The organism is Streptomyces bambusae (assembly GCF_020532645.1).
Lineage (GTDB): Bacteria > Actinomycetota > Actinomycetes > Streptomycetales > Streptomycetaceae > Streptomyces > Streptomyces bambusae.
This window is the reverse complement of the sequence record NZ_JAJAUZ010000014.1, coordinates 57,345-114,406: the sequence shown is the minus strand read 5'-3', so window position 1 is coordinate 114,406 and position 57,062 is coordinate 57,345. Positions and strand designations below refer to the sequence as shown.

The 57,062-nt window shown below is 73.6% G+C and carries 52 protein-coding genes (2 of these 52 cut by a window edge); 23 read left to right on the top strand and 29 right to left on the bottom strand.

The genetic code is table 11. The features are described from left to right. Positions 1-235 carry the start of a ScbA/BarX family gamma-butyrolactone biosynthesis protein gene (locus LG634_RS12795; protein ID WP_226733880.1) on the bottom strand. Its footprint begins 779 nt before the window's first position, so the window shows 235 of its 1,014 coding nt (coding positions 1-235); its start codon is at positions 233-235; the stop codon falls past the left edge of the window. Positions 236-806: 571 nt separating this feature from the next. Between LG634_RS12795 and LG634_RS12790 the strand changes: the two genes are divergently transcribed. The 3 genes from LG634_RS12790 to LG634_RS12780 all read left to right on the top strand — a co-directional run bounded on the left by LG634_RS12790 (position 807) and on the right by LG634_RS12780 (position 3,653). Continuing rightward, entirely contained in the window at positions 807-1,496 is a 690-nt protein-coding gene (locus LG634_RS12790; RefSeq protein ID WP_226733879.1) for a ScbR family autoregulator-binding transcription factor, read from the top strand. 32 nt (positions 1,497-1,528) lie between these two features. Further along, positions 1,529-2,758, top strand: a complete 1,230-nt coding sequence (locus tag LG634_RS12785; RefSeq protein WP_226733878.1) for a cytochrome P450 family protein — start codon at positions 1,529-1,531, stop codon at positions 2,756-2,758. Between the two features lie 139 nt (positions 2,759-2,897). Then, positions 2,898-3,653 (top strand): SDR family oxidoreductase, encoded by a 756-nt coding sequence (locus LG634_RS12780; RefSeq protein ID WP_226733911.1) that lies wholly within the window; start codon positions 2,898-2,900, stop codon positions 3,651-3,653. Between the two features lie 23 nt (positions 3,654-3,676). Here LG634_RS12780 and LG634_RS12775 read toward each other — a convergent pair whose 3' ends face one another. Further along, entirely contained in the window at positions 3,677-4,207 is a 531-nt protein-coding gene (locus tag LG634_RS12775; RefSeq protein ID WP_226733877.1) for a GtrA family protein, read from the bottom strand. Positions 4,208-4,460: 253 nt separating this feature from the next. Between LG634_RS12775 and LG634_RS12770 the strand changes: the two genes are divergently transcribed. Beyond that, positions 4,461-5,462 (top strand): hypothetical protein, encoded by a 1,002-nt coding sequence (locus LG634_RS12770; RefSeq protein ID WP_226733876.1) that lies wholly within the window; start codon positions 4,461-4,463, stop codon positions 5,460-5,462. 15 nt (positions 5,463-5,477) lie between these two features. Next, positions 5,478-6,020, top strand: a complete 543-nt coding sequence (locus LG634_RS12765; protein WP_226733875.1) for a carboxymuconolactone decarboxylase family protein — start codon at positions 5,478-5,480, stop codon at positions 6,018-6,020. A gap of 91 nt (positions 6,021-6,111) precedes the next feature. On the opposite strand, the gene LG634_RS12760 is transcribed toward LG634_RS12765, so the two are convergent. The 9 genes from LG634_RS12760 to LG634_RS12720 form a co-directional block, all read right to left on the bottom strand. Continuing rightward, positions 6,112-7,362, bottom strand: coding sequence for an MFS transporter (locus LG634_RS12760; protein WP_308072463.1), 1,251 nt, complete (start codon positions 7,360-7,362; stop codon positions 6,112-6,114). 296 nt (positions 7,363-7,658) lie between these two features. After that, entirely contained in the window at positions 7,659-9,215 is a 1,557-nt protein-coding gene (locus tag LG634_RS12755) for an FAD-dependent oxidoreductase (RefSeq protein ID WP_226733873.1), read from the bottom strand. Further along, positions 9,208-10,635, bottom strand: a complete 1,428-nt coding sequence (locus LG634_RS12750) for a dihydroorotase (protein ID WP_226733872.1) — start codon at positions 10,633-10,635, stop codon at positions 9,208-9,210. The genes LG634_RS12755 and LG634_RS12750 overlap by 8 nt, the downstream gene beginning before the upstream one ends. Then, complete coding sequence (locus LG634_RS12745; protein ID WP_226733871.1) at positions 10,626-11,774, bottom strand: acyl-CoA dehydrogenase family protein; 1,149 nt, start codon at positions 11,772-11,774, stop codon at positions 10,626-10,628. Before LG634_RS12745 ends, LG634_RS12750 begins: the two co-directional genes overlap by 10 nt. Further along, positions 11,747-12,799: a PrpF domain-containing protein gene (locus LG634_RS12740; RefSeq protein WP_226733870.1), complete on the bottom strand. Its 1,053-nt coding sequence runs from the start codon at positions 12,797-12,799 to the stop codon at positions 11,747-11,749. Before LG634_RS12740 ends, LG634_RS12745 begins: the two co-directional genes overlap by 28 nt. Continuing rightward, positions 12,796-14,610: an asparagine synthase (glutamine-hydrolyzing) gene (asnB, locus tag LG634_RS12735; protein ID WP_226733869.1), complete on the bottom strand. Its 1,815-nt coding sequence runs from the start codon at positions 14,608-14,610 to the stop codon at positions 12,796-12,798. Before asnB ends, LG634_RS12740 begins: the two co-directional genes overlap by 4 nt. Before the next feature lie 109 nt (positions 14,611-14,719). After that, positions 14,720-15,691 (bottom strand): PLP-dependent cysteine synthase family protein, encoded by a 972-nt coding sequence (locus LG634_RS12730; RefSeq protein ID WP_226733868.1) that lies wholly within the window; start codon positions 15,689-15,691, stop codon positions 14,720-14,722. Between the two features lie 33 nt (positions 15,692-15,724). Next, positions 15,725-16,510, bottom strand: a complete 786-nt coding sequence (locus tag LG634_RS12725) for an HpcH/HpaI aldolase family protein (RefSeq protein ID WP_226733867.1) — start codon at positions 16,508-16,510, stop codon at positions 15,725-15,727. Continuing rightward, a complete protein-coding gene (locus LG634_RS12720; protein WP_226733866.1) occupies positions 16,507-17,367 on the bottom strand; it encodes a TauD/TfdA dioxygenase family protein in 861 nt (286 codons plus the stop codon). The genes LG634_RS12725 and LG634_RS12720 overlap by 4 nt, the downstream gene beginning before the upstream one ends. Before the next feature lie 217 nt (positions 17,368-17,584). On the opposite strand from LG634_RS12720, the gene LG634_RS12715 reads away from it, so the two are divergent. The 6 genes from LG634_RS12715 to LG634_RS12690 all read left to right on the top strand — a co-directional run bounded on the left by LG634_RS12715 (position 17,585) and on the right by LG634_RS12690 (position 24,575). Then, a complete protein-coding gene (locus tag LG634_RS12715; RefSeq protein WP_226733865.1) occupies positions 17,585-18,859 on the top strand; it encodes an MFS transporter in 1,275 nt (424 codons plus the stop codon). Between the two features lie 92 nt (positions 18,860-18,951). Then, complete coding sequence (locus tag LG634_RS12710; protein ID WP_226733864.1) at positions 18,952-20,196, top strand: ATP-grasp domain-containing protein; 1,245 nt, start codon at positions 18,952-18,954, stop codon at positions 20,194-20,196. Next, positions 20,193-21,446, top strand: a complete 1,254-nt coding sequence (locus LG634_RS12705; protein WP_226733863.1) for an ATP-grasp domain-containing protein — start codon at positions 20,193-20,195, stop codon at positions 21,444-21,446. The genes LG634_RS12710 and LG634_RS12705 overlap by 4 nt, the downstream gene beginning before the upstream one ends. Positions 21,447-21,451: 5 nt before the next feature. Next, positions 21,452-22,081, top strand: coding sequence for a serine O-acetyltransferase EpsC (epsC, locus tag LG634_RS12700; protein ID WP_226733862.1), 630 nt, complete (start codon positions 21,452-21,454; stop codon positions 22,079-22,081). A gap of 290 nt (positions 22,082-22,371) precedes the next feature. Beyond that, on the top strand, positions 22,372-23,343 hold the full coding sequence (locus LG634_RS12695; protein WP_226733861.1) for a PLP-dependent cysteine synthase family protein: 972 nt from the start codon (positions 22,372-22,374) through the stop codon (positions 23,341-23,343). Then, complete coding sequence (locus LG634_RS12690) at positions 23,340-24,575, top strand: ATP-grasp domain-containing protein (RefSeq protein WP_226733860.1); 1,236 nt, start codon at positions 23,340-23,342, stop codon at positions 24,573-24,575. The genes LG634_RS12695 and LG634_RS12690 overlap by 4 nt, the downstream gene beginning before the upstream one ends. 77 nt (positions 24,576-24,652) lie before the next feature. Here the strand turns inward: LG634_RS12690 and LG634_RS12685 are convergent, their stop codons facing one another. The 5 genes from LG634_RS12685 to LG634_RS12665 form a co-directional block, all read right to left on the bottom strand. Then, positions 24,653-25,570, bottom strand: coding sequence for an oxidoreductase (locus LG634_RS12685; protein WP_226733859.1), 918 nt, complete (start codon positions 25,568-25,570; stop codon positions 24,653-24,655). Positions 25,571-25,572: 2 nt separating this feature from the next. Beyond that, positions 25,573-26,124, bottom strand: coding sequence for a carboxymuconolactone decarboxylase family protein (locus tag LG634_RS12680; RefSeq protein ID WP_226733858.1), 552 nt, complete (start codon positions 26,122-26,124; stop codon positions 25,573-25,575). A 15-nt stretch (positions 26,125-26,139) separates the two neighbouring features. Next, positions 26,140-26,892, bottom strand: coding sequence for a thioesterase II family protein (locus tag LG634_RS12675; protein WP_226733857.1), 753 nt, complete (start codon positions 26,890-26,892; stop codon positions 26,140-26,142). A gap of 7 nt (positions 26,893-26,899) precedes the next feature. Further along, positions 26,900-27,055, bottom strand: a complete 156-nt coding sequence (locus LG634_RS12670; protein WP_226733856.1) for a hypothetical protein — start codon at positions 27,053-27,055, stop codon at positions 26,900-26,902. Between the two features lie 373 nt (positions 27,056-27,428). Continuing rightward, complete coding sequence (locus LG634_RS12665; RefSeq protein ID WP_226733855.1) at positions 27,429-28,031, bottom strand: acyl carrier protein; 603 nt, start codon at positions 28,029-28,031, stop codon at positions 27,429-27,431. A 358-nt stretch (positions 28,032-28,389) separates the two neighbouring features. Between LG634_RS12665 and LG634_RS12660 the strand changes: the two genes are divergently transcribed. From LG634_RS12660 to LG634_RS12650, 3 genes are all read left to right on the top strand, one after another. Continuing rightward, positions 28,390-29,622: a helix-turn-helix domain-containing protein gene (locus tag LG634_RS12660; protein ID WP_226733854.1), complete on the top strand. Its 1,233-nt coding sequence runs from the start codon at positions 28,390-28,392 to the stop codon at positions 29,620-29,622. Between the two features lie 326 nt (positions 29,623-29,948). After that, a complete protein-coding gene (locus LG634_RS12655) occupies positions 29,949-30,764 on the top strand; it encodes a hypothetical protein (RefSeq protein WP_226733853.1) in 816 nt (271 codons plus the stop codon). After that, on the top strand, positions 30,761-31,711 hold the full coding sequence (locus LG634_RS12650) for a proline dehydrogenase family protein (RefSeq protein WP_226733852.1): 951 nt from the start codon (positions 30,761-30,763) through the stop codon (positions 31,709-31,711). The genes LG634_RS12655 and LG634_RS12650 overlap by 4 nt, the downstream gene beginning before the upstream one ends. Positions 31,712-31,780: 69 nt before the next feature. Here LG634_RS12650 and LG634_RS12645 read toward each other — a convergent pair whose 3' ends face one another. Both LG634_RS12645 and LG634_RS12640 read right to left on the bottom strand, forming a co-directional pair. Further along, positions 31,781-32,620, bottom strand: coding sequence for a glycosyltransferase family 2 protein (locus LG634_RS12645; RefSeq protein ID WP_226733910.1), 840 nt, complete (start codon positions 32,618-32,620; stop codon positions 31,781-31,783). Between the two features lie 47 nt (positions 32,621-32,667). Continuing rightward, the gene (locus LG634_RS12640; RefSeq protein ID WP_226733851.1) at positions 32,668-34,029 is read right to left on the bottom strand and encodes a tetratricopeptide repeat protein; all 1,362 of its coding nucleotides are present in this window, start codon (positions 34,027-34,029) and stop codon (positions 32,668-32,670) included. A 175-nt stretch (positions 34,030-34,204) separates the two neighbouring features. Here LG634_RS12640 and LG634_RS12635 point away from each other — a divergent pair, with 175 nt between their 5' ends. Next, entirely contained in the window at positions 34,205-35,257 is a 1,053-nt protein-coding gene (locus tag LG634_RS12635; RefSeq protein WP_226733850.1) for an NAD-dependent epimerase/dehydratase family protein, read from the top strand. A gap of 35 nt (positions 35,258-35,292) precedes the next feature. Then, positions 35,293-35,985 (top strand): LbetaH domain-containing protein, encoded by a 693-nt coding sequence (locus LG634_RS12630; protein WP_226733849.1) that lies wholly within the window; start codon positions 35,293-35,295, stop codon positions 35,983-35,985. A gap of 203 nt (positions 35,986-36,188) precedes the next feature. Here LG634_RS12630 and LG634_RS12625 read toward each other — a convergent pair whose 3' ends face one another. Beyond that, on the bottom strand, positions 36,189-36,938 hold the full coding sequence (locus tag LG634_RS12625) for a 4'-phosphopantetheinyl transferase family protein (RefSeq protein ID WP_226733848.1): 750 nt from the start codon (positions 36,936-36,938) through the stop codon (positions 36,189-36,191). Beyond that, a complete protein-coding gene (locus LG634_RS12620) occupies positions 36,925-37,320 on the bottom strand; it encodes a hypothetical protein (protein ID WP_226733847.1) in 396 nt (131 codons plus the stop codon). Before LG634_RS12620 ends, LG634_RS12625 begins: the two co-directional genes overlap by 14 nt. A gap of 320 nt (positions 37,321-37,640) precedes the next feature. Between LG634_RS12620 and LG634_RS12615 the strand changes: the two genes are divergently transcribed. Both LG634_RS12615 and LG634_RS12610 read left to right on the top strand, forming a co-directional pair. After that, a complete protein-coding gene (locus tag LG634_RS12615; RefSeq protein WP_226733846.1) occupies positions 37,641-38,015 on the top strand; it encodes a hypothetical protein in 375 nt (124 codons plus the stop codon). Between the two features lie 70 nt (positions 38,016-38,085). Beyond that, positions 38,086-39,366, top strand: coding sequence for a cytochrome P450 family protein (locus tag LG634_RS12610; protein ID WP_226733845.1), 1,281 nt, complete (start codon positions 38,086-38,088; stop codon positions 39,364-39,366). Between the two features lie 430 nt (positions 39,367-39,796). Here LG634_RS12610 and LG634_RS12605 read toward each other — a convergent pair whose 3' ends face one another. The 8 genes from LG634_RS12605 to LG634_RS12570 all read right to left on the bottom strand — a co-directional run bounded on the left by LG634_RS12605 (position 39,797) and on the right by LG634_RS12570 (position 48,953). Further along, positions 39,797-41,107 carry an MFS transporter gene (locus LG634_RS12605; RefSeq protein WP_226733844.1) on the bottom strand — a complete coding sequence of 437 codons (1,311 nt, stop codon included), beginning with the start codon at positions 41,105-41,107 and terminating at the stop codon, positions 39,797-39,799. A 72-nt stretch (positions 41,108-41,179) separates the two neighbouring features. Continuing rightward, entirely contained in the window at positions 41,180-41,389 is a 210-nt protein-coding gene (locus LG634_RS12600) for a DUF6052 family protein (protein WP_226733843.1), read from the bottom strand. After that, positions 41,358-42,665, bottom strand: a complete 1,308-nt coding sequence (locus LG634_RS12595; protein WP_226733842.1) for a phenylacetate--CoA ligase family protein — start codon at positions 42,663-42,665, stop codon at positions 41,358-41,360. Before LG634_RS12595 ends, LG634_RS12600 begins: the two co-directional genes overlap by 32 nt. A 104-nt stretch (positions 42,666-42,769) precedes the next feature. Further along, complete coding sequence (locus tag LG634_RS12590; protein ID WP_226733841.1) at positions 42,770-43,426, bottom strand: anthranilate synthase component II; 657 nt, start codon at positions 43,424-43,426, stop codon at positions 42,770-42,772. Further along, on the bottom strand, positions 43,423-44,922 hold the full coding sequence (locus tag LG634_RS12585; protein WP_226733840.1) for an anthranilate synthase component I family protein: 1,500 nt from the start codon (positions 44,920-44,922) through the stop codon (positions 43,423-43,425). The genes LG634_RS12590 and LG634_RS12585 overlap by 4 nt, the downstream gene beginning before the upstream one ends. 15 nt (positions 44,923-44,937) lie before the next feature. Further along, the gene (locus LG634_RS12580) at positions 44,938-46,356 is read right to left on the bottom strand and encodes a phenylacetate--CoA ligase family protein (RefSeq protein WP_226733839.1); all 1,419 of its coding nucleotides are present in this window, start codon (positions 46,354-46,356) and stop codon (positions 44,938-44,940) included. After that, complete coding sequence (locus LG634_RS12575) at positions 46,353-47,021, bottom strand: flavodoxin family protein (protein ID WP_226733838.1); 669 nt, start codon at positions 47,019-47,021, stop codon at positions 46,353-46,355. Before LG634_RS12575 ends, LG634_RS12580 begins: the two co-directional genes overlap by 4 nt. 381 nt (positions 47,022-47,402) lie before the next feature. Further along, on the bottom strand, positions 47,403-48,953 hold the full coding sequence (locus LG634_RS12570) for an FAD-binding oxidoreductase (RefSeq protein WP_226733837.1): 1,551 nt from the start codon (positions 48,951-48,953) through the stop codon (positions 47,403-47,405). Between the two features lie 280 nt (positions 48,954-49,233). On the opposite strand from LG634_RS12570, the gene LG634_RS12565 reads away from it, so the two are divergent. From LG634_RS12565 to LG634_RS12545, 5 genes are all read left to right on the top strand, one after another. Then, positions 49,234-50,115, top strand: coding sequence for an LLM class F420-dependent oxidoreductase (locus LG634_RS12565; RefSeq protein ID WP_226733836.1), 882 nt, complete (start codon positions 49,234-49,236; stop codon positions 50,113-50,115). 192 nt (positions 50,116-50,307) lie between these two features. Next, entirely contained in the window at positions 50,308-51,096 is a 789-nt protein-coding gene (locus LG634_RS12560) for a thioesterase II family protein (protein WP_226733835.1), read from the top strand. 159 nt (positions 51,097-51,255) lie between these two features. Next, positions 51,256-53,364 carry an MMPL family transporter gene (locus LG634_RS12555; RefSeq protein ID WP_226733834.1) on the top strand — a complete coding sequence of 703 codons (2,109 nt, stop codon included), beginning with the start codon at positions 51,256-51,258 and terminating at the stop codon, positions 53,362-53,364. Positions 53,365-53,632: 268 nt separating this feature from the next. Continuing rightward, positions 53,633-54,640, top strand: coding sequence for a methyltransferase (locus tag LG634_RS12550; protein ID WP_308072459.1), 1,008 nt, complete (start codon positions 53,633-53,635; stop codon positions 54,638-54,640). A 33-nt stretch (positions 54,641-54,673) separates the two neighbouring features. Continuing rightward, positions 54,674-55,924: a cytochrome P450 gene (locus LG634_RS12545; protein WP_226733833.1), complete on the top strand. Its 1,251-nt coding sequence runs from the start codon at positions 54,674-54,676 to the stop codon at positions 55,922-55,924. A 75-nt stretch (positions 55,925-55,999) separates the two neighbouring features. Here LG634_RS12545 and LG634_RS12540 read toward each other — a convergent pair whose 3' ends face one another. After that, positions 56,000-57,062, bottom strand: partial view of an MFS transporter gene (locus LG634_RS12540; protein ID WP_226733832.1) — the 3' portion only. It continues 623 nt past the right edge of the window; 1,063 of the gene's 1,686 nt are visible here — the last part of the coding sequence; the start codon falls outside the window, past its right edge; its stop codon occupies positions 56,000-56,002.

Below are 57,062 nucleotides of genomic sequence, written 5' to 3'. Positions count from 1 at the left end.
GCCCGTCCGCGCTGGTGAAGAAGGTGTGCGCCCGGGGCCACTGACCGGTGAGCGCGAAGTTGCGGTCGTCGATCTTGCGGGCTCCCGTCAGGAAGACCTCCGCGTGGCAGGCGCGGTGGACGTACTCCCGCGGGACGGTGGTCGTCAGGAGCGCCCCCGCCAGGCCCGCACCACATTCAGTGGCCGTCGACCGGACGGAAGACGTGGCTGCCTGCTGAAGCGTCATCAGGGTCATGGGGACCTCTCCGCGCGACGTTGGATGGTCGAGGGCCCCCCGTTTGGACCCCACGACTCATAAGATACGTACTAACCGGTTTTCTTTTCAAGCCGTTACGGCAGCATCACTTCAGAGCGTTTCCAGCCGCTCACTCCACACAGACGATCTTGATCGCGCACTGACGAGTCGTCGACAAGATGTCAAGAAGAGCCGGAACTTCCGCTTCAGACAAGAGATTTCACTACCAAGAACGTAATGATCCGGACAATTTGGCAGGCTCTGGATCCAGACACAGGCACACCGGAGCCCCCGGTACGGCGATCGGCCGATACCCTCGGCCATCGAGGTTCACCGATTGCAAAACCGCCGACGTGGTTTTATTCTCCTCAAGTGCGCGCAATCGACCCCTGACCGCTGGCCGCGACGGGGTGGGATCCCCCGCTCTGGCAGGGTCGCGCGCAATCACCTCCTCCAGCCTCACTCCGGCATGTCGGCACTGACGACACATGCGCTTGCCTGGTAAGATACGAACCTGACGGTTTTCTTTCAGCAGCCTGTTACAGCGGGTGGAGTCGTACGGAGGTGAGGAATGGCACGACAGGAACGAGCCATTCGGACCCGGCAGGCAATCCTCACCGCGGCCGCGGAGGTCTTCGACGAGGTCGGCTACGAGGCTGCCACGATCTCCGAGATCCTCCAGCGCTCCGGGCTCACCAAGGGCGCCCTCTACTTCCATTTCGCGTCGAAGGAAGAGCTCGCCCAGGCCGTCCTGGCCGGCCAGGTGGACGTACTGCCCGAGGTCCCGATGCAGGACCTCAAGCTCCAGTTCCTCATCGACAACGGGTACCTCCTCGCCCACATGCTCACAGTGGAGCCGGTACTGCGCGGCAGTGTTCGGCTCGCCGTCGAGCAGGGGCGCGACTCCATCGACCGCAAGATCCCCTACATGGCGTGGGCCGAAGGCGTGCAGGCGGTCCTCGACGAGGCCAAGGCGTCGGGCGAACTGGTCCCGAGCATCGACACCGCCAGGATCGGCCAGCTCGTCTCGGGCGCCTTCGGTGGTGTCCAGCTGATGTCCCAGGCCGTCACGGGCCGCGCCGACATCCTCGAACGGATGTCGGACCTGTACACCTGCCTGATGTCGGCGATCGCCGTGCCGTCCGTACTGGTCCAGCTGGACTTCAGGCCGGATCGCGGCATCGAAGTGTACGAAGCCGCAATCCGGCTTCGCGAGGAGAAGGAACAGGCCGGAGCCGCCGAATCGGAGCCTTCCGAGTAGGCGGCATCCGACCGGGGGGACGGATGCAACACATGGAAAACAGCTGCCCGTACGCGCTCGACGCATCGGCACGCGACCTGGCCGGTGAGACGGCCATGCTGAGGAAGCAGGGTCCGGCCGTTCCGGTCGGGCTGCTGGGCGACGTCACCGCATGGTCGGTCACGGGGCACCGCCAGATCAAGCAGCTCGTGACGGACCCCCGGGTCTCCCGGGACGCACACAGGCACTGGCCCGCGTTCATCGACGGGCAGGTCAGCAGCGAGTGGAAATTCTACGGCTGGGCAGCCATGCGCAACATGCTGTCCGCCTACGGCGAGGAGCACGCGCGACTGCGGCGGCTCATCGCGGGCGCCTTCACCCACCGCCGCATCGCCGCCCTGCGCCCCCGGATCGAGGGGATCACGGCCGAACTCGTGGAGGACCTGGCGGCGGCTCCGGCGGGCGTCCCGGTCGACCTGGTCACCTCCTTCGCCCGGCCGCTTCCCATCCGGGTCATCTGCGAGCTGTTCGGCGTGGACGAGGACGTCCGCGCGGAGCTGATCGGCGCCATCGACCCGAGCCTGCGGACGGACGTCGACCCGGAGCAGGCCGCCACGGCCCGCGCCACGGCCCACGAGCTGCTGACCTCCCTGGCAGCCGCCCGCCGGGCCGCGCCGCGCAACGACCTGACCTCGGCCTTGATCGCAGCCAGGGACCAGGCAGGCGAGCAGCTCACCGAGCAGGAGCTCATCTTCACCCTCAAGATGATGATCGCCGCGGGGTACGACACCACCGCGAGCCTGGTCGGCAACGCAGTAGCAGCACTCCTCACGCACCCCGAGGAGCGGGACCACGTGAGGGCAGGGCGCGTCGGCTGGGACACCGTCATCGCCGAGACCCTGCGGGCGCGTGGACCAGTTGCATACGCGCCCCTGCGCTTCGCGGTGGAGGACATCGACCTGGAGGGGGTCCGGATCCGTCAGGGCGATCCCATCGCCGTCTCCTTCGCCGCCGCCGGCCTCGACCCCGAGCTGCACGGCGAAGACGCCGCCGAGTTCCGCCTGCAGCGTCCCGGCGGCCACGAGAACCTGGCCTTCGGGCACGGCGTGCACTTCTGCTTGGGCGCCCCGCTCGCCCGACTGGAGGCCGCCATCGCGCTTCCCGCGCTGTTCGAGCGCTTCCCCCGGATGGAGCAGGCGCAGCCGTTCGAACCGCTGGAATCGTTCCTCATCAACGGCCACCGGTCGCTGCCGGTCCTGCTCGGCGAGCCGAGCAGCCGATGACGCTCCGGTCGCGTGCGGTGGTCCCGATCCTGTCGGCAAGAGATCCAGAACGGCGTTCACCTTGACGTATTCTCCTGCGCCCCGGAGCGGTGGCGGCGAACCCGCAGACCTCGGACGGACGCGGACCGCCGAGGGGCGGCTGGCCGGAAGGACCGCGCTGGTCACCGGTGCCAGCCGCGGAATCGGCCGCGGAATCGCCGAACGCCTGGCGTCCGACGGCTCGCTCGTCGCCGTCCACTACGGGCAGAACACCGCCGCGGCCGACGAGGTCGTGGCTTCCATACGCGCCGCGGGGGGCGACGCCTTCCCCCTGCAGACCCGACTCGGTGTCCCGGGCGACGCCCAGGCCCTCTTCGCCGCCTTCGACGCCGAGCTGGAACGGCGCGGCATGGAACCCCGGCTGGACGTCCTCGTCAACAATGCCGCCGTCAGCGGCTCGGCGAGGATCCACGAGGTGACCCCCGAGCTGATCGACAGGATCTTCTCGGTCAACGTCACCGCGCTCCTCCTCGTGATCCGCGAGGGACTCGGCCGCATGTCGGCGGGCGGGCGCATCGTCAACATTTCCTCCATGGTGACCCGCGCCGCCTACCCGCAGTCCGTCGTCTACTCCATGAGCAAGGGGGCCGTGGACACCCTCACGATCGCCCTCGCCAAGGAGCTCGGCTCCCGCGGCATCACGGTCAACACCGTCTCTCCGGGCTTTGTCGCAACCGACATGAACGCCAAGCTCCGCACCACGCCCGAGGGCGCCGCACAGTTGGCAGCCATATCGGTCTTCGACCGCATCGGCGAGCCCTCGGACATCGCGGGCATCGTTTCCTTCCTCGCATCCTCCGACTCGCAATGGGTCACCGGGCAGCGCCTCGACGCATCGGGCGGCTCGCAGCTCTGACCCTCGGGCCGAGGGGAGGCGCGCTACGCCGCCGCCGCGTACCCCGCCGTGCGGAGTTCCACCGGAGCAGCCGGGACCGGTGCGGCCGCCGCCGTCCGCTCCCCTCCCCCCGTCCGGAACACCACCAGGCGCAGGACCAGGAAGCGGCAGAGGCCTGCGAGGGCGGAGGCCGTGAGGTAGACGGCCTGTTCGGTGAGGAGGTCCGGGGTGGTGCGGAGCAGGTGGAGGACGGACACCGCGAGGGTGGTGGCCGCGTAGGCGCCGGCGGCCGAACCGGCCGACTGGAGGTGCTGGCGCAGGCCCGGGCGGCTGCCCGCGCCGAAGGTGAAGCGGGCGTGGAGCACAGTGCCCAGGACCGTGGAGGCCGCCGTCACCAGGGCGTTGGCCAGGGCCCAGGGCAGCAGGCCGCCGAGGGCGGCGACCGCGGCGCCGGAGGCGAGCCCGAGGCCGCCGCCGCAGAGCACGAAGCGGGCGAAGGCGGCGACGGGGCCGGGGGCCGCCGGGCGCGCGGCCTGCTCAGCCGCGCCGGCCGTACCCGTCGTGTGGTCCGTCATCCCGCCTCCCCTCCCTTTCCCACCGTGCACTGTTCGTCGTAACGAACACTGTACGGGTTCCGTACAGTGTTCGCAATGCCGTACGGCGTGCGCCGACGGGGCGATCTGCACGAGTAGCGGCGGGTGCCGGGGCAGCCGGTGCGGAGCAATACGGGAGTGGCCCGGCCGTGCGCGGCCCGGCAAGGATCGTGCCGCCCGGGCCGGTGCACCGGCCCGCGCCGACCGCCCCGCCCGTGCGTCCACCGGAGGATCCATGCCCGTCCAGCGACGGATGCTCGCTGCCCTGACGACCGCCGCCACCGCCGTGGCCCTGGCCCTCGTCCCGCACCCGGCCGCCTCGGCACCGACCGACTGCTCGTTCACGTCCAGCGGGCTGGTCCCGCTGAACGACCTGGGCACCGGCACGTACCAGGGGATCCAGGGCGGCCTCTACCCGAACGGCAGCAACAGCCGCCCGGCCGCGCACGAGAGCGCGGGGCAGAACCTCGCGCAGAACGCGGTCCTCCCCCGCAACGCAGCCGGCCAGGTCGACCTGGTCAACGGCAAGATCGTGCTGATCTCCATCGGGATGTCGAACACCACCCAGGAGTTCCAGAAGTTCATCTCCACGGTCGGCACCTGGGGCGGCAAGAACCCGAAGCTGGTGCTCGTGGACGGCGCGCAGGGCGGCAAGGACGCCTCCACCTGGGCCAACCCGAACGACGCCACCTGGTCCGTGCTCGCCACCCGGCTCTCCAACGCCGGCGTGACTCCCGCCCAGGTGCAGGCGGTGTGGCTGAAGGAGCAGTTCGTCGGCGACAACCTGGGCGCCTTCCCGGCCGGCGCGCACACCCTGCGCAACGCGCTTGCCGACATCGTCCGCAACGGCCGCGCCAAGTACCCGAACCTGGCCGTCGGCTACGTGGCCAGCCGCATCTACACGTACAACCCGGTCCGCAGCGCGGGCGCCTACCAGCAGGGCTTCGCCGTCAAGAAGCTGATCCAGGACCAGATCAACGGCGACTCCACGCTCTCGTACGGCGCCGGCGGCGTCGCCCCCTGGCTGTCCTGGGGCCCGTACCTGTGGGCCGACGGCCTGGGCTCCGACAACGTCGTCGGCGGCACCCCCGGCCGCAGCGACGGCCTGGAGTGGAAGTGCACCGACCTGCAGAGCGACCGGGTGCACCCCAGCACCGCCGGTCAGCAGAAGGTCGCCGACCTGATGCTCGCCCAGTTCAGCACCGACCCCACCGCCACCCCCTGGTTCAACAACTGAGGAGGAGGGACGACCGTGCCGCACATCGAGATCCCCGAGCAGATCCCCGGCATCCGGGGCCTGATGGCCGCCCGGCCCGAGGCCGGCCGCAAGCTGAACGAGCTGGCGCAGCTGCTGCTGCGCGGTGAGTCCCGGCTGACCGCCGGCGAGCGCGAGCTGATCGCCGCGTACGTGTCGCACCTCAACGGGACGCGGTACTGCACGGGTTCGCACAGCGCGGCCGCCGCGCACATCAACGGCGGCGGCTACGCGCTGGTGGAGGCGGTCAAGAACGACCCGGAGACGGCCCCGGTGGACGAGCGGCTGCGGGCGCTGCTGCGCATCGCGGCGAAGGTCCGCGGGGACGCCCGCACGGTGTCGGCCGAGGACGTCGAGGCGGCCCGGAAGGCCGGCGCGGACGACGAGGCGATCCACGACACGGTGCTGATCGCGGCCGCGTTCTGCCTGTACAACCGGTACGTCGACGGGCTCGCGGCGATCACGCCCGAGGACCCGGCGGTGTACGACGCGATCGGCGCGCACCTGGCGGCCAACGGCTACCTGCCGCCGGGCGCCTGACCCGCCGGTCCGGCACGGGGCCGGACCGGCGGACTGCGGCCGGGTCCGGCCGGCACCACGGGGTGCCGGCCGGGCCCGGAGCGGTAACCGGCTATTTGGCGACCGCAAGGGCGGGCTCCGGAACGACCGGTGCCGGCGGCCGGGCGACATGGCCTCGGGAGGCCACGGCGGCCGGGACGGCCAGCACGACGAGGGCGACCATGACGGCCACGAAGGCACCGTCGGCGCCCTTCTCCCCGAGGAACGTCGCCACGGCCGGCGTCGCGCCGCCGAGCACGGCGGTGGTCACGGCGTGCGGCAGGCCCATGCCGATGACCCGCACGTGCGGCGGGAAGACCTCGGAGAGCAGCTTGGGCAGCACGCTGGTGACGGACACCAGGTAGACGACGCCGCTGCCGTAGGCGAGCAGCAGGCTGGCGAAGGTGCCGCGGATGTTCAGGTAGCCGTAGGAGCCGGCGACGGCGAACACGACGGTGACGCCGGCGAGGAAGCGGGTGGCGCCGATCCGGTCGGCGAGCATGCCCAGCGGCACGTTGAGCACCAGCATGGCGCCGACGGCGACCATCACGACCTGGTACATGGTGCCGTCCGGGGCGAGTTCCTGGCCCTTGGCGGGCACCACGGCCGACCAGATGCCGCTGACGGTGGCGATGCCGCCGACGATCACGACGGACAGCAGCACGGGCCGGCGGTGGCTGCGCAGCACCTGGCGCAGCGAGCCGGTGCGGGCGCGGCCGCTGACCTCGCGGCGGAAGACGGCGGTCTCGGCGAGCCGGTTGCGCAGCACCATCAGGACCAGGCCGAAGACCCCGCCGATGAGGAAGGGCACCCGCCAGCCCCAGGCGGCCATGGCCTCGCGGCCGATGGCGGCGGTCAGTCCGGCGCCGATCGCGGAGGCGGTGAGCACGCCCAGACCGGTGGAGGCGGAGAACAGGCTGCCGTAGAGGCACTTGCGCTTCTCGGGGGCCTCCTCCATGAGGTAGGCGGCCGCGGTGGGCCATTCGCCGCCGGCGGATATGCCCTGGCCGATGCGGGCGACGACGAGCAGCAGCGGGGCGAGGATGCCGATGTGCTCGTAGGTGGGGGCCACCCCGATGAGGACGGAGCCGCTGGTCATCAGGACGATGGCGAGCAGCAGGGCGGGGCGGCGGCCGCGGCGGTCGGCGTAGCGGCCGAAGAGGATGCCGCCGACCGGGCGGGCCAGCACGCCGATGCCGAAGGCGGTGAACGCACCGAGCATCGAGGTGACGGGGTTCGACGAGGGGAAGAACTGCGCGGCGAACAAGGGGGCGAACAGGCCGAACGCGAGCATGTCGTAGGACTCGACGGCGTTGCCGATCACGGTCGCGGTGACGGATCGGCGGCTTAATCCCGCGGCTGGGGAGCCGGGTGTGGCGGCGGCTGTCATGAGGTCTCCTGGCTGGTGCGCCGTACGGACGAGGGATCATCGTGCTCGGCGCCGGGGGCCCGCCCAACTCCGAAGGTGCGCACATCGCGCACGGACGGAGAAGGACGGCCCCCCGGACAGCGCAAGGATGGACTCGACAACGCGATCTCCGTGGGCGAAGCCGAGGAGACTGCCGATATGCGCGGATCTTCCGTACCGGGGCTGCGGCGCTGGCTGCACGAGTTCGCCGGCTACGTCTGGCTGCCCGAGGTCAGCGGGGCTGCCTGGCGGGAGCCGCCGGGGACGATGGCGTCGACCGCGGACGGCTCGAAGTTGACGGCGCTGGTCCAGCCGCCGGAGGCGAGCCGGAACCAGAGCGAGCTGGTGATCTCCCCGCAGGGGTGCTCGCCCTCGACGACCTCGTCGCCCTCGGACCAGCCGTCGGCGTCGTAGGACACCCATTCCTCGGGGAGCAGCAGCTGGACGACGGGGCTGTCGAGTGAGGGGCCGGTACGGACGTTGGAGTCCCGCCAGACCGGTCCGGGCGTGCACCGGACGGGGAACTGCGGGGTGTCGTGCTCAGCGGCGGGTGCGGTCCGGTCGGTCAACTCTTCGTTCCTTTCGGTGGGTTCGGGCCGGTCGGGGTGCCAGTCGTGGATGTCGGCGGTGTCGATGTCCTTGCGTCCCTGCGTGCGCATCAAGTCGTCGCGGCGGCGGGCGCCGGCGGCGCCGTCGCCCTGGTCGACGGCGCCCTGGGCGCGGGAGCGCAGGACGACGGCGGAGGTGCGGGGCAGCCGGGCGGCCTGGTACGCGGCGAGGGCGCGGGGCGGGTCGGCGGGGTGGGCGGCGACGGCGCGGGCGAGGACGACGGCGTCCTCCAGGGCCATGTTGGCGCCCTGGCCGAGGGCCGGGACCATCGGGTGGGCGGCGTCGCCGAGCAGCGCGAGCCGGCCGTCGGTCCAGTGCGGGGCGGCGTCGCGGTCGTGGATGTCGGTGACGACGGTGTCCTCGGCGGCGGTGGCGGCGAGCAGCCGGCGGACCGCCTCGTCCCAGTCGGCGGTGGCGGCGCGCAGGTCGGCGAGGGCGGCGGCGGGGCCCTTGGCGGGCCAGGTGCCGGCCGGTGCGGTGATCTTGGCGGTCCAGTAGAGGACGCCGGGGCCGGCGGGCGAGATGAACAGCTGGACGCCGGTGCCGTTGACGACGCGGGCGGGGTGCGGGATCCGCAGGCCGGTGGCGCGGCCGCGGACCGAGGTGTAGCCGCGGTACTGCGGGGGCCCGTCGGCGAGGAGGGCGCGGCGCAGTGCGGAGTGGATTCCGTCGGCGGCGATCAGCAGGTCGCCGTCGACGGCGGTGCCGTCGGCGAGGTGGGCGCGTTCGCCGCCGGGGAGCGGGGTGCGGCCGGTGACGGCGGCGCCGGTGCGGACGGTCGCGCCGGCGGCGGTGGCCTCGTCGTACAGGGCCTGCTGGAGGACGGCGCGCAGGACGGGGATCTGCGGGGTGCCGCGCGCCACGCCCTGGGCGCCGATGGCTTCGGAGGCGAGGATCCGGCCGTGCGGGTCGGTGACCACGCGGGTCTCGTCGGGGCCGGTGAGGTGGCCTTCGGCGCGGATCCGGGCGCCGAGGGCGGGGCTGATGGCGTCGAGGGCGCGGACCCCGTTGGCGTAGAGGACGAGGCCGCCGCCGCCCGTGCCGGTGTGCGGGGCGCGTTCGAGGACGGTGACGCGGGCGCCGGTGCGGGCGAGGGCGGCGGCCGCGGCGAGGCCGCCGATGCCGCCGCCGGCGACGACGGCGTGCGGGCGGTCAGCCACGGCGGTCCCCTTCCGGTGCCGGGCCGGCGAGGAAGCGGCCGTCGTAGGCGCCGTACGCGCCGGTGGCGAGGTCCCACACGGTCCGGCCGGCCCGCAGGGTGCGGGTGATCCGGCCGGTGAACGTCCAGCCTTCGTACGCGGACCAGCCGCACTTGGAGCGGACGTCGGCGGCGGACATCATCCAGGTGGCGCCGGGGTCGAGGAAGGCGAGGTCGGCGTCGGCGCCGGGGGCGATGCGGCCCTTGCCGGGCAGCTCGAACAGGTCGGCGGGCCCGGATCCGAGGCAGCGGGCGAGGAGTTCGGCGGCGCGGTCGGAGTTGTCCTGGCTGCGCCGGCGGCGGCAGAGGCCGGTCCACACGCCGACGGCCAGTTCCTGCACGCCGGGCAGCCCGGGCGGCGAGTCCTGCACGGACCGGGTCTTCTCCTCGATGGTGTGCGGGGCGTGGTCGCTGCCGATGGTGGCCGACTGGGCTTCCCGTACGGCGTCCCAGAGGCGCTCCTGGTCGGTGCGGGAGCGGATGGAGGGGGAGAGGCGGGTGCGGGCGCCGAGGCGGGCGGTGTCCTCGTCGGTGAACGCCAGGTGGTGGCCGGTGACCTCGAAGGAGACGGGCAGTCCGGCGGCGCGGGCGGCGCACACCAGGTCGGCTTCCTCGGCGCTGGACAGGTGCAGGATGTGGGCCTTCGTGCCGTGCCGGCGGACGAGTTCGAGGACCTTGGCGACGGCGACGATGCCGGCGCTGCGGGGGCGGCGGGCCTCGTACTCGCGGTAGCTGCCGGGGGCGCCCCACCAGCCGTCGAGGAGGGAGAAGAGCTCGTCGTCCTCGGCGTGCAGGACGAGCTGCACCCCGCCCTGGGCGGCGGCCGCGAACGCCTTCTCCAGGGTGGCGAAGTCGCGGACGACGTTGGGGGCGGTGTGGTGGCCGGCCATGAAGATCTTGGAGCTGGTGGCGACGGCCGGGTCGAGTTCGGCGAGGAGTTCGGGGCGCTCGGGGTCGAGGCCGATGTGGAAGCGGTGGTCGACGAGGGAGCGGCCGGCGATCTCGTCGGCCTTGGCGAGGAGCAGTTCGGGGCTGTTGGTGGCCGGCCGGGTGTTGGGCATGTCGATGACGGTGGTGAAGCCGCCGGTGACGGCCGCCCGGCTGCCGTGCTCCCAGTCCTCCTTGTGGGTGAGTCCGGGGGTGCGGAAGTGGACGTGGGAGTCGATCAGGCCGGGCAGCACGTACTGGTCGCCGGCGTCGATCCGGGGGGCGGCCGGGGGTGCGGTGTCGGTGTCCTCGACGGCGGTGATCCGCCCGTCGCGGATGTGCACGGCGCCGGGCCGCACCCCGTCGGGGGTGACGATGCGCCGGCCGGTGACGACGAGGTCGGGCGCGGGCCGTCCGGCCTGCGGGGCGTGGTCGGGTGCTGGGTTCAGTTCCATGAGGTCACCGCCAGTTCTCGGCACAGGGGGTTGGCCGGGCCCATCAGGGCGATGCCGCGGGCGTCGGCGAAGAGCCGGGCTGCGGTGTCGTCCCCGAGGTATCCGGTGGAGCCCGTCAGACGGGCGACGTCGAGGCAGATGTCCTCTGCCGTCGTGGAGGCATGCAGCTTGCTGTAGAGGGTGGTCAGGCCGGGGTCGGGGGCGGTGCGGGCGCCGGCCCGTTCGACGAGGGCGCGGGCCGATTCGAGGCGGGCGGCGAGGTCGGCGAGCCGGTGGGACACGGCCGGTTCGGACAGCAGGCCCAGCCGGGCGGCGTGCCGCAGCCCGTGGTCGAGGGCGGCTTCGGCGATGCCGACGGACACGGCGCCGAGGGTGGCGCCGGAGCGCCGGACACCGGCGATGATCTCGGTGGCCGCGCCCTGCGGGCCGAGCCGGCTGTCGTCGCCGACGGCACATTCGGTGAGGCGGACGATGCCGGTGGCGGAGCCGCGCATGCCGAGCAGGCCGGGGCCGGGCTGCGGGGCGATGCCGGGGTTGGCGGCGTCGACGAGGAAGAAGGTCTGGCCGGCGGCCCCGTAGACGGCGGCGGGGGCTTCGGGCTCCCCGGGGGCCGCGTCGGCGGCGGGTGCGCCGGTGCTGACGAGGACGAGGTAGAGGTCGGCGACGCCGGCGCCGGTGGTGAAGGCCTTGGTGCCGTGCAGCACCCAGGAGCCGTCGTCGCGCCGGATTCCGGTGCTGGCGAGGTTGCGTTTGGCGGCGCCGGCGCCGGTCTCGCTCCATGCGGAGGCGGCGAGCACGGTGCCGTCGGCGAGGGCGGGCAGCAGCCGCTGCTTCTGCTCGTCGGTGCCCCATTCGGCGATCCGGGCGCTGACGGCGAAGTGCTGGAACGCGATGATCGCCACGGACGGGTTGTCGGCCGCGATGCGTTCGACGACCCGGTTGACCTGGGCGCCGTCGCCGCCGGCGCCGCCGTGCTCGCGCGGGACGGCGGTGGCCAGCAGGCCCGACTGCCGCAGCAGGCCGAGGACCTCGCGGTCGGGGCGACCGGTGCGGGCGCTCTCCGCCGCCGCCTCGGCGAGGCGGGCCCGCAGCGCCGGCGTGAGGGTGCTGGTCAGGCTGCCGTTGACAGTGCCCGGCACGGGGCGACCTCCTTCGGTTCCCGCCGCAGCGGCGGGGTGAGCTGGACTGTTCCGTGGTAGCTGACGTGCTTGTCCGCGACGCTGGCCCAGGTGAGGGCCGGTCCGTGCGGGCTGTCGCCGGCCGCGGCGGTGACCGCGGTGCGGCCGCCGGGGGTGTGCAGGGCGAGGGCGCCGGCGGTGTGCCCGCTCTCCCGGGCGAGTTCCCAGGGGAGGGTGCCGGGGATGGCGGCGGCGGCGCCGAGGCAGATCGCGCCGGTGAGCGCGAGGGTGGGGTGCCAGGCCGGGACGGAGACGGCGCGGGCCGCGAGGCCGCCGCCGTGGGCCGGGAGCAGGGCCGCGACCTTCGGGAAGGCGCCGGTGAGCGGCAGGCCGAGGCGTCCGGCGGCGGCCAGGCGGATCGCGACCAGCTGCTCGAACAGCCCGTCGCCGGCGGCGAACAGGGCGTCGGGGGTGTCGATGCCGAGGTGCCGGGCGTCGGTGAAGACGTACGGGTTGCCGGCGGACACCAGCGACACCTCGTGCGGCACGCCGCCCACCGTCAGTTTCGTCCGGGGCTCCCCGGCGAGCAGCAGCTCGGTGAAGGGCACCGGGCGGGTCTGGACGAAGCTGACGGTGAAGCGGGCGCCGTCGGGGCCGGTGTCGTCGACGTCGCAGACGACGCTGTCCGCGGTGTTGAGGACCCGGACCCGGATCCGGGCGCCGGCGGCGAGCGGCGGCAGCATGCCGCCCCGGGCCGCGGCGACCACGGCGGCGAGGATCGAGTGGCCGCAGGAGCCGCGCAGGTCGAAGCGGTCGTGGCCGCCGGGCAGGGCCTGCGCGAAGCGGTAGTCGAGGTCGAACATGGGGTGTTCGGCGGGGCGGACCAGGGCCATCTTCAGGACGTGGGCGTGGCCGGTGTCGGCGAGCCGGCCGCGGACGGCGGCGAGGTCGGCGAGGAGGGCGTCCTCGGCGGCGGCGACCGTTCTCGCGTCGAGGACGACGGTGGGGCAGGGGCTGCCCGCGGCGTGGGCGAGGTGTCCGGTCACGCGGCGGCCCCCACGAGCCGGCGGGTGGCGGGCAGGGAAGCCCGCCACACCTCGTGGACGAGCAGCGCCCACAGGGTGAGGGCGGTGGTGTCGTCGGGCGCCTGGGCCTGGCGGCGGAACAGGCCGTCGACGGCGTCGGGGGCGAGCTGCCCGCCGGCGGCGACGGCCGCCGGGTGCAGGGTGTCGCGGGCGTACTCCCACAGCGGGGTGCCGGGCGCGAGCATCGCGGTGACCGGCAGGGTGAACGGCTGCTTGGGCCGCTGCAGGACGCCTGCGGGAAGCAGCCCGTCGGAGGCCGCGTACAGGGTGCGCTTGACCTGGCCGAGGTGGATGCGCAGCCGGTCGGGGAGCCGGCGGCCGAGTGCGACGACGCGCGGCTGGCAGAACGGCAGCCGGGCCTCGACGGAGTGGGCCATGCTGAGGTGGTCGACGCGGCGCAGGTGGTAGGCGGGCAGCCGCTGCCCGAGTTCGAAGTCGGTGATGCGGCGCTGGACGGTGTCCTCGCCGTGCAGCAGGGCGGCCGTGGCCTCCGGCGCGATGACGGGGGTGTCCTGGACGAACGCGCGGTACTCGGGCGTGTAGAGGGTGTGGCGCAGCCGGGCCGGGAGGACGGCGAGGTGGTCGAGGTAGGCGTCGGCCCAGGCGCGCCCGGAGGCGGCGGCGGTGGCGGCGTGCCGCATCCGGTCGTAGCCGCCGAACACCTCGTCGGCGGCGTCGCCGGTGAGCACGGCCTTGAAGCCGGCTGCGCGGACGGCGGCGAACAGGGCGTACGAGCTGAGGGTGATGGGGTCGGCGTTGGGCTGCCCGAGGCTCGCGACGGTGTCCTCGATGAGCTGCGGGAAGGCGGCCGGGTCGATCTCGATCTGGTGGTGGACGGTGCCGGTGTGGTCGGCGACCTCGCGGGCGTAGTGGCGTTCGTCGAAGGGCCAGGTGCCGCGGTAGGCGATGTTGAACGAGTGCAGGGGGCCGCCGTGTTCGGCGGCGAGCGCGGTGATCAGGCTGGAGTCGAGGCCGCCGGAGGTGATGACGGCGACGGGCACGTCGGCCTGGAGCATCCGGGCGACCTCGGCGCGCAGGGTGCGGCGGACGTCGAGGGCGTGGTCCTCCAGGGCGGGGCTGAGCAGCCGGGGGGACGGGGGCGGGGCGGGGGTGCGGGTGGTGGTGCGGGGCAGTTCGCCGAGGACGCAGCTGAGGGTGGTGGCGGGGGCCAGCACGCTGATGCCGTCGTACATGGTGGCGGTGCCGAACGGGGTGCGGGTGGCGAGGTACGCGTCGAGGCCGCGGGGGTCGGCGCGGTGCGGGAGGCCGCCGAAGCCGAGGAGGGCGGGCAGTTCGGAGGCGAAGTGCAGGGAGCGGGCCGCCGGGTCCCACCGGTAGTAGAGCGGCTTCATGCCGATGTGGTCGGTGGCGAGGAGCAGCCGGGGGGCGGCGGCGCGCAGGTCGAGCAGGGCGACGGCGTACATGCCTTCCAGGTGCTCGGTGAAGGCGTCGCCGTACTCCTCGTAGAGGGCGGGCAGGATCGAGCCGTCGCAGCGGTCGGCGAAGGTGTGGCCCTTGCCTTCGAGGGTGCGGCGGAGCTCGTTGTGGTTGTAGATCTCGCCGTTGAAGACGACCTGGACGGGGCCGCCCCGGCCGTAGGGCTGGGCGCCGCCGTCGAGGTCGACGAGGGCGAGGCGGTTGTTGCCCAGGCCCCAGCGGGGAGCGGTCAGCTGACCGGTGCCGTCGGGGCCGCCGTGGCGCTGCAGGGCGGCGACCGTGCGCAGCTCCTGGGCGCCGGCCGTGGCGTTGAAGTATCCGTGGATGCGGCACATGCCAACACGTCTCTCTGTCCGGGGCGGGGAGGGGTCGGTGCGCAGTGCGGGGGGTGCGTGCCCGGTCTTCCGGGTCCGGCGGGGGCGGACCGGACCCGGAAGGCGGGGGTCAGAGGGCGGCGCGGGCGGTGGAGAGGTAGCGCTCGCCGGTGTCGGGGAAGACGGTGACGACGGTGGCGGGCCGGCCGAGGCCGGCGGCGACGTGCCGGCTCGCCCAGGCGGCGGCTCCGGAGGAGATGCCGACGAGCAGGCCGGTGGCGCGGGTGATCTCGTGGGCGGCGGCGGCCGCGGCCTCGTCGGCGACGGGGACGACCTCGTCGATGAGGGCGGTGTCGGTGAGCGCGGAGATGTAGCCGGCGCCGATGCCGGGGATGCCGTGGGGGCCGGGCTCGCCGCCGGACAGGACGGCCGAGCGGGCCGGTTCGACGGCGACGACGCGCAGGTCCGGGAGGCGTTCGCGGAGGTAACGGGCGGTGCCCATGAGGGTGCCGCCGGTGCCGACGCCGCAGACCAGGACGTCGATGTCGCCGCCGGTGGCCTCCCAGATCTCGGGGCCGGTGGTCTCGTAGTGGGCGCGGGTGTTGGCGGGGTTCTCGTCCTGGTGCGGGAGGAACGAGCCGGGCATCGAGCGCTGGAGTTCCTCGGCGTACGCCCAGGCGGCGGGCAGGCCGTCGCGGTGGTCGACGGAGATGACCTCGGCGCCGAGTTCCCGCAGGATCAGCCGGCGTTCCTCGGTGGCGTTGTCGGGCATCACGATGATGCAGCGGTGGCCGCGGGCGGCGCACAGCGCGGCGAGCGAGATGCCGGTGGAGCCGGACGAGCACTCGATGACGGTCCCGCCGCCGCCGGCGGGCAGCAGCCCGGTCTCCTCGGCGTGCCGGAGCATGTAGAGCGCGGGCCGGTCCTTGACGCTGGCGAGCGGGTTGAACAGTTCCAGTTTGGCCAGCAGCCGGCTGCCGTCGGGCAGTCCGGGCAGGTCCACCCGGAGCAGCGGGGTGCCGCCCACCAGGTCGTCGAGCGAGCGGGCCACGCGGTGCGCGGTGGCCGGGCGGTGCGCGGTCTCGGTCGCGGTTGCGGTCATGGTCGTTGTCCCTCCTCGGCGCGGGGCGGCGGGTCAGGCCGCGGCCCGCTCGTGGGCGGCCGTCAGGTGGACGGCGGCGGCCTGCTGGAGATGCGTGATGTCGCTGGAGACGGTGACGAAGGTGAAGCCCTCGTCGAGCCGGCGGGCCGCCTCGGTGCCGGTGAGGCAGTGCATGCCGCAGGCGATGCCGTGCCGGCGGGCGGTGTCGGTGATGGTGCGCAGCGCCTTGTCGAGGGCGGGGGCTGCCTCGGGGTCGCCGAAGTGGCGGGCGCCGAGGGCCACCGACAGGTCGGCGGGTCCCACGTAGACGGCGTCGAGGCCGGGGGTCGCGCAGATCTCCTCGATGTTCTGGAGCGCGGCGGCGGTCTCGATCATCACGATGCAGGCGACGCCTTCGTCGACCTCGGCGGGTACGGAGCCCAGGTGCAGTTCGCCGCGGACCGGGCCGCCGAGGCTGCGGGTGCCGGCCGGCCAGTGCCGGCAGGCCCGTACGGCGGTCCGGGCTTCCTCCGGGGTCTCGACCATGGGGACGATCACGGCGCGGGCGCCGGTGTCGAGGGCGGCGCCGATGGCGGCGGGGTCGACGGCCGGGACGCGGATGACGCCGGCGGAGCGGCGGCGGGCGTCGACGGCGAGCATGGCGGCCTGCCAGCCGGGCTGGTGGAGGACGCCGTGCTGGCCGTCGATGCCGATGTAGTCGTAGCCGAGGGCGGCGATCCGTTCGGTGCCGACGGGGTTGTCGAGGGCGATCCAGTAGCCGACGAGCGGTTCGCGGGCGCGCAGCCGGGCGACGAAGGCCTCGGGGCCGGGGCGGGTCACTCGTCCCCCTCGATGGTGTGGCTGGTGCGGCCGTCGAGGCCGATGGGCAGGTCGCCGTTGATGGAGACCCGGTGCAGGATCCGCTTGTGGCCGTCGTAGTCGTCGACGCCGTAGTGCTGGGTGCTGCGGTTGTCGAAGATCAGGACGTCGCCGGGGCGCCAGGTCCAGCGGGCGGTGTTCTCGGGCCGGCGGACGTAGGACTGGAGGACGTCGAGCAGCGGGCGGGACTCGCGCAGGGTCATGCCGACCAGCCGCTGGGCGAAGCCGCCGAGGAACAGGCTGGGTTCGCCGGACTCGGGGTGGACGCGGACCACGGGGTGGGCGACCTCGTGCCGGTCGGCGAGGAAGGCCTTGCGGACCCGGTCGCCGCGCTCGGTGCCGAGGCGGGGCTGTTCGGCGTGGTTGGTGTGGACGGCCCACAGCCGGTCGGCGACGTCGCGCAGTTCGCGGGGCAGGTCGACGTAGCCGGCGGCGCCGTTCGCGACGAGGGTGTCGCCGCCGTAGGGCGGCAGGACCACGCTGCGCAGGGTGGTGCCGAGCGAGGGCGTGAGGGTGAAGCTGATGTCGGTGTGCCAGTGGTTGGCCCGCTGGTCCTCGCCGTCGATCGGGATGACCTCGGGGGTGCCGTCCAGGGTGCGCATCATCGGGTGCGGCAGGTCGAGGGGGCCGAAGCGGGCGGCGAACGCGAGCTGTTCGGCGTCCGTGATCACCTGGTCCCGGAAGAAGAGCACCTTGTACCGGAGAAAGGCCTCGTTTATCTGGCGGAAGTCGGAATCGGATATCTCCGAGCCGAGATCAATGCCGGTGATTTCCGCACCGATCCTTCCACCGAGCCTGCGTACACCGAAATCGGCCATGCTCCGCATTCCTTCCCGGACACCCAGAGGTTGAACTTTCCATTTCCATGGGGCGCTGAGCACACCAGGGCGCACACGACTTTGGCAAGTGCCGATGAACAGCTACTTGAACAAGTCCAGAGCGAGTTGTTCAAGTCGCAACGGGATGAACGGGGGACTTGTCCGGCCGCCGCGGCGAGCCCACAGTCGGTGAACTCCCATGCAGGCTGGAGGGACGATGAAGTTCCGGGAACTGCACCCGAATATCAGGCTCCGCATCGGCGTCGGCTTCGTGCAACGCCTGCTGGCCGTCATGCTGACCCCGCTGCTCGTCGTCCACCTGGCGAAGCTGTACGGGGCCGCGACCGCCGGCGTCCTCACCGTGATCGTCGCGTTCGCGGCCATCGGCAGCAATTTCCTCGGCGGGCACCTCGCCGACGTGTACGGGCGCCGCCCGCTGCTCGTCCTCGGCGAGCTGGGCGCCACCGCCACCTTCATCCTGCTCGCCGCGGCGAATTCGCCGTGGTGGGAATCCGGACCGGTGACGTTCGTTCTTTTCCTGCTGAACACGTGTCTGGCGAACATCGCCACACCGGCCGCCGACGCGATGATGGTCGACGTCTCCACACCGGAAAACCGACCGCTGGTCTACACGATCAACTACTGGTCCATCAACCTCGCCTTCACTTTCGGCGCCCTGGCCGGCGGCTTCCTGTACGGGGAGTATTTCTTCGGCCTGCTGGCCGGCGCCGCCGTGCTCAGTGCGGCCACCACGTTCGTGTTCTGGCGCTGGGTCTCCGAGACCGCCCCCGAGGGTGCCCGGGAGGCCGCCGCCGGCGTCCCCGCGATGCTGCGCGGCTACCTGTCCGTGGCGAAGGACATGGTCTTCGTCCGGCTGCTGACGGTCGCCGTGCTGACGCGGGCGATCGAGGTGCAGATCGGCTACTACATCGCCGTCCGGCTCGCCGACGAGTTCCCCGTGCAGGAGATCGTGTCGTTCGGCTCGTGGGCGCCGAAGGTCGACGGCGTCGAGATGCTGGGTGTGCTGCGCGCCGTGAACACGGCACTGGTCGTGGGCCTGGCGCTGTTCGCCGGCCGGCTGTTCGGGAAGCTGTCGGACCGGACCCGGCTGTACGCGGGCATCGGCGCGTTCACCGCCGGCTACATGGTCTGGGCGGTGAGCAACTCGGCCTGGCCGCTGATCGTCGCCGCCGTCGTCCTCACCATCGGCGAGCTGGCCAACGTACCCATCAAGCAGGCGATCCTCGCCGACCTGGTGCCGGCCGCCGCCCGCACCAAGTACATGGCCGCGTACGGCCTGAACGCCCGCATCGGGCTGGTCATCGGCTCGGTGTCGGTGGTCGTCGGCGCCGTGCTGCCGGCGGCCGGCATGGCCGTGATCTACGGGCTGTGGGGTCTGGGCGCCGTCCTCATGTACCGCTCCCTGCTGCGGGTCCGCGAGGAGCGGCAGGCCGCCGAGGCCGCCGCCGCCCCCGAGAAGACCGCCGTCTGAGCCCGCACCCCGCCCACGAGCGACCCGCACGAGCGACCCGCGCGATCGACGCGCACGAGCGACCCGCCCACGAGAGAACGGACGGACGAGACATGACAGATCCGCGGGCTCCGCAGCGGCTGCTGATGGTGATGCCCTACCACCAGCTGGTCCGCAAGGCCGTGGCGGCGGGCTTCCGCGTCTGGTCCATCTGGGACCCGGCGCTCCAGGAGCCGGCCTACCTCGACGAGGTCGAGCGCCACAGCGAGCAGCTCCTCCTGGCCGACTTCAGCGACGAGACCGCGCTGCGCGCCCTGATCGCGGAGACCGCGCAGGCGCACGGCGTGGACCTGGTCCTGCACCTGGGCGCCGAGGCGAGCATGCCTCCGGTGTTCGCCGAGGCCGAGGCGCTGGGCCTGTCGCCCAACCCGGCCGCGGCGGTCCGCAGCCTCAACGACAAGGCCGCCATGCGCCGGATGCTGAACGCGGCCGGGCTCTCGCCCGTCGACGCCCGGCGGGCGGCGACCGTCTGCGAGGTCCGGGAGATCCTGCGGGACGCCGTCCTGCCGGTGATCGTGAAGCCGGCGACGCTGGCGGGCAGCCGCGGCGTCGCCCTGATCCGCCGCCCCGAGGACGTCGACGAGTGGGCGGAGCGGGTCTGTACCGGGGCCCTGGCGGGGCCGTACCTCGTCGAGGACTACCTGGAGGGTCCCGAGTTCAGCGTGGAGACGCTGTCGGCGGGCGGCGTCCACACGGTGGTGGGCATCACCGCCAAGCAGACCACCGGCGCGCCCGGGTTCGTCGAGACCGGGCACGTGTTCCCGGCGCCGCTCGCCGCCGCCGACCGGGCCGCGGTCGAGCAGCTGGTGACGGACCTGCTGGACCTGGCCGGCTACGCGTTCGGCCCGGCGCACACCGAGGTGATCCTGACCGCCGCCGGACCGCGGATCGTCGAGTCGCAGGCCCGCCTGGGCGGCGACCGGATCCCGCTGCTCATCCAGACCGCCACCGGCTTCGACATCGAGGCGTGGATCTTCCGCGCGCTGGCCGGCGAGCCGGTCGCGCCGCCCGCCGCCGAGCGGTACGCGGCCATCGAGTTCTTCCGGCTGCCGCCCGGCGTGCTGGCGTCCGTGACGCCGGCCGAGCAGGTGCTGGCCGCGCCCGACGTGCACGCCCTGCACTTCCCGCTGCGCACCGGCGACCGCGTGAAGCCCGTGACCGACTCCGCGACCCGGCACGGCTACGCCGTCGTCGACGCGGCCACGCCCGCCGCGGCAGCCGCCCGGCTGGCCGAGCTCTACCGCACCCTGGCCCCCGTGGTGGCCGAACCCGCCCCCCTGGAAGGAGCGCTCTGTTGACGAACGCCCCCGCCGTGCTGCTGATCGGCGGCACGGACTCCCATCTGGAATACGTGAAGAAGCAGGGCGTGCGCGTCGTGCTGCTCCAGCACCCCGACAAGATCAACGCGTACCAGACGCGCACCGCGGACGTGCTGCTGATGGTCGACTACACCGACTGGGACACGGTGCTGCCGTACGCCGAGACGGCGCGGGCGGTGCACGGCTGCACGAAGGTGCTGTCGCTGACCGAGGGCGGGCTGAGCAACGCGGCCCGCCTCAACGACCACTTCGGGTGGAGCGACGGGCACCGGTACGAGGTCAGCCGCCGGATGCGCGACAAGCTGCTGATGCGCACGCACCTGGAGGCGAACGGCGGGGCGGGCGTGGCGTTCGCCCCGGTGACGGACTTCGCGTCGCTGGCGGCGTTCGGCGAGCGCGCCGGCTACCCGTTCATCGTGAAGCCGACCGACACCACCGCCGGCTTCGGGCTGCTGAAGGCGGCCGGACCGGAGGACCTGCCGCGGGTGTGGCAGCGGATCGAGGGGCTGCTCGGGCAGCGCACGGACCGCGGCTCCACCCTGTTCAAGGTGACCGGCTTCCTCGCGGAGGCGCACATCCCCGGGCCGGAGTTCAGCGTCGAGACGTTCAGCTTCGGCGGCCGGCACGTGGTCCTCGCCGTCACCGAGAAGCTCACCGACGACGAGCACTTCGCCGAGCTGGGCCATGCGCTGCCGGCCCGGCTGGACCCGGACCGGCGGGCCGCGCTGACCGGGGCGGTCACCTCGTTCCTCACCGTCATGGGGGTCACCGACGGCCCCGGCCACACCGAGATCCGGCTCGGCACGGACCGGCCGGTGGTCGTGGAGTCCCACAACCGGCTCGGCGGCGGGCACATCGCGGAGCTGGTCGAGGCGGCGTACGGGATCAACATGTACGCGTACGCGGCCGGCTGGCCGCTGGGCACCGTGCCGGAGCTGCTGTCGGAACCGGTGCCGGCGGCCGCCGCCTGCACCCGCTTCGTGCTCCGCGACCCGGGTACGGTCACGTCCGTGTCGGGCGTCGAGGACGTCGCGGCCCGTTCGGACGTGCTGGCGGTGTCGGTCTCGGTGAAGCCGGGCGACACGGTACGGCCGCTGCGCGACAACTGGGACCGGATCGGGTTCGTCGCGGCGACCGCACCGGACACGGACGCGGCGGTCGCGCTCTGCGAGGACCTGGCCGGCCGGGCGATCCGCGTGGACGTCGCCCCGCAGCGCGGGGAGGGCTGAGGCCCATGGCCGGGGGAACCGGTCTGGCGGCCGCACTCCGCGAGGACCTGGAGACCGCGTTCGCGCGCGACCCGTCGCTGCGCAGCCGGCGGGAGGCGCTGGGGCATCCGGGGCTGCGGGCGGTGTGGGCGCACCGGGTGGCGCACCGGCTGCACCTGCGGGGGCTGCGCGGCGTCGCCCTGCGGATCGCCCGGCGGTCCCGGCGGCGCACCGGTGTGGAGATCCACCCCGGTGCGGTGCTGGGGCGCCGGGTGTTCATCGACCACGGTGCGGCCGTCGTCATCGGCGAGACGGCCGTGGTGGGGGCGGACGTGACGATCTACCACCAGGTGACGCTGGGGGCGGTCGGCTGGTGGGTCGACTGCGCGCGCCCGCTGGATCTGCGGCGTCACCCCGTCGTCGGCGACCAGGTGGTCCTCGGCGCCGGGGCGAGCGTCCTGGGACCGGTCACGGTCGGCGCCCGCGCGCTCGTCGGCGCCGGTGCGACCGTGGTCCACGACGTCCCGGCCGACGCCAGGGTCTACGCCCCGCCGCCGGTGGTACTGCCACCCCGGACCGCTGCGGGCCCGGCGGCCCGCGCCGCCGCCCCCACCACGGACCGCATCCGCCTCCACGCCTCCTCGGGCTCCTGGTGACCCGCTCAAGCCCCGGGGGCTGGGAGGTGCCCCCTGGACGGGGCTGGATCCTTCCCCCGGCCGAACTTTGCCCGCGGGCGGCTGGATGCTGCCGAGGTGAATCAAGCCCCGCCGGCGATTGAGGCGCGGGGGTGCGGGGGCGGAGCCCCCGGTCCTTGAGCCGCACCACCGCACACCCGCCACCGCACCCACGGCCCCGCCAGATCCCAGCCCCGCCGGCATTTCAGGCGCGGGGGCACGGGGGCGGAGCCCCGAGCTCTGTCACGTCGTCCAGTTCAGGAGCACGCGCTATGAGTACCGCCACGCCAACAGAGACGACCGCCCCCGCCGTCCGGCGGATCGCCGACGGGGTGGAGGACCTGATCGGCGGCACCCCACTCGTCCGGCTGGACCTCGCGGGGGCCGACCCCCGCGCAGAGGTCCTCGCCAAGCTGGAGTCCGCCAACCCGTACGCCAGCGTCAAGGACCGCGCCGCCCGCTACCTGCTGCGTGCCGCCGAGGCCCGCGGCGACATTGGCCCCGGCTCCACCGTCGTGGAGTCCACGTCCGGCAACACCGGCATCGCCCTCGCCGCCCTGTGCGCCGTGCGCGGCTACCACTGCACCGTCGTCCTCCCCGACACCGCCACCCCCGAGCGCAAGGGCCTGCTGAAGGCGTTGGGCGCCGAGGTCGTGGAGACGCCCGGCGCCGACGGCTTCGCCGCCGCGATCCTGCGCGCCGAGGAGATCGAACGCGAGACGCCCGGCGCCTGGTACGCCCGCCAGCACGAGAACCCCGACAACGTCCTCGCCCACTACGAGACCACCGGCCCGGAGATCTGGGCGGACACCGCCGGCCGGGTCGACGTGTTCGTCGCCGGCGTCGGCACCGGCGGCACCCTCAGCGGCGCCGGCCGCTACCTCAAGGAACGCAACCCGGCGATCGAGGTGGTCGCCGTCGAGCCCGCCAACTCCCCCGTCCTGTCCGAGGGCTACGGCGGCCTGCACCGCATCCCCGGCCTCAACGGCGGCTTCGTCGCCCCCACCACCGACGCATCGATCGTCGACCGGGTGGTGGCGGTCCCCGACGAGGCGGCCCCGGCGGAGGCCCGCGCGGTGCTCCGCCGGCAGGGCCTGTTCGTCGGGGTGTCCGCGGGCGCCGCCCTGTTCGCGGCCGGGCAGCTGGCCCGGGATCCCGCGTACGCCGGGAAGACGATCGTCGCCGTCCTGCCCGACACGGGCGAACGCTACGTCAGCATATGGAACGAGGAGCCGACCGCATGAGCGTCCTGATCCTGCACCGCGGCTCACTCGCCGCGACCCCTTACCACGAGTGGCTTGCCCCCACCGGCGCCAAACTGCTGCTGCTCGCCTCGGCCGAGCAGCTCGACGCGTTCGGCGAGGAGCTGCCGGACGGCGCGCCGTACGTGCACACCGAGGCGGTCCGCGACTACGACGCCGACACCACCTGGGTGGAGGACCGCGCCGCCGAACTGATCCGCGCCCACGGCGTGACGGACATCGTCGCCTGCGCGGAACGCGACATCGAACGCGCCGCCCTGCTGCGCGAGCGGTTCGGCCTGCCGGGCCAGCAGCCCGACACGGCGGTGCCGTACCGCGACAAGTGGGAGATGAAGGCGGCCGCGCTGCGCGCCGGCATCCCCGTCGCCGAGCACGCCCTGGTCCGCTCCGCCGCCGAGGTTGAGGCGTTCGCCGCCCGGCACGGCCTGCCGGTCGTGGTCAAGCCGCGCCGCGGCGCCGGCTCGATCGGGCTGCGGGTGCTGCGCGGCGCGGCCGAGCTGTCCGAGTGGGCGGCGCAGGCCGAGTACACGGCGCCGGACGGCGAGCCGGGCTGGCTGGCCGAGGCGTACGTCGAGGGCGCGATGTGCCACATCGACGGCGTGGTCCGCGGCGGCGAACTCGCCTCCATCTGGCCGTCCCAGTACCGGTACGTGCTGGCCGACTACACGGACCGGGGCGGGCGCGTGGACATCGCGCTGGACGCCGCCGACCCGATGGCGCACCGCCTGATCGGCTTCGGCCGGCAGGTGCTGGACGCCCTCGGCGGGCCGGCCGACTTCGCGTTCCACATCGAGGTGTTCCGCACCCCCGACGACGACCTGGTGCTGTGCGAGGCCGCCTGCCGGGCCGGCGGCGCCGGGGTGCGCGACCTGCACCGGCACATGTTCGGCGTGGATCCGGCGCAGCTGCCGGTGCTCGCCCAGTTCGGCCTGCCGGCCGAGGTGCCGGGCCGGCAGGCGCCCGAACCGGCGGCCGGCCAGCTGGCGTTCATGATGCGCCCGGGCACCCTGCACAGGCTGCCGGACCCGGCCGCCCGGCCGCCGGGGGTGTTCAAGCAGACGTACTTCGCGGCCGAGGGCGACGTGCTGGAGGAGTCGTCGCACTCGGGGAACTTCCTCGCGGTGTTCCTGGTCGAGGGCTCCGGGCGCGCGGAGGTCGAGGAGCGGATCGAGGCGCTGAAGGGGTGGTTCCTGGGCGGCCTCGACGTGCACTGACCGGCGCCCTCCGCGCGTCGCTCACGGGCCCGCGCGCGTCGTGTGCGGGCCCGCGCGCGTCGTGTGCGGGCCCGCCGTCACAGCCCGTACGCGACGCCGGTCAGGCGCTCGGACTCCTCCCAGAGCCGGGCCGCGGCCCGTCCGTCGAGGGCGGCGCGGCCGGGGCGGGCCGGGCCGGGGCGGCCGCGGGTCTCGGTGATGCCGGTGGGCCCGTAGTACGTGCCGCCGCGCACGGCCGGGTCGGTGGCGGCCCGCAGGCCGGGCAGCATGCCCTGGTCGGCGCGCTGCAGGAACAGCGGGCCGAGCGCCGGGCCGAGGCGGCGGACGAGGGCCGGCAGCTCGCGGCCGAGGCCGGTGGCGGCGAGTCCGGGGTGGGCGGCGACGGACAGCGTGCCGTCGCCGGCCTGCTCCAGCCGGCGGTGCAGCTCGCGGCTGAACATGAGGTTGGCGAGCTTGGACTGGCTGTACGCCCGGTAGCGGTTGTAGCCGTGCTCGGCGTCGAGGCCGCCGAAGTCGATGCGGGCGAACCGGTGCAGGTAGCTGCTGATGGTGACGACGCGCGCGCCGGGGGTGGCCCGGAGGGTGTCGAGCAGCAGCCCGGTGAGGGCGAAGTGCCCGAGGTGGTTGGTGGCGAACTGGAGCTCGTGGCCGTCGACGGTGCGGGTGTACGGGGTCCACATGACGCCGGCGTTGTTGACGAGCAGGTCGATGCGGCCGAGGTCGGCCAGCTGCTTGGCGGCTTCCCGGACGGAGGCCAGGTCGGCCAGGTCGAGGTGCTGCACGGTGAGTTCGGCGCGGGGCGCCGCGGCCCGGATCCGGGCCGCGGCGACGGCGGCCTTGCCGGAGTCGCGCACCGCGAGCACCACGTGGGCGCCGCGGACGGCGAGCGCCCGGGCCGTCTCCAGGCCGAGGCCGGAGGCGGCTCCGGTCACCACGGCGGTCCGGCCGCTCTGGTCGGGGACGTCCTGCGCGGTCCACGCGCCTCCGGCGGCCACGGCTAGCCTGCCTGGGCCGCGGAGCGGCCGTAGCCCTCGGAGACGATCCGCTTGGCGGACTCCTCGTAGTAGGAGGGGTCGGCCGGGATCACGGTGGCCAGTCCGCTGACGTAGCGGTTGTACATGCAGAAGGCCGCGGCGATCAGCACGGTGTCGTGGAGGTCGGTGTCGTCGGCGCCCTCGGCGCGGGCGGCGGCGATGGTCTCGGCGGCGACGGGCCGGGCCGCGCCCTGGACTTCGGCGGCGACCCGCAGCAGGGCCCGGAGCTTGGGGCTGACCGGCGCGGTGGCCGGGTCGGCGAGGACGGCGTCGACGAGCTCGCGGCCGCCGTCGATCTGGGCGGCGGCGAAGGCGCTGTGCGAGCCGGCGCAGAACGGGGTGGCGTTCAGCTGGGACACGTAGGCCGCGATCAGCTCGCGCTCTCCGGCGGGCAGCGAGGACGGCGCGTGCAGCAGGGCGTTCGCCAGCAGGTTGAGGGGGGCGGCGGTGTCGGGCCTCTGGGCCATCAGGCCGCTGATCCCGGGGAGGTCGTTGTCGAGCGAGATGTGCGGCATGCGTGCGGCTTCCTCTCAGCGTCGGTGCAGCGGTCCGGACCGTTCCGGGCCGCCGGCGGCCCCGTCCAGCAGCCGGCGTACGAGCTCCTGCGGTGGCCGCGCCGCCAGCGGGCGGTGCGGGCCGGCCGGCACGGGGGCCTGGTGGGCCCCCTGGCTCAGGTCCGCCCAGGCGGTGGCGTCCTCGGCGGTGACCGTGGGATCGCCCGCCCCGACGAGGGTGGTGACCGGGCAGTTCAGCGGGGGCCCGGGCCGGTGGACGTAGCTCTCGGCCATCCTGGCGTCGGCCTGCACGTACGGGAAGACCAGTTTCAGCAGCACGGGTTCGGCCAGCAGCGGGGCGGGGCTGTCGGCGGGGGCGGGGGCGAACTCGCCGCCGGCGAGTCCGGGTGCGGTGCCGGGGGTGCGCCGGGTCTGCGGGGCCGGGGCTCCGGAGACGACCAGGGCGCAGACCCTGCTGCCCGCTGCTTCCAGTTCCCGGGCGGTCTCGAAGGCGATCCAGGCGCCCAGGCTGTGCCCGAAGAGGACGAGGGGGCGGTCGGCGAGCGGCCGGACGGCCCGGGCGAGGTCGCCGGCCAGGTGGCGGACGTCGGTCGCACAGGGTTCCGCGGCGCGTTCGGCGCGACCGGGATAGCACGCTGCGTGCACCTCGGTGCCGGGCAGGGCCTCGGCCCAGCGGGCGAAGAACGAGGCCACCCCGCCTTCGTGCGGAAAGCAGACGAGGCGTCGCTCCGCGTCGGGCCGCGGGGTGGTGCACTGCAGCCAGGTCATGGGGTGATCAGGGCCATTCGACGTCGACGGAGCCGCCGCAGACGCACGGTGCGGGCCACTCGACGTTGCCGGCGGCTGCGGCGCTCGGCACGGCGAGGGCGGCGGCCAGGCCCATCACGCCGAGAACCACGGAGGTGCGGGCGGCAAGAAGGACGGTTCTCATGGCGACTCCTGAGCGGGAAGGGCACGTGGTACGGGGCCGGTCGGCTTCTGGCGCCAGAAGTTAGCGAAGCCCGAGCATCCTTGGCAAATAGTTGCCAGACTTTGGCAACTTGCCTGTGTGGAGGGGCGCGCAGGTGGGAGCGAGGCGCAATCCAGCGCGCAGGCAGAACCCGGCCGGGCGCACGCAGGGTCACGCCGCGCCGCACCCCCCAGCCCGTCCAGGGGGCACCTCCCAGCGGAGTCTGAGGACCGGCGTCCGGGGCGGAGCCCCGGATCTCCGAGCCCCGCCCGCGCAAACGCGTCCGGACCCCGGACCGCAAGGGTCGGGGGCCTGGAACGTCAGGGCGCAGGCGGGCGCGTCAGGGGGTCAGGGGTCAGGCGGCGCGCTCAGGGGCGTCGAGGGTCGGGCAGGGGCCTGAGGTCAGCAGCCGGACCACCAGCCGGACCTGGTCGCCGAGAGCCGGCGCGGCCAGGAGGTCGTGGACGGGCACGGGGACGCCGAACTCCCGCCCGATCCGCTGGACCAGCCGGGTCATCAGCAGCGAGTCGCCGCCGAGCGCGAAGAAGTCGGAGCGCTCCCCCGGCGTCGGGCAGCCCAGCAGATCGCGCCAGGACTGGGTGAGGAAGGTGCGGACCTCGCGGACCCCGGCGGCGGGCCGGGCGCGCTGCGGGCGGGCCGTGGAGACCATCGCGTGCACCAGGGCCACCTGGTCCCCCAGGTTGCGCCGGGACATCTCGTGCACCGGCACGGAGACGCCGAACTCGCGGGAGATCCACCGCACCAGACGGGTCATCAGCAGCGAGTCCCCGCCGCGGACGAAGAAGTCGGAGTGCTCGGTCAGGTGCGTGGCGCCGAGCAGCCGGCACCAGGCCTGCGTGACGAACTCCCGCACCTCGGCGGCCTCGTCGGCCGGCGCGTCCGGGCTGGGCGCCGACGTGCCGGTGACGGCGATGACGGCAGAGCGGTCACGGGTCATTTAGGCCACTCCTGTGGGCATCGTCGGCGGCGGGCCGCGCCTCGGGTTCCGGCGGGCCGCGCCATCGCGGACATCGGGCGGTGGGCGGTCGTGAGGTCCGTGAGCACCTCGCGTTGCCAAGAAGCGTACGACAATCACGCCAAATTGACAACGACTTGCCAAGGTTCTTGGCACATCGCGTTGCCGAAACCGGTCACCCACAAGGTCCAGACATGCAGGCCAGGGCCGTGAACTGGTTGCTAGCCTGCACTGTTGTTGGATACCCTTGGCACAACAGGATCGAATTATGTGACACGGCAGCGGCAAGACGGTCCCTCCCGGAACCCTTCGCAACTCCATCCACCGTTGGGGCAAACACGTGCTGGAGCAGCCATCATTTGGTCGTCGGCTGAAGCAGCTGAGGACCGAGCGTGGCCTTTCGCAGGCCGCCCTCGCCGGCGACGGCATGTCGACCGGCTACCTGTCACGCCTGGAATCGGGGGCCCGCCAGCCCACCGAGCGCGCCGTGGCCCACCTGGCGCGGCAACTGGACATCGACCCCGCCGAGTTCGAGGAGTCGAAGGCGACCTCGCTGGCCCAGAGCCTGTCGCTGGCCACCTCCCTCGACTCCGACGAGACCAGCGAGCTGCTGGCGAAGGCACTGGAGTCGGCCCACGGCCAGGACCCGATGCTGCGCTGGCAGGCCCTGTGGCTGCTGGCCCGGTGGAAGCGGCGGCACGGCGAGCAGGCCGCCGAGCGCGGCTACCTGGACGAGCTGGTCGTGATCAGCGAGCAGATCGGCCTGGCGGAGCTGCGCGCCCGTGCGCTCACCCAGTACGCCCGCTCGCTGCGCGTCCAGGGCGAGATACTGCCCGCCGTCGACGCCGCCACCACCGCCTACCGGCTGGCACGGGACAGCGGGCTGTCGGCCGCGGACGTCGCGGGCGCGCTGCTGGTGCTGGTGTCCGTGGAGGCGGAGGCCGGCCGGCTGCCGGACGCCCGCCGGCACGCGGACGAGCTGACCGCGCTGGTCGACGGCCGCACCGACACGCTGTGGGCCGAGGCGATCTGGACGGCGGGCGCGCTGCGGGTGCGCCAGGGCGAGTTCGCTGCCGCCCAGGCGCTGTTCGAGCAGGCCCTGGAGCACTTCGACAGCCGGGAGAACCTGACCCTGTGGCTGCGGCTGCGGGTGGCCATCGCGGAACTGCACCTGCAGAAGTTCCCGCCGGACCCGGACGCCGCGCAGCGGTGCATCGAGGCGGCGGAGGCGGGGCTTCCGTTCGCCCGGACGCCTGCGCTGGAGCAGCAGCTGACGGTGCTGCGGGCGCGGCTCGCCTTCCACGAGGGGCGGCTGCCCGACGCCCGGGCGCTGCTCGACCGGCTGGCCCGGTCCGAGCTGCGGCTGCCGTACCAGACCCGGGTCCGCCTGGAGGTGCTGGACAACCAGCTGCGGATCATGGCGGGCGAGGAGGACGAGGGCCTCGCCGGTCTCCAGCGGCTCGCCGTGGAGGCGCAGGAGAGCTCCAACGTGGACCTGGCCGCGGAGATCTGGCGGCTCGCCGCCGAGTGCCTGATGCAGGCGCGCACCAGGGCGCAGAGCGCGCAGGCCTGAGGCGGCCCGCACCACCCGTTCACAGCGTCACCACGGCACCCGCAGACACCGCGCGGGCGCCCGGCCGGACCGGTCGGGCGCCCGCGCGGTGGCGTCTGGGCACCCCGATTGTTGCCAAGTCCACGGATGCTGTGGCAATGTTTTGCCTAAAGCTGGAAACAATTCGACGTCCCACGCGGCAGCACTCTCCGACCAGGGGGTGGAGGAGCATGACGATCGCGAGCTTGACCAGGGGAGACACGTACGTAGCAGTACTCGTGGACGCCGAACCGGTTGGCAATATGTTGCCAAGAGCCTTTGCCAAATGGGGGGTGGGGACGGTGCACGTGCGGAGCGGTGCACCCGGTGGGGCCGAGGAGGCCGCTGCGGCACTGCCACCCCGCCACACCCCGCTGTGCGTGATCGCCTGCGCGGGCTCCGGCGACCCGCTCGCCGGTGCGCTGGCCCGCCGGCTGGGGCTGCCGGGCCACCCCGGCGCCGCCCCGCCCGCCCGGCGCCGCGTCGCCGGCGGCGAGGAGTACACCGTCGACACCGTCTCCCGCGACGGCCGCCGGCACGTGACCGCGATCCGCCGCCGGCACGCCCGCCGGCACGGCCTGCACTCCGTGCACGCCCACACCACGCTGATCGACCCGCGGCACGGCCCGGGCCCGCTGCTGATCGCCTACGCCGACGAGATCCTCACCGCCCTGGGCGTCGAGCACGGCCCAGGGCACGTCCGGGTGGTGCTCACCCCGGCCGGTCCGGTGCTGGCGGAGGCCGCGCCCCGGCTCGGCGACCACGTGCTGCCCGGCTACGACGACGTGTGCCTGGGCGCCAACCAGGCGGACCTCACCGCCCTGTCGTATCTGGCCCCGCAGGAGTTCACGAGCCGCTGGGCCGGGCGTACGTACACGAAGCTGTGCGAGGCGCTGGTGGTCGACGCGGCCGCCGACGCGCCCGGCGGCGGCCCGGCCGGCGCCCTCGACCCGGCGGTGGCCGGCGAGATCGCCGCGCTGCCGTCCGTCTACCACCTCGACACCCGGCCGCGCCCGGACGGCGGCGGCCCGGTCGCCTACACGCTGCACGCCTCCCGGCTCCAGCTCCAGCGGGACCGGCGGCGGATCCGGCGGCTGATGGCCGGCGCCGGGGCGCAGCGATGACGACGGTCCACGGGTCCTCGCAGCGCGCCCTGCTGGAGGCCGCAGCGGAGGGCCTGCGCCGGCTCGCGACCGACTCCCGCTGCCTGGCCGGCTTCGCCGCGCCAGACTCCCCGCTGCGCGACGTCCTCTCCCCCGCCGCCCGGCGCTACGTGCTCGCCCCGGACCGCGAGGGCTTCCTCGCGGAGTCCGCCCGGCTGCGGGCCCTCGGATACCGGGTGACGGCCGAGTTCACGGGCTCCGGGCCGGAGGAGGAGGTGGTCGGCGAGTACCTGGCGCTGCTCGGCCACGAGGACGCTCCCGACCAGGTCGGCTTCGACCTGCTGGCGGTGGGGCTCGGGCACTCGCCGGCCCGGGCCCGGGAGAACGCCGGGCGGGTCGCCGCGGCCGCCGCCGAGCGGGGCGGCGAGATCGTCCTGAGCATGGAGCGGTACGCCACGGTGGACGCGGCCCTGACGGTGCAGCGGGAGCTGTCCCGGCGGTACGGGAACGTGGGCCTGACCCTCCAGGCGCACCTGCACCGCACCGAGCGGGACGCGGCCGAGGTGGCCCGGCCGGGCTGCCGGATCCGGCTGGTCAAGGGCGCGTTCCCGGAGCCGGCGCACCGGGCGCTGGGGCGCGGTCCGGCGCTCGACGACCGCTACCTGCGGCTGGCGCAGCTGCTGGTGGAGCGGGGCGTACGGCTGTCGCTGGCGACGCAGGACCCGGCTGTCCTCGCCGCCGCCGAGGACAGCGGCCTGCTGGCCTCGGTCGCGGAGATCGAGATGCGGTACGGAGTGCAGCCGGGCCTGCTGCGCACCCACCACGAGGCGGGCCGCCCCTGCCGCATCAACGCCACCTACGGCACGAACTGGTGGCTCCACCTCCTGCAACGCCTCACGGAACACCCCCCGATGGTCCTCGACGCCCTCGCCGACATCGGCACCACCCACCCGACGTCCCCGTACTGACCCGCCCGGTGCCGGTGGAGCTGGACACGGCCGGGCAAAATCCAGCCCGCCGGCGAATGAGGCGCGGGGTCACACGATCGGGGGGCGGCCCAGGCGGGTCATGCGCCAGACCGTGCGCCACCGCATGGGGCGCCGTGGCGGGCACGGCACGCGGACGCCTTCGAAGAAGCCGGCCCACCAGGCGGCCAGGCCGGACAGCGGGGGCCGCTGCGCGAGCGTGTACGCGGCCCAGCCGGCAAGGTAGACGGGGACCAGGACGGCGGGCAGGTGGCGTTTGGCCAGCCAGACGCGGTTGCGGCCGGTGTTGCGGTAGTACACCGCGTGCCGGGACGCTTCCGTGCGCGGGTGCCGGAGCACCATGTCGGCCCGGTAGTCGATGTCCCAGCCGGCGTCCAGGGCCCGCCAGGCGAAGTCCGTCTCCTCGTGGGCGTAGAAGAACGCGGCGGGGAAGTCGCCCACCTCGTCGATGACGCTCATCCGGATCGCGTGCCCGCCGCCGAGGAACGTCGTCACCGGACCGGACCTCATCGGGTCCCTGCCACCCAGACGGGGGACGTGCCTGCGCTGACTCGCACCGGTCTCGTCCGCGATGCGAAAGCCCGCGATCCCCAGCCGCGGCCTCCCGGCGAACGCCTCCCGCACCAGCCGGAACGTGTCGGTGCGGGGCAGCAGCCCGTCGTCGTCCAGGACCACCACCACGTCCACGCCCCCCTGCTCGCGCAGCCACCGCACACCGGCGTTCCGCCCACCCGGGATCCCCAGGTTCTCCGGCAGCTCGATCCCGTCCACCCCGTCCGGCAGCGCCGGAAGCCGCACACCCTGCCCGAGGACCACGACGGCCGCCGGATCCCCCTCCTGAGCGGCCACCGAGTCCAGCAACGCCCCCAGCTCCCCGGGCCGGTCGCCCATCGTCAGAACCACGACCCCGATCTTCGGCACTGTGCTGTCCGTTCTCTTCACGCCTGGTTGTTGAGTACTTCGGTGGCGCGCTGGTTCAGGCTCGCCGCGCCTGCCACATCGCGCCGACGGTACCGGGCGGCCGCCGCCTGGATCTCCCTGACGGCCTGCCGGTTGCGGTCGGAGACCGCGCCGCCCATGAAGTCCAGGGCCCGGGTCAACAGGCCCACGGCCTCTTCGTGCCGGTGCTGCCCGGCCACTGCCTTCCCCAGGTTGGCCATGGTCAGGCCGTGCTTGAGCTGGTACGTGCCGGGGGCGCGGCCGGCCAGGGACCGCCGGTAGTGCCGTTCCGCCGCTGTGTGGTCCTTCATGGCCGTCAGGGTCTTGCCCATGTGCGAGGCGACAGTGGCCGTCACCGGGCCCGAGGCAGCGGCGTACGCGGGGACAGGCTCCCGCGTGTCCGTCATGGCGTCCTCGGCAGCGAGCAGCGCACGGGCTGCCTTGGCTCCCTGGCCGGCGACCCCGTACGCCCTGGCACACGTCACCAGCAGCAGGGCCTCGGTCTGGCGGTCGACCTTTCCCGCAGCCCGGTGCAGCGCGGCTTCGGCCAGCTCGGGGCACGAACGGGGGTGGCCCAGGTCCAGGGCCTGGTGGGTGAGGGCCCGCATCATCCATGCGGCGTGCCCGTTCTGATCGGCCTCACACGCGAGCTGGTAGCCCAGGAGGTAGTACCGCTGGGCGGCGCCTTCCCGGCCGAGATCGTGGTGTTTCCAGCCGACCAGGCACGCCAGCTGGGCCGCGGCCCCGAACGCTTCGGAGCGGACCGCGGCGGACGGGAAGCGGGCGGTCAGCATCGGCGCGACGGTGTCGGTCAGGTAGGCGGTGACGGTGGTCAGGCCGTGACCGCCGCCCATGCGCTCGTCCACGCTGCGGAAGGTCTCGGTGAGCTGCCGGACCGCGGCCACCTCCGCGGAGCCGACGCTACCGCCGGTCTCCGCGGCCCGGAGCGCCGCAGCAACCGCTTCGTGGTCGTAGGACAGGGGCAGACCGACGGCTGTGGCGGTGAACGCGGCACCGAGGAAGTCGCGACGTCGTTGCATGACGGAACTCCCGAGATCGGCAATGGCGGCCAGCGGATCGGCTTCCAGGCCCCCACCGATGGCAGTGGAGCCCAGACCGATCTCGGCGACCGTCACCCGCCGCTTCGTCCTTCTCGTCAGGGCCTCGGCGATGTACAGCGGCGTCTGGCCGGAGGGCATGCCGCCGGCGACCCAGTACGCGACGGCCGAGGGGCTCGTGCTGAGCCGCTGCCCGGCCTCGGCCGCCACCGCCCGGATCTCCCTGGCCAGCGCGTAGTACGTACTCCCGGCCTCGGCGATCACGTTGCCCAACGCGCGGTTCGGTGTCCGGTCTGATGCCAACGTCGGCCCCCTTGCAGCGATCTTGAACGGGTTGAACGGGTTACCTCCTCGCTCACCGTACTCACTTTCCGTGCATGAGAGTTCACTGTTCATCACGACGCCCGGGGCTGCGCCACCGCTCCCTCCCGGAGCCCACCGCTGCCCACGCGATACCGCCGAGTCCGAGGAGATCACTGTGACGCCGATCGACGCCCACCTGTCCGCCGCCCTCTCCGGGTGCACCGTGGTGGTCACCGGAGGCGGGGGGCTGGTCGGCTCCCGCATCACCTCCCGCCTTCGCGCGGCCGGGGCCCGCGTGATCGCCGTGGGCAGGCTCGACGCCTACCCCGCCACCGTCTACGCCGACCTGTTCGGCGTCCACGCCACCCACCGGGACACCATCGTGGGCGACATCGCCGACGCGACCCTGATGGACCACGTCGTCCGGGAGGCCGACTACGTGATCCACGCCGCTGCCGTCGCCGACGTGGCCGCCTGTACCCGCAACCCCATGGCTGCGATCCAGACCAACGTCACCGGTACCCAGGTCCTCCTGGACGCGGTCCGCCGTTGCAACGCCCGCGTACGCCGATTCGTGTTCGTCTCTTCGGCAGCCGTCTACGGCAACGGCGACCCCAAGCGCCGGGACGTACAGACATGGCATGAAGACCAGCCGCTGGCCCCCCTCTCCGTGTACGCGAACACGAAGGCCTGGGGTGAGGCGCAGACCGCGCTCGTGCTGGGCAGGGCGAACGTCTCGCACACCTCGGTACGGTACTTCTCCGTCTACGGCGAACCGCAGACCGTGAAGGAGGGCTCGCACTCCTGGGTGGTCGCCTGGATGGCGATGCGCGCGAAGCTCGGCCTTCCCCTGCACGTGAACGGCGGCGGCCGCCAGGTCCGCGACTTCGTCCACGTCGACGACATCGCCGAGGCCACCGTCCGGGCCATGCTCGCCCCCGGTGCCGACCGGCAGATCCTCAACATCGGCACCGGCCAGGCCACCTCCATCGCCGAGGTGGCCAAGCTGATCGGCAGTCACTACCCCGACGCCGAGTTCCAGGACCGGCCGCTACCCGAGGGCGACCCGCTCGGCGGGACGGCCGACACGACCCGCATGGCCGCCGCCCTGGAGTGGGAGCCCCGGATCCACGTGGCCGCGGGCCTGGCCCGCTACGTCGCCTGGCTCGACAACACCCCCACCGCCTTGCCCGACTTCCTGCGCCGCGAGGCCGCCGCAGCCGCCTGAACCGCCCGCCCCGACCACGACCAGGAGCAAGCCAGGTGCCCGAGTCCATCCGCATCGGTGACTACGTCCACGCCCCCGCCACGTCCGGCCTGGAAGCCACCGGATACGCCAAGCCCGGCGAGTTCGAGCTGTCCGACTTCCTCACCCGCTGGGACGTCCTCCACAACGACGCCTTGCAGGTCCTGCCCGAACGGATCCACCCCACCGCGCAGATCCACCCCACTGCGATCATCGGCGATGACGTCATCATCGGGCCCGGTGTCCGCGTCCACGAGTTCTCGACCGTCCGCAAGCAGTCCGTCCTCGCCGCCGGGGTTTCTATCGGCTTCGGGTGCGAGGTCACCCACTCCTTCGTCGGGGAGAACACCGTCCTCGGCCACCAGGTCGGCATCGGCCACTCCATCATCGGGACCAACGCCCACCTGTCCGCGAACCTCGTCATCGCCGCGATCAGCCTGTGGAACTACGACATGCGAACCCCCGTCAAGGAGATCGTGCTTCACGGCCCCGGCGACGAACCGCCCTACCGGTGTGCGACACCCCGGTTCGGGGGCCTGATCGGAGACCACGTCCAGACCGGCAGCATGATCACCCTCGGCCCCGGCATCGCCGTGGGCCGACACTCGACCATCGCGGCAAGCGTCTGCATGGGCAGCAGCATCGTTCCCGCCGACAGCGTCGTACGCTCGTCCACACCCAAGCTGGTCATCGAACGCCGCCGCATCTGACCGCCCTTGCCCCTGGCCTCACGACGCCACGGCGGCCGACACGACTGTCCAGGGAAACAAGCTTGGTGGCGCCGCTGCGCTGGAAGTGCCACTCGACGAGCCGAGCCTCGATGGCAGCCATCAGCAGCGCGATCGCCCGAGCGCCCATCACCTCGGCCACCGCCCCGCCCGGTCCGCCGTTCAAGCCCCCGTTCAAGCCGTGTTCAGGCCGCAGGTCGGCGGACCGCGACGGCGGCCGTGTAGGCCGGGGGGACCGTGAGGTCGGTGAGGTGCCAGCCGGGGGGGCCGGGGGGCGGGGTGGGGGTGGTGCCCACGTAGTCGAGGGAGGGGCTGCGGGCCAGGCCGGTGCCGAGGCCCTTGAGGTAGGCCTCCTTGCGGACCCAGGCCCGGGCGAACGCGGCCGCCCGCGACGCGCGCGGGCAGGCGGCCAGCTCCGCCTCCTCGCGGGGGTGCAGCACCCCCGCCACGTCGTCGGCCTCCGACGCCGTCCCGGTGAGCTGCACGTCCACCCCCACGGGGGTGGCCGCCAGCGCGAGCAGCACCAGATCCCCGCTGTGGGACAGGGAGAAGTGCACGCCGGTGCCGGGGACGTCGAGCGCCGGCCGGCCGTGCGGCTCCCCGCAGCAGGGGCAGCTCTCCCGCCGGTACCGGACCTCCGCCGGCGCGATGCCCAGCCGCGCCCCGAGCAGCACCCGCAGCGCGGTGTGCGCCGTGAGGTAGCACCGCCGGTCCCGCGCCCGGTGCAGGGCCCGCGCCCGGCCCAGTTCCCCCGCGTCCAGCACTGCACCGGCCAGCTCCGGGAGCCCCGGCCCGCTCTGCCGCGCGTCCGCCTGCCACACCTGCGCGCGGCCGGCCGCGGTGCCGGCCGGCACCGCGCAGGGACCGCCGAGGACCAGCGGATACGGGACGGCGGGCCCAGGAGGACGGCTCAGGACCAGGTCAGTCCCCGGCATGGCCGTCGGCCGCCCGGGTGACCAGCAGCTGCGCCCGCGCCACGGCCTCGAACGCGTCGGCCTCGGCGGACACCCCCGCCGGGCCCGGCGCCTCCAGTTCCTCCAGCACGGCCAGCATCCCGGCGAGCAGCTCCGCGAGCCGGCCGTCGTTGTCCTGCGCGAGGGCGAGGTGCCCTTCCCACAGCGCGCCGCGGACCTGGTCCGCGGTCGGCAGCCCGCTGCCGTACGCCGCCGTGCACAGCAGCGCCGCGATGCGCCGCTCCAGCCGGGTGGGGGTCCACGCGCCGCAGCCGGCGTCCCGGGCGAGGCCGCCCGTGCAGGCACGCAGACGCGCCGCGGCAGGCTGCTCGGTGCCCGACTGCCGCGCCGGGATCTTCGCCATGGCCACTCCTCACGGAGTTCGGATTCACCTCCGTACAGCCCGCCCCACCGGCGCCGGAATTTCCCGGCGGCATGAAGAGGGTGCACGTATTCCACCGCACACCATCAAAGTCACCTTCCGGCGCACCGGCAAGGACACTTGGCCAAGTGTCCGGCCGATCTCGGAAAGTCCGCACGCACAGTGCGCACGGAAGGAGAAGCAGCCCGCCGGAGCCCGGTTCGAGAATGTTGATTCCGGTGGGAATCGCGGCCCGGTGAAGTGGCGTGCCGCGTCCCACACCGCGCACCTGGCCCCCGCCCGAACGGCAAGGGAGACAGCCAATGAGCGAGCGTCAACGGCCACGCCAGACCACCGCGCAGCCCGCGGGCCCCGGGCCCGAGGCACCCGCGCCGATCACCTCGGTGATGCGCGGCGCTGCCGCCGCCTCTCCCTCGTACAGCGCCGCCACCGCGAAGGGGGCGGCCACCGCCCTGGTCCGGATGCTCATGGAACAGGGCGTGTTCGGCTACGACGCCCCCGCCGCGCCGGCGGGCCCGGACGACGCCGGTGCGGAGGCGACCGCGTGGACCCGGGTGCGGTCCGCGGTCAGCCGCGCCGAAGCGGACCGGGAGGCGGACCTCCCGGTGCTCTCCAGCGCCCTCGTGATGGGCGAGATCCTCCACGAAATGGCCCGGTCGCGCGCGGTTCCCCGCTGAACGCCGGCATTCGCCTCACCTACGGAACAGAAGAAATCCCGACCGGAGCCGGACAGAGGAGGTCCGCACCATGGACAGCGGTCGTTCACCGGTATTACTACCCGAGAGAACCACCTTCGACGAAGAGGCACAGGCGCTCCTGCGACGACTTCTGGAAACCGATATCCGCGCGGACCCGTATCCGCTGTTCAACCGGATCCGTGCGCACGGGCCGGTGTGGATGAACAGCCGGACGGTCGTGTTCTCCTCGCGTGCCGACTGCGAGGCCGTGCTCCAGGCCCCGGGCGCGGGGACCTCCGGGGCGTGTCCGGGGCTGCACGGCCCGGCGGCCGAGGCGGCATTCCCGGAGTCCGTCGCCGATCTGCTCGCCGGACCCGACCCGGTGGAGCACGGCCGGCTCCGGCGGCTGATGTCGCACTACTTCACGCCCTGGGCGGTACGGGACCTCGCCCCGCAGCTGCGGGGGCTCGTCGACGACCTGCTGGACTCGGTGGCGAGCCGGGGCCGGCTGGAGGTGGTCACCGACCTCGCCTACCCGCTGTCGATGGCGTCGATCTCGCGGGTGCTGGGCATCCCGGCGGCCGACCGCGGCTGGCTGCACCGGCGGGCGCTGACGGTGTCCCGGTCGCTGGACCCGCACCTGGCGCTGACCGGCCAGCACCCGCCCGGCCTCGACGAGCGGCGCACCGCCGACGCCGAGCTGGGCCTGTACTTCGCGGAGCTGGTGCGGATGCGGCGGGCCGCGCCCGGCGACGACCTGGTGTCGGCGCTGATCGCCGCCGAGGACAAGGAGGCCGGGCCGGTGGGCCGGGACGCGGCGGCGGTGTGCCGGCTGCTGCTGGACGCCGGGTACGAGACGACCGTGAACCTGATCTCCGGCGGGGTGCTGGCGCTGCTGCGGGATCCCGCGCTGCTGGCCCGGGTGCGCCGGGATCCGGCGTACGCGGAGCAGGTGGTGGAGGACGTGCTGTGCACGGACCCGCCCGTGCAGCTGGTGCACCGGCACGCGGCGGCCGAGATGCGGGTGGGCGACACGGTGGTGCCGCGGGGCACGGTGATGGTGCTGCTGCTGGCGGCCGCGCACCGGGACCCGGGGCAGGAGGCCGACGGGGGCGCGCTGCGGCACCTGGCGTTCGGGCTGGGCGCGCACTCGTGCATCGGGTCTCCGCAGGCCCGGCTGGAGGTGCGGCTGATGCTGGCGCGGTTCGCGCAGCGGGTGTCGGGGGCCCGGTTCGCGACCGGCCGGCCGACGTACCGGCCGAACGTGACGCTGCGCGGGCTGCGGGCGCTGTGGGTGGACGCGGACGATTTTGGCTCGCGTGAGGTGCCGTGGCCTGTGCGGGCGGGGTGAGCCGGGGGGGGGTACGGCCGGGGCCCGGTCCGCCGGTGGGCGGGCCGGGCCCGGTACGTGCGTACGGCGAGAGCCCCGCGGGGTCCGGGTTTCGGGGGCTCCGCCCCCGGACCCCCGCGCCTCAAACGCCGGCGGGGCTGGAATGGGCCCCGCCCGGGCCGGGAGATGCCCCCCCCGGCGGGGCTGGAATGGGCCCCGCCCGGGCCGGGAGATGCCCCCCCGGCGGGGCTGGAATGGGCCCCGCCCGGGCCGGGAGATGCCCCCCCGGCGGGGCTGGAATGGGCCCCGCCCGGGCCGGGAGATGCCCCCCCCGGCGGGGCTGGAATGGGCCCCGCCCGGGCCGGGAGATGCCCCCCCGGCGGGGCTGGAATGGGCCCCGCCCGGGCTGGGAGGTGCCCCCTGGCGGGGCTGGAATGGGCCCCGGTGAGGTTCAGGCGGACAGGCCCGCGGGCTCTCGGGCCGGCTCGGCCGGCTCAGGGAGGCGGACGCTGCGGGCCAGGACGGCGGCCGGCCAGGCGAGCAGGACGACGGCCATCAGGCCGGCGATGAACCAGCCGGAGGCGCCGCGGTCGGCGCTCCAGGCCGCGAGCAGCGGTCCGACGCCGCCGAGGACGGCGGTGGTGGTGGCGTGCGGGAGGCCGATGCCGAGGCCGCGGACCTCCGGCGGGAAGATCCGGGAGAGCGCCTTGGGCAGCACCACGGTGACGCAGCCGAGGAAGAACACGCCGCTCCCGTAGGCGAGGACGAGCCGCCCGAAGGATCCGTCGACGGTGAGGTAGCCGTACGAGCCGACGACGGCGAACAGGACGCTGGAGGCCGCGAGGAAGCGGCCGGCGTCGACCCGGTCGGCGAGCGCGCCGAGCAGCGGCTGGACGGCCATCATGACGGCGGTCACGGTGACGGCGACGGCGAACATCGTCTGCGAGCCGGCCAGCCGGTGGCCCATCGCGGGCACGGCGGTCGACCAGGTGCCGCCCACCACGCCGAGCCCGCCGACGAGCGCCGCGGCCATCAGGACCTGGCGGCCGTGGCCGCGCAGGACGGCGCGCAGCGAGCCGCGGGCGGGGCGGGAGCGGACCTCGCGGCGGAACACGTCGGTCTCGGTGAGGCGGCTGCGCAGCACCAGCAGGATCAGGCTGAACAGGCCGCCGAGCAGGAACGGCACCCGCCAGCCCCAGGCGGTCATGGTGTCGTGGCCGAGGGAGTTGGTGAGGGCGCCGCCGAGCAGCGAGGCGGCGAACGCGCCGCCCATGGTGGTCATCGAGAACAGGCTGCCGTAGAAGCAGCGGCGGCGCGGCGGCGCGATCTCCATCAGGTAGGTGGCGGCGGCGGTCCACTCGCCGCCGGAGGACACGCCCTGGGCTAGGCGGGCGGTCAGCAGGACGAGTGGGGCGACGATGCCGATCTGCTCGTACGTGGGGACGATGCCGATGAGCAGCGAGCCGCCGCCCATGAGCCCGATGGCGACCATCAGGGCGGGGCGGCGGCCGCGGCGGTCGGCGAGCTTGCCGAGCAGGATCCCGCCGAGCGGGCGGAACAGCATGCCGGTCCCGTACACGGCGAAGGCGCCGAGCAGGGAGGTGACCGGGTCGTCGGACGGGAAGAACTGCGCCGCGAACAGCGGCGCGAACAGCCCGTAGGCGAGCCAGTCGAAGGACTCCACGAAGTTGCCCACCACGGTCGCGACGACCGATCTGCGGCCCGGCCGCTGCGGGTGGACAGGTGGCTTGGCGACGGACATGGAGCCCCCCGGCTCTGAGGTGTGCGGTGCTCTGTGAGGTGCGGTGGTGGACGGGCAGAGGTGGATGCGCGGTCAGGCGGCGAAGACCCCCGCCTGGCCCGGGTAGTACTCGAAGTCCACGGCCTGCCCGTCGAGGGCGGTGCGCAGCTCGGCCAGCGCGGTCTTCACCGCGGCCCGGACGGCCGGGACCCCGCAGGCCTGCGCGAGGTCCTGCAGCTCGTGGTACGTCCGCAGGAGCTGCTGCTCCTGCTCAGCCGTGAGCGGTGAGTTCGCGTTCGTCATGGAGTCGTGCCGCCTTCCACAGAGATCGGGGCAGGCTGCCGGCTTCGGTCAGCTCCACCTGGGGTCGGATGCCTATCTCGCGCTTGAACTCCTCGACGATGCGGGCGATCAGCGCCTCGCCGGCGGCGCCCGTGCAGTCCGTCTCGACCTTGACGTGGATGGTGTCCAGGCCGCGGACGGTGCGGATCGCGGAGTGGAACTCGCGGACCTCGTCGAAGGAGCGCAGGACGTCCTCGATCATCACGGGCGTGACGGACACGCCGCGGATCTTGCGCATGTCGTCGACCCGGCGCAGGATCCCGCCGTCGTAGAAGTCCCAGGTCCGGCCGCAGCCGCAGTCGCTGTGGGGGCGCTTGACGACGACGTCCTCGGTCCAGTGCCGGAACAGCTGGATGCCCTCGCGGGACAGGCCGGTGGTGACGCGGACGCCTTCCTCGCCGTAGCCGACGGGCTGCTTGGTGACGGGGTCGAGGACCTCGTCGTAGCAGGACGGTTCCAGGATGTGGCAGGCGTTGCGCCGGGACGGGCACTCGAACATGAAGACGCCGCCGAACTCGGTGGTACCGGCCGCGTTGAAGACGCGGGCGCCGAAGGCCTCTTCGATGGTGCGGGTCGTGAAGTCCGAGCGGGGTTCGGCGCCGGCCAGGATGACCTTGACGTTGGCCTCGCGGGCGAGGTCGATGCCCATGTCGGCGGCGGTCTCGATGAGGCGCATCGCGTAGCTGGGCGTCAGCCCCAGCACCTCGATCCGGTAGTCGACGAGCAGCCGGATGCGGGTGCGGGAGTCCAGGCCGCCGGCGGGGACGACGGTGCAGCCCATCCGCTCCAGGGCGTAGTGCATGCCCCAGAACCCGGCGAACAGCCCGTAGCCGAAGGCGACGAGGCCTTTGTGGTGCGAGCGGACCCCGTTGGCGTACAGGGCCGTGCAGAACGTGTCCACGCACCAGGACCAGTCGCGTTCCGTGTCGAACGTGCGGATCGGGGGGTTTCCGCTCGTTCCGCTGGTCTGGTGGTGGCGTACGCCGAGCTCGGGCGGCAGCGAGGGCCAGGTGCCGTAGGGCGGGGCGGCTGCCTCGGCCGCCAGCAGGTCGGACTTGTGCAGGAGCGGCACCCGGGCCGCGTACTCCTCGGGGGTGGTGATGCCGTCGGGTATCCGTTCGTTCCAGAACGGCGAGTTGCGCCTGGCGAACGCCATTGCGCGCTGGAGCCTGCGCCACTGCCAGTCGATCAGCTCGTGGCGCGGCATCGTCTCGGCCTTGCTGTTCCAGTACTCCACTACCCCTCCGATGCAGCGGCCGCCTATGGCCGAAATCCTCGGTTCAGGCGGGGCGCGGTGCATCTTCCGGCGTGCGGTCCTGGTTTACGGGCGGGTAATCGGGGTCAGGCCGCGGCGGCTCCTTCCGCTGCCGTGTGGAAGGCGCGTACGTCCGCGAGGAAGTTCGAGATCATGGTCATGCCGTGTTCGGTGCGGAAGCTCTCCGGGTGGAACTGGACGCCCTCCATCGGCAGGGTCCGGTGGCGCAGTCCCATCACGTAGCCGTCCTCGGCGGACCGGGCGGTGACCTGGAGGACGGCGGGCACCGTGTCCTCGGGGACCACGAGGGAGTGGTAGCGGGTGGCGTCGAAGGCGGGCGGCAGACCCGCGAACAGACCCCTTCCGTCGTGCTCGATCGGGCTGGTCTTGCCGTGCATCAGCCTTTTGGCCGGAATGACGCTCCCGCCGTAGGCGCGGGCGATGGCCTGGTGGCCGAGACAGACGCCGAACAGGGGGAGCGCGCCGGCGAAGGCGCGGACGATCTCGACGTGTCCGGAGGTGTCGGGGTGCCCGGGTCCGGGGCCCAGGAGGATCGCGTCGGGCCGCATCCGGGCGACCGCGTCGAGACGCAGCACGTTGGAGCGCACCATGACCGGCTCGGCGCCGGCGGACATGAGGTACTGGCGCAGGATGTCGACGAAGCTGTCGAACGCGTCGACCACCAGGATCCGGGGCGGGCGGTCCGGGCCGGACCTGCCCACCTCGGGGAAGCGAAGGGTCACAGCAACTCCTTTCCGGCCACTGCCCAGTGGGCGGCGCTCATCTTGGCCAGCGTCTCTCTCCATTCGGATGCGGGCACGGAGTCGGCGACGATGCCGGCCGAGGCCCTGGTGCGGTAGGTGTCCGCGTGGTGGAACAGGGTGCGGATGCACAGTGCGAGGTTGGTGTAGCCGCCGACGTCGAGCAGCCCGAGGGCGCCGGCGTACAGGCCGCGGCGGCTGCGCTCCACGGATTCGATGATCTCCATGGCGCGGATCTTGGGGGTGCCGGTCATGGTGCCGGCGGGGAACAGGGCGGGCACGATGTCGAAGGCGTCGGTGCCCTCGGCGGCCTGCCCGAGGACGGTGGACACGAGGTGCAGGACGTGGGAGTACCCCTCGACGACGAGCCGGTCGGGCACGTCGAGGGTGTCGGCCGCGCAGATCCGGCCGATGTCGTTGCGGCACAGGTCGACGAGCATGGTGTGCTCGGCGATCTCCTTGGGGTCGTTGCGCAGCCGGGTCGCGGCGGCCGCATCCTCGGCGGATCCGGCGGATCCGGCGGCCGATCGGGGTGCGGTGCCGGCGATGGGCCGCATGGTGACGGTGCCGTCCTCGATGCGTACGAACAGTTCGGGGCTGGCGCCGATGACGCGGTGCCCGGCGATGCTCGTGAGGTACATGTACGGGGAGGCGTTGCGGCGGCGGAGCCGCCGGTAGACGTGGACCGGGTCGACGGCGGAGCGGATGGACAGCTCGTGGCCGATCTGCACCTGGTAGATGTCGCCGACGGCGATGTGCCGCAGACAGCGTTCGACGTCGGCGGCGAACACGTCGGGGTCGGTGTCGTCGCTGACCTCGGCCTCGGGCACGGTGTCGGTGTCGGGTTCGGGGTGGGTGTCGGCGCAGTGCAGCAGCAGGCCGGTGATGTCGTCGGCGTCGAGCGCGGGCCAGTGCGCGGACTCGTGGAGCAGGAGTTCGGTGCGGCCGGTGTCCAGGTCGTCGACGACGCAGCCCTGGTGGAGGACGAGTTCGACGTCGGGCAGGCCGGTGCGGTCCTCGATGAGGTGCGGCAGTTCCTCGACGTAGCGGACGGTGTCGTAGCCGAAGTAGCCGAGGAAGCCGAACCGGAAGGTGCTCGGGGAGCCGTCGGCGTCGAACAGCGCGGCCGCGGCCCGCAGCAGCGGCCACAGGTCGGACGGGCTGCGCAGCCGCAGGGCGGTGCCGTCGCCGGGTGCCAGCAGGTGCCCGACCGCCTCGGTGAGGAGGCGGGCCAGGGCGGGGCGGCCGGTCACGGTCACGGTCCCGTCGGTGACGGACAGGGACAGCAGGGCACCGAATCCGGCGAACCGGTAGCGGCGGTCGCCGGCCGGGCCGGCGGCGGATTCCAGGAGGTACACCTGGTCGGTGCCGAACCGGTCGGCGAGGGCGCAGTAGGCGGGCAGCATCGGGAGCTGCTTCAGGGGGTGGCGGCGGGTCGTGACGCGGACCCGTTCGGCCACCCGGCGCTGGTCAGTCATCCTTCGTCCTCGGGGTCAGGTGGTGATCGCGTAGCGGTGCGCGACCCGGCGGGCCGTCAGCACCGCGGTGTCGGGGCCTGATCTGTTGTCGAGCACCCGGGCGGCCTTCCAGCTGACGAAGGAGCCGGTGTGCGTCACCGGGTCGAGGTCGGCGTCGACGACGATGTCGGCGCGGGCGCCGGTGCGCAGGCGGAGCCGTTCGGCGACGGCGGCTCCGATGGCCTGGCGTGCGGAGGCGGCCTCGGGCAGCAGGTCCATGCGGACGGTGACGGTGTCGGTGCCGTCCTCGGTGCGGTCGATGACGACCTGGTAGCCGAGGCAGCCGCGGACGTCCTCCAGGACGGCGGCCTCCAGTTCGGCGGGCTGGAGCATGGCCTCGCCGAGGGCGATCCGGTCGGCGGCGCGGCCGATGACGTCGACGACGGGGCCGGGCAGGCCGGCGCCGGGCGGCGGCGGGGTGATGCGGACCAGGTCGCCGGTGCGGTACCGGATCAGCGGCTTGGCGCCGTCGACGAGCATGGTGAGGACGAGTTCGCCCTCGCCGTACTCGCCGAGCGGGGCGCCGGTGTCCGGGTCGACGAGTTCGGCGATGTAGTTGGGCTGCGACAGGTGCAGCCGGCCGTCGGGGGCGCCGGTGGCGATGCACAGCGCCTCCTGGGACCCGTACAGGGTGGGGCGTACGACGGCGCCGGGCCAGACGGAGGAGACGTTGGCGGCGAATTCCGGGGTGCAGATCTCGCCGAGGACGAGGAACAGCTTCACGGGCAGCGCGGCCGGGTCGTACCCGTAGTGCAGGGCGGCCTTGGCGAGGCTCAGGCAGAGCGCGGGCGCGCCGACGATGACCTCGACGCCGAGCTCTTCGATGAGGCGCAGTGCCTTGGCGAAGCCGACCCGGGGGGATTCGGGCCAGATCTTGACGTGGCAGGCGCCGAGGGCGGCGGTGACGTCGGTGAACACGTCGCCGAACGCGTACAGCTCGGAGGGGCCCATCAGGCCGACGACCGGCATCCGGTCGCCGAAGCGGTCGCGCAGGATGCGCCGCCAGGACTCCTCGACGGCGGCGTTGGAGGTGACGACGTCCTTGGGGCCGCGGGGGCAGGGGGTGGAGGCGCCGGTGGTGCCGGTGGTCTCGTAGTAGATCGCCGCTTCCGAGATCGGCCCGGCGAGGACGTCGTGCATTTCGCGGCGCAGGTCGTCCTTGGTGGTGAACGGCAGCCGGTGCAGGGTCTCGGGGGTGACGGCCTCGATGTCGGTGCCGGCCAGGTGGCGCCGGTAGAACGGGGAGCGGGCGGTGACGTGGCGCAGGACGGTGGTGAGCCGCTCGGCACGCCAGTGGTCCCAGTCGGCGGCGGTGAGCCGGCCGGCGTAGAAGGCGCGGCTGAAGTCTCCGTAGCGGGTGAGGAAGTCGGCGGCGGGCGCCGGGGCCGTCGTCATTTGCGCACCTGCTCGTTGAGGGCGAGGCCGACGCGCTCGTTGGTCTCGCGGGCGGACAGCAGGTCGTCGCGGCCGGTGAGGCGGCGGTGCTCGCGCAGCAGCTCGATCATGTCGGCCATCCGGTCGACGAGGCGCTCGACGTTCTTGAGGCCTTCGTCGTCCTTGAGGGCGTCGCCCTGGTGGAGGGCGTGCACGGTGGCGGGGAAGCCGCTGCCGACCACGATCATCCGGTTGAGCAGGGCGTTGACGGTCAGCTGGGACCAGACCTCGCCGGCGTGGTAGCGGCGGGCGACGGAGATGACGCCGGCGACCTTGTTGCTGAGCGGCCGGTCGAAGCGGAGGTAGCCGACCCCGGCCCGCTCGATGAAGGTCTGCATGAGGCTGGCGGTGCCGAAACCGTGGACGGGGGCGGCGAAGACGATGCCGTCCGCCGCGATCATCTTGGCGACGACCTCGGGCACGCCGTCGGCGACCGCGCAGGAGATGGTGCGGTCGTTGCAGTCGCCGCACGGGCCGCACCGCTCCATCCTGATGTTCCGCAGGTCGACCACCTCGAACGCGAACCCGCGGGCCTCGGCGACGGCGGCGGCGTGCCGCAGGACGTCGGCGGTGTTGCCGTCCCGTTCGGACCCGTTGATCGCAAGGATTTTGGGCTGTGCGGTCATGAGTTGCCTCCAGGAAGGGTGGGGCCGGGGCCGGCTGCGGGCCCGGGTCCGCCGCGGCGGGCGGCGGGGCGCTGGCGCCCGCCGACTTCCCGAAATCGTCACTTCTCGGGGCTCGGGGCCGCATCTCCTCAAGTGCTGTGCCGGAAACCCCGATTCGCTTGACAGGAAAGGGAGTTGATGGTTCGCGTCCGGGTGCGCGGCGGGATCCCGGCACGGTCCCGGGCGGGGATCCTGGCACGATCCCGGGCGGGGATCCGCGACGGGCCGCCGGGGCCCCGGGAACGCCGAAACCCCGCCGGCCCCGCACCGGGCGCGGGGGCCTGGTGCGGGGCTGGCGGGGTGGGCGGGGCGGCGGAGGGCGGGTGGGGGCCGCCGGTCCGGTCAGTCCTCGGGGAGGCGGATGCTCAGGTCGTGGTGGAACTCGTCGCGCGGGTCGTAGGCCTTCTTGACGGCCTGCAGGCGCGGGTAGTTGTCCTTGTAGTAGAGCGTGTACCAGGGCACGCCGGAGGTGTTCAGCTCCGGGTCGGCGAGGTCGGCGTCCGGGTAGTTGATGTACGACCCGTCGTTGACGTCGTTGGGCACGGGCACGCCGCCGGTCTCCGCGTACACGTCGCGGTAGAACGCGCGGAGCTTGCCGATGTGGGTCTCGTCCTCGGCCTCGTTGCCCCAGACGCCCATGAAGGCCGCCTTGAGGATGGAGTCGCGCTGGGCGATGGCGGTGGCCTCGGGGGCGACGGAGTTCACCTGGCCGCCGTACCCGATGAGGATGAAGTGGTACGGGTTGTTGTCGCCTTCGGTGGTGAGGTGCTTCCACACCTCGCCGATCTGCTCGTCCTTGTAGCCCTTGCGCAGGTACGCCGCCTTGATCTTGATGCGGCGGACGTCCGGGGTGCCGAGGTCGCCCCAGTTGGGGTAGGCGGAGAAGAACAGCCAGGGCTTGAGGTTCTCGTTGCGGAACGGCTCGATGCCGATGCCGTCGGAGACCGCGGCGAAGTAGTCGTCGATGACCTCCTGGCCGCCCTCGACGTCGTCGTCGACCATCGCGCCGATCGACAGGATGCCGCCGGTGCGGTGCGAGGCGTAGAAGAAGGCCATGATCTGGGCGCCGGCCGAGCCGGGGGCGCTGTTCTTCTCGAACCAGCCGCCGACGTTGTTGAGGATGCGGGTGAAGTCCTTCTCGGACACCGCGTCCCACGGCCAGGCGAGGATCTTGGTGTGCCACTCGCCGGGGGCCTTCGGCAGCAGCGCCGCCGGGTCGGAGGAGGTGGCGCCCGGGGTGCGGACCCAGTAGCGGGTCACGACGCCGAAGTTGCCGCCGCCGGCGCCGGTGTGCGCCCACCACAGGTCGTGGTGCGGGTCCTCGGGGTCGCTGCTCGCGACGACCGCGCGGGCCGTGCCGTCCTCGTCGACGACGACGACCTCGACGGCGCACACGTAGTCGACGACCGAGCCCAGGCGGCGGGAGAGCGGGCCGAAGCCGCCGCCGACGAAGTGGCCGCCGACGCCGACCTCGGTGCACTCGCCGGCCGGCAGGGTCACGTTCCAGCCCTTGAAGAGGGTCCGGTAGACGTGGCCGAGGGTGGCGCCGGCCTCGATGACGAACGCGCGCCGCTGCGGGTCGAAGGCGACCTGGGTCATCTCCGACATGTCGAGGAGGGCGCCGCCGTCGCGGGACGCCGCGCCCTCGAAGCCGTGGCCGCCGCTGCGGACGGTGACCCGCTTGCCGTCGGCGACCGCCCGGCCGACCGCGTCCACGACCTGCTCGGTCGTGGTGACCACGGCCACGTAGTCGAGGTTGCCGACGAAGCGGTGGTTGCTGCCGCGGCGCAGGCTCTCGTAGCGCGGGTCGTCGGCGGTGATGACGGACGGGCCGAGCTTCGCGAGCGCCTGGCCGGCAGCCTGCTCCGTCGGGGGGAGCTCCACTTCGGTCACGTTCCTACCTCCAAAGGCATGCGGCGTTCGGCGGCACCGCGTGGTGATCCAGGTCAACGGGTCGAGCCTGCACGCGGGGCGAACGCGCTGTCTTCTCCCGCTGTGCTCAGTGCGCAGGGGGGCTGCCGGGGCGGGAGGCGGGCGGTGGGAACAGCGCAATCTGAGAGAGGACCGGGCCCCGCCCCCGGTGCCACGATCGGTGCCCCGAGTCCTGCTGGTCCGCGGTGGCGCTCGGCGCCCAGACGACGACCGGGTACAGACCGACAACAGGAGGCGTGGCGTGAAGATTGGCTTGTGTCTTGGGGAGTTCGCCTGGAACGGCGGCCCGGCCCGGATGGCGGACACGGTCGCGGCGGTCGCACGCACCGCGGACGACGCGGGGTTCTCGCTCATCGGTGTCGGCGACCACCTCTGGCAGGGCCCGCACGCCGGCGGTCCCGAGCAGCCCGAGCTGGAGTGCTTCACCACCCTCGCCGTGATCGCGGCCCACACCCGGCGGGCGCTGATCGCGCCGCTCGTCGCCGCGGCGCACTTCCGCGAGCCGGCGGTGCTGGCCAAGATGGTGACGACGCTGGACGTGCTCTCCGGCGGCCGCGCGGTGCTCGGCATCGGCGCCGGCTGGTACGAGGAGGAGGCCGTCGCCAACGGCATCGCCTACCCCTCGCTGGCGGAGCGCTTCGAGCGGGTCGAGGAGACCATCCAGATCTGCAAGCGGATGTGGGAGGGCGAGCAGGGCGCCGACGGCCCGTTCGAGGGCAAGCACTACCGGCTGGCGCGGACGCTGAACATCCCGCAGGTCATCACCCGCCCGCACCCCCCGATCCTGATCGGCGGCGGCGGCGAGAAGAAGACCCTGCGGCTGGTCGCCAAGTACGCCGACGCGTGCAACCTGTACCCGAGCCCGGACCTCGGCGAGAAGCTGGAGGTGCTGCGCCGGCACTGCGAGGCCGAGGGCCGCGACTACGACGCCATCGAGAAGACGATCGTCATGCCGGTGGACGTCACCGGCGACAGCACGAAGGCCGACGAGCTGTCCGGGATGCTGCGCGGCCTGTCCGGCCTCGGCGTGCAGACCGCGATCGGCATCGTCGCCGGCCCGGACCCGCTGCGGCAGGTCGAACTGATCGGCGAGAAGGTCATCCCCGCGGTGGCCGACGCGTAGCCGCCACGCAGGCGCGGTCCGTCCCCCGCGGCCGCGCCTCCCCGTGGCAGCGGGCCCCGGTTCGCCGGGGCCCGCATCTCTTTGCCCGCACGCGGTCCCGTACGCGGGTCCCGCACGCACGCCCGCCCCGCCCGTACGCCCCGTCCCGTACGCCCCGTCCCGTACGCCCCGCCCCGTCCCGTGAGGAGAGCGGTGACCCGCTGGCTGCACTGCCCCGTCCCGCGCCCCGGCGCCGCGCACCGGCTGGTGTGCTTCGCGCACGCGGGCGGTTCGGCGGCGTACTTCCACGCCTGGGCGGCCGGGCTGCCGGGTGCCGAGGTGCACGCCGTGCGCTACCCCGGCCGCGCGGACCGGCTGCACGAACCGTTCGCCGACGGCCTGCACGCCATGGCCCGGGACGTCGCCGAGGAGCTGGCGGCCGTCGACGACGGCCGGCCCGCCGTGCTGTTCGGCCACAGCATGGGCGCCCTGCTCGCCTACGAGACGGCCCGCCTGCTGGCGGGCGGCCCGGCCGCCCCCGCCCACCTGATCGCCTCCGCCGCCGGGGCGCCGCTGCTGCGCCGCACCGCCCGCCCGGCCGGCGCCGACGACGCCGACGACGACGCCCTGGTGGCGACCCTCGCCGCGCTCGGCGGCACCGCCCCCGAGCTGCTGACCGACCGGGCGCTGCGCGCGTACGTCCTGCCGTACGTACGGGCGGACTTCGCGCTGGTGCGCGGCTACGTGCACCGGCCCGGCCCGCCCCTCGACTGCCCGCTGACCACGATCACCGCCGCGGACGACCGGCACGTGCGGCCCGCGGACGTGGCCGCCTGGGCGGCGCACACCCGGGCCGGCCACCGGGCCCGCACGGTGCCCGGCGGCCACTTCTACCTGACCGCCGCACCCCCCTTCGCGATCATCGGGGAAGCCCTCGCCGAGGGCCTCGCGGACGGCCCCGCGGCCGCCGCCGGAACGGCCCCGGACCAGCGGCGGAACTGAGCACGCTGGAAGTTGGCCGCGTGATTGAACGGTCGGGACCATGGGGCACACCCACGGCTCGCCACGGGGGATGACGCACGGGCCCGGCCCGGATCCGGCAGTGGTGTGCGCTCGACACGGTGCCGCGGGGACGTCCCCGATGAAGAAGGAGAACACCCCATGCGAGCTTGGCTGGAGCGAAAAGCTGCCGTGCCGGGCGGCCGACGCGGGAAATGGCTGGTCCTCGCAGCCTGGCTGATCGCTGCGATGGCGCTCGGCTCGCTGGCCGGAAAGCTCGGCGAGGTCCAGGACACCAGCGCCAACGCGTTCCTGCCCCGCGGCGCCGAATCCGCACAGGTCAACACCGAGTTGGAGCGCTTCCGCACCGACGAGGTGCTGCCGGCGGTCGTCGTCTACAGCAGCAGCACGACCCTCACCGACGCGGCCCGCACCAAGGCCGAGGGTGACATCGGGGCGTTTGCGAAGCTCGTCGCGAAGGGCGAGAAGGTCGTACCGCCGCTCGCCTCGACCGACGGCAAGGCGCTGATGGTCGTCGTCCCGCTGGAGAGCGAGGACCAGGAGGTCGTCGCCGACAAGATCAAGGAGATGCGCGAGGTCGCGGCCGCGAACGCGCCGCCGGGCGTCGACACCGAGGTCGGCGGTCCCGCCGCGGGCCTGGCCGACGCGTTCACCGTGTTCGGCGAGCTCGACGGCACGCTGATGATGGCCACCGGCACCATCGTCATCATCCTGCTGCTCGTCACCTACCGCAGCCCGGTGCTGTGGCTGTTCCCGATCCTCGCGGTCGGGTTCTCCTCGGTGCTCACGCAGGCCGCCACGTACCTGCTGGCGAAGTACGCGGACCTGCCCGTCGACCCGCAGAGCGGCGGCGTGCTGATGGTCCTCGTGTTCGGCGTCGGCACCGACTACGCCCTGCTGCTCATCGCCCGCTACCGGGAGGAGCTGCACGTCCAGGAGGACAAGCACCTGGCGATGCAGACGGCGCTGCGCCGCTCCGGCCCGGCGATCCTCGCCTCGGCCGGCACCATCGCGGTGGGCCTGGCCTGCCTGGCGTTCGCCGACATCAACTCCTCGCGCTCGATGGGCCTGGTGGGCGTCGTCGGCGTGCTGTTCGCGTTCGTCGCCATGGTGACGGCGCTGCCGGCGCTGCTGGTGGTCTGCGGCCGCTGGGTGTTCTGGCCGTTCGTGCCGCGCTTCGGGACCCCGGCGCACAAGGGCCGTACGGTCTGGGGCCGGATCGGCGACGCGGTGGCCCGCCGGCCTCGCACCGCCTGGCTGGGCTCGCTCGCCGTGACCGCGGTCCTCGCGATCAGCGCCCTCGGCGCCAACATGGGTCTGAGCCAGGCCGACTGGTTCGCCGACAAGCCGGGCTCGGTCGTCGCCCAGGAGCGGATCTCCGCGCACTTCCCGTCCGGCGCCGCCGACCCGGCGGTCGTCATCGCCAAGAAGGCGGACGCCGCGCAGGCGCAGAAGGCGGCCGAGGGCACCGAGGGCGTCGTCGAGGTCAAGGTCGCCGGGGACTCCCCCGACGGCTCCCTGACCCAGCTGTCCGTCGTCCTCAAGGGCACCCCGGACAGCGCGGAGGCCAAGGACGCGGTCGCGGCGCTGCGCGACGGGACGGACGCGCTGGTCGGCGGCACCGCCGCGCAGACCCTCGACAAGGAGAACGCCACCGAGCGCGACCTCGGGGTCGTGGTCCCGCTGGTGCTGCTGGTCGTCCTGCTGGTGCTGATCTGGTTGCTGAAGGCGGTGGTGGCACCCGTGGTGCTGCTGGCGACGGTCGTGGTGTCGTACTTCGCCGCCTTCGGCGCCTCCAACCTGCTGTTCGAGCACGTCTTCGAGTACAGCGGCGTCGACTGGTCGATCCCGCTGCTCGGCTTCGTGTTCCTGGTGGCGCTGGGCATCGACTACAACATCTTCCTCATGCACCGGGTGAAGGAGGAGGCCGCGGTGCACGGCCACGCCAAGGGCGTGCTGACCGGTCTGAGCAGCACCGGCGGCGTCATCACCTCCGCCGGCATCGTGCTGGCGGCGACCTTCGCGGTGTTCGCCGGGCTGCCGCTGGTGTCCATGGCGCAGATGGGTGTGGTCGTCGGCATCGGCGTGCTCCTCGACACCTTCCTGGTCCGCACGGTGCTGGTGCCGGCGCTCGCCCTGGAGCTGGGCAGCCGCTTCTGGTGGCCGGGCGCCCTGTCCAAGTCCGGTGGTGCGCCGCTGCCCGCCCAGGGCCGCGCCGGTGACACCGACCGCGAACTGAACCGCGTCTGACGCTCCGGTCCCCCGGGACCGGACCGCGATCCTGCCGGGCCGCCCCGCACCCCCCTGCCACGGGTGCGGGGCGGCCCTGGGCCTGGCTGGCCACTCACGTCGGACCCGGCGCGAGTGGCCGGCCAGGCCCAAGGCATGCCGTTTGGCAGGCGGAGGGGCGCGTGCGGACGGAGCTTCGGCACCGCAATCGAGAAGATGGGCGGGCCCCGCCGCGCGCGCCACCATGGGCTGCGGGCCGCCGACGGCCCGCTGCGAGAAGGGACCTGGTGTGTGGGGCGATGAGGACGGTTCGGCCGCGAAGCTGTGGTCGATGGCGAGTCTGGGCACTCCGATGGCGGTGCGGACGGCGGCGACACTGCGCCTGGCCGACCACATCACGGCCGGCCGGCGGACCGTGCCGGAACTGGCCGAGGCGGCCGGCGTGCACGAAGGGGCCCTGGCCCGCCTCCTGGACTACCTGACCGTCCGGGGCGTCTTCCGCCGCGACGAGGACGGCCGGTACGCCCTGACCGCGCTCGGCGAGCCGCTGCGCGAGGACCACCCGGCGGGCGTGCGCTCCTGGTTCGACGTCGAGGGCGGCGGACGCGGCGAGCTGTCGTTCGTGGAGCTGCCGCACAGCATCCGTACCGGAGAGGCCGCCTTCCCCGTGCGCTACGGCGCCCCGTTCTGGGAGGACCTGGCCGCCGACCCGTACCGCGCCGAGTCGTTCAACCGGCTGCTGGGCGCCGACGTCGCGGCCCGCGCGCCGGGCATCGCGGCCGGCTTCGACTGGGCCTCGGTGGGCCACCTCGTGGACGTCGGCGGCGGCAACGGCTCGCTGCTGGCGGCCCTGCTCACCGCCAACCCGGAGCTGCGCGGCACCGTCGTCGACCTGCCGGACGCCGTGCAGAGCGCCAAGGAGCGGTTCGCCGCGGCCGGCCTCGACCGGCGGGCGAACGCCGTCGCCGGCAGCTTCTTCGACCCGCTGCCGGCCGGCGCCGGAGGCTACGTCCTCTCGCTGATCCTGCACGACTGGGACGACGAGGACTCCGTGGCCATCCTGCGGCGCTGCGCCGAGGCGGCCGGCAGCGGCGGCTCGGTGTTCGTGATCGAGTCGATCGGCGCCACCGGCGACGCCCCGCACACCGGCATGGACCTGCGGATGCTCTGCGTCTACGGCGCGAAGGAGCGCGGGGTCGCGGAGTTCGCCGAACTGGCCGCGGCCGCCGGCCTGAAGGTGGCCGCCGTGCACCCGGCCGGCCCGTCCGCGATCATCCAGCTCACCGCCGCCGTCTGACATCGCGGGAACCGTCGTACGAGGAGTCGCACCGTGGCCGATCCGGTCATGCCGCTGGCCGAGGCGTTCGCCGCGCTCGGCACCCCCGAGGGCCGTCAGGACCCGTACCCGCTCTACGAGGCCCTGCGGGCGCACGGGAACGTGGCGCAACGGGCCCCGGGCCGGCTGGTGGTCACGGGGTACGAGGAGTGTGCCCGCGCGCTGCGGGACGCCGCCCTGCACGTCCAGGACGGCAGGAGCTACGACGCGCACTACCCGCAGTGGCGGGCGCACTCGTCGCTGCGGGCCTTCACGAGTTCGATGCTCTACAGCAATCCGCCCGACCACGCGCGGCTGCGGAACGTGGTGAGCTTCGCGTTCACCCCGCCGAAGGTGGCGAGGCTGCACGACGTCATCGCCGGCATGTGCGACCGGCTGCTGGACCGGATGGCCGGGCTCGGCGCGGGCGGCGCGGACGTGGACGTGATCGGCGAGTTCGCCTCGCGGCTGCCCATCGCGGTGATCTCGGCCATGATGGGCTTCCCCGAGCAGGACCAGGTGTGGTTCCGCGACATGGCGTCCCGCGTGGCGGTGTCCACGGACGGGTTCACGGACCCGACGGCGCTGGAGCAGGCCGACGAGGCGATGGACGAGATGTCCGGCTACTTCGCCGAGCTGCTCGACCACCGGCGCCGCCGGCCCGCCGACGACCTGGTCACGCTGCTGGCCGAGGCCCATGACGCGGGCGACGGGCGGCTGGACCACGACGAGCTGCACGGCACCCTGATGGTGCTGCTGACGGCCGGTTTCGAGACGACGAGCTTCCTGATCGGGCACGGCGCGCTGCTCGCCCTGGAGCAGCCGTCGTACGCGCACCTGCTGCGCACCGGGCCGGAGTTCGCCGCCGGGTACGTCGAGGAGATCCTGCGGTTCGAGCCGCCGGTGCACGTCACGAGCCGGATGGCGACGCGGGACCTGGTGCTGGGGGACGTGCCGGTGGCGGCGGGCAGCCGGCTGACGCTGATCCTGGCGGCCGCGAACCGGGACGGCCGGCGGTTCGCCGACCCGGACCGCTTCGACCCGGCGCGCACCGACTCCAAACCGCTGAGTTTCGGCCTCGGTTCGCACTTCTGCCTGGGTGCGCCGCTGGCCCGGCTGGAGGCGCGGATCGCGCTGCCGGCGCTGCTGCGCCGGTTCCCGGACCTGGCGGCGGTGGCGCCGCCGGTGTACCGGGACCGGTGGGTGGTCCGCGGTCTGGACACCTTCCCGGTCCGGCTGGGCGCGGACGCGGGCGCCCGTACCTGATCCTGCGGACCGTCCGTACGTACGAGGCCCCGGTGGCGCGCCGTCCGCGCCACCGGGGCCTCGTGTCCGTGCGGGCTACTTGGCGGTGATGCCCGAGCCGGCGGGGGTCCCGTCGGTCTCCCGGGCCGGTGCCGGAGCCCCGTCGGCCGCGGCGGCGGGGGTGCCTTCGGCATCCGCGGTGCCGGTGCCGTCGCCGCCGTCCGCGCCGTCGCCGTCCGTGCCGTCGCCGGCGGCCGCCTCGGCCGCGCCGATCGGCGGGACGTGGCGGAGAAGGACGACGAAGGCCACGGCTGCCGCCGTGATGATCAGCGCGCCGACGCCGGCGACGGTGTGCAGGCCGCCGAGGAACGCCTCGCGGACCGGATCGGCCAGCGTGTCGGCGAGCCGCTCGGGGAGCTGCGAGGCCGCGCCGGAGGCCGCGGCGACGCTGTCCTTGACGGCCTCGGCCGTCCCGGCGGGCAGGCCCGCGGGGACGTTGTCGGCGATGTCGCCGCGGTAGACGGCCACGGCGAGGGTGCCGAGGGTCGCGACGCCGAGGGCGGCGCCGAACTCGTTGCCCAGCTGCGACATGGACCCGGCCGAGCCGGCCTTCTCCTCCGGGACGACCTCGACGACCAGGTTGGTGCCGAGGGCCACGACGGGCGTGCCGAAGAAGGAGAACAGCGCGAAGCAGGCGATGAGCAGGCCGGGCGAGCTGCCGTCGAGCTGCGTCATCACGATGAGGATGGCCACGACGCCGGCGAGCCCGCCGCCGACGACGTACGCGGGGCGGAACTTGCGGGCGAGCACCGGCGTGATGCCGAAGCCCATGGTCGCCAGGACCATGCTGGGCATCAGGCCGAGGGCGGCCTCGACCGGGGTGAAGCCGCGGACCGACTGGAAGTACTGGACGAGCAGGAACATCACGGTGCCGCCGACGACGCTGTTGGCCAGCATGCCGACGAGCGCGGCGCTGAACCGCTTGTGGGCGAACAGGCCGACGTCGAGCAGCGGTTCGGCCAGTGCGCGCTGCCGGCGGACGAACGAGATGCCGAGGACGACGCCGAACACGATGGCGGCTGCGGGCAGCGGGGCCCAGCCGTCGCGCGCCAGTTCCTTGATGCCGTAGATGACCGGGATGCTCGTACCGATGTTGAGG

Excerpts from the sequence above, each read along its gene's own strand:
- LG634_RS12600 (WP_226733843.1), bottom strand. The coding sequence starts at position 41,389 with ATGACGAACGCGAACTCACCGCTCACGGCTGAGCAGGAGCAGCAGCTC.
- LG634_RS12720 (WP_226733866.1), bottom strand. The coding sequence starts at position 17,367 with ATGGCCGATTTCGGTGTACGCAGGCTCGGTGGAAGGATCGGTGCGGAA.
- LG634_RS12610 (WP_226733845.1), top strand. The coding sequence starts at position 38,086 with ATGGACAGCGGTCGTTCACCGGTATTACTACCCGAGAGAACCACCTTC.
- LG634_RS12790 (WP_226733879.1), top strand. The coding sequence starts at position 807 with ATGGCACGACAGGAACGAGCCATTCGGACCCGGCAGGCAATCCTCACC.
- LG634_RS12710 (WP_226733864.1), top strand. The coding sequence starts at position 18,952 with ATGACAGATCCGCGGGCTCCGCAGCGGCTGCTGATGGTGATGCCCTAC.
- LG634_RS12730 (WP_226733868.1), bottom strand. The coding sequence starts at position 15,691 with ATGACCGCAACCGCGACCGAGACCGCGCACCGCCCGGCCACCGCGCAC.
- LG634_RS12690 (WP_226733860.1), top strand. The coding sequence starts at position 23,340 with ATGAGCGTCCTGATCCTGCACCGCGGCTCACTCGCCGCGACCCCTTAC.
- LG634_RS12585 (WP_226733840.1), bottom strand. The coding sequence starts at position 44,922 with ATGACTGACCAGCGCCGGGTGGCCGAACGGGTCCGCGTCACGACCCGC.
- LG634_RS12615 (WP_226733846.1), top strand. The coding sequence starts at position 37,641 with ATGAGCGAGCGTCAACGGCCACGCCAGACCACCGCGCAGCCCGCGGGC.
- LG634_RS12650 (WP_226733852.1), top strand. The coding sequence starts at position 30,761 with ATGACGACGGTCCACGGGTCCTCGCAGCGCGCCCTGCTGGAGGCCGCA.
- LG634_RS12750 (WP_226733872.1), bottom strand. The coding sequence starts at position 10,635 with ATGGAACTGAACCCAGCACCCGACCACGCCCCGCAGGCCGGACGGCCC.
- LG634_RS12680 (WP_226733858.1), bottom strand. The coding sequence starts at position 26,124 with ATGCCGCACATCTCGCTCGACAACGACCTCCCCGGGATCAGCGGCCTG.
- LG634_RS12770 (WP_226733876.1), top strand. The coding sequence starts at position 4,461 with ATGCCCGTCCAGCGACGGATGCTCGCTGCCCTGACGACCGCCGCCACC.
- LG634_RS12675 (WP_226733857.1), bottom strand. The coding sequence starts at position 26,892 with ATGACCTGGCTGCAGTGCACCACCCCGCGGCCCGACGCGGAGCGACGC.
- LG634_RS12645 (WP_226733910.1), bottom strand. The coding sequence starts at position 32,620 with ATGGGCGACCGGCCCGGGGAGCTGGGGGCGTTGCTGGACTCGGTGGCC.
- LG634_RS12715 (WP_226733865.1), top strand. The coding sequence starts at position 17,585 with ATGAAGTTCCGGGAACTGCACCCGAATATCAGGCTCCGCATCGGCGTC.
- asnB (WP_226733869.1), bottom strand. The coding sequence starts at position 14,610 with ATGTGCCGCATCCACGGATACTTCAACGCCACGGCCGGCGCCCAGGAG.
- LG634_RS12575 (WP_226733838.1), bottom strand. The coding sequence starts at position 47,021 with ATGACCGCACAGCCCAAAATCCTTGCGATCAACGGGTCCGAACGGGAC.
- LG634_RS12580 (WP_226733839.1), bottom strand. The coding sequence starts at position 46,356 with ATGACGACGGCCCCGGCGCCCGCCGCCGACTTCCTCACCCGCTACGGA.
- LG634_RS12670 (WP_226733856.1), bottom strand. The coding sequence starts at position 27,055 with ATGAGAACCGTCCTTCTTGCCGCCCGCACCTCCGTGGTTCTCGGCGTG.
- LG634_RS12665 (WP_226733855.1), bottom strand. The coding sequence starts at position 28,031 with ATGACCCGTGACCGCTCTGCCGTCATCGCCGTCACCGGCACGTCGGCG.
- LG634_RS12605 (WP_226733844.1), bottom strand. The coding sequence starts at position 41,107 with ATGTCCGTCGCCAAGCCACCTGTCCACCCGCAGCGGCCGGGCCGCAGA.
- LG634_RS12555 (WP_226733834.1), top strand. The coding sequence starts at position 51,256 with ATGCGAGCTTGGCTGGAGCGAAAAGCTGCCGTGCCGGGCGGCCGACGC.
- LG634_RS12620 (WP_226733847.1), bottom strand. The coding sequence starts at position 37,320 with ATGGCGAAGATCCCGGCGCGGCAGTCGGGCACCGAGCAGCCTGCCGCG.
- LG634_RS12785 (WP_226733878.1), top strand. The coding sequence starts at position 1,529 with ATGGAAAACAGCTGCCCGTACGCGCTCGACGCATCGGCACGCGACCTG.
- LG634_RS12625 (WP_226733848.1), bottom strand. The coding sequence starts at position 36,938 with ATGCCGGGGACTGACCTGGTCCTGAGCCGTCCTCCTGGGCCCGCCGTC.
- LG634_RS12775 (WP_226733877.1), bottom strand. The coding sequence starts at position 4,207 with ATGACGGACCACACGACGGGTACGGCCGGCGCGGCTGAGCAGGCCGCG.
- LG634_RS12695 (WP_226733861.1), top strand. The coding sequence starts at position 22,372 with ATGAGTACCGCCACGCCAACAGAGACGACCGCCCCCGCCGTCCGGCGG.
- epsC (WP_226733862.1), top strand. The coding sequence starts at position 21,452 with ATGGCCGGGGGAACCGGTCTGGCGGCCGCACTCCGCGAGGACCTGGAG.